The organism is Actinoplanes hulinensis (assembly GCF_019429605.1).
Lineage (GTDB): Bacteria > Actinomycetota > Actinomycetes > Mycobacteriales > Micromonosporaceae > Actinoplanes > Actinoplanes campanulatus.
Genome location: NZ_JAHXZI010000001.1, coordinates 546,275 through 600,208 on the forward strand (window position 1 = coordinate 546,275; position 53,934 = coordinate 600,208).

69 protein-coding genes, 3 tRNA genes and 1 riboswitch (1 of these 73 running past the window's edge) are annotated in these 53,934 nt (G+C 68.2%); of the genes, 4 read left to right on the forward strand and 68 right to left on the reverse strand.

Annotated features, from left to right (window positions below; translation table 11 throughout):
* On the forward strand, positions 1 to 51 hold the 3' portion of the coding sequence (locus tag KZ829_RS02610; RefSeq protein WP_220142235.1) for a hypothetical protein. Its footprint begins 1,503 nt before the window's first position; only the last 51 of its 1,554 coding nucleotides appear in the window; the start codon falls outside the window, past its left edge; the stop codon is at positions 49 to 51.
* A gap of 122 nt (positions 52 to 173) precedes the next feature.
* Entirely contained in the window at positions 174 to 593 is a 420-nt protein-coding gene (locus KZ829_RS02615; protein WP_220142236.1) for a ribonuclease domain-containing protein, read from the forward strand.
* Between the two features lie 45 nt (positions 594 to 638).
* On the opposite strand, the gene thiC is transcribed toward KZ829_RS02615, so the two are convergent.
* The 9 genes from thiC to KZ829_RS02660 all read right to left on the reverse strand — a co-directional run bounded on the left by thiC (position 639) and on the right by KZ829_RS02660 (position 8,565).
* Complete coding sequence (gene thiC, locus KZ829_RS02620; RefSeq protein ID WP_220142237.1) at positions 639 to 2,162, reverse strand: phosphomethylpyrimidine synthase ThiC; 1,524 nt, start codon at positions 2,160 to 2,162, stop codon at positions 639 to 641.
* A 75-nt stretch (positions 2,163 to 2,237) separates the two neighbouring features.
* Entirely contained in the window at positions 2,238 to 3,005 is a 768-nt protein-coding gene (gene thiD / locus KZ829_RS02625) for a bifunctional hydroxymethylpyrimidine kinase/phosphomethylpyrimidine kinase (RefSeq protein WP_220142238.1), read from the reverse strand.
* Positions 3,002 to 3,595, reverse strand: coding sequence for a thiamine phosphate synthase (locus KZ829_RS02630; protein WP_220142239.1), 594 nt, complete (start codon positions 3,593 to 3,595; stop codon positions 3,002 to 3,004). Before KZ829_RS02630 ends, thiD begins: the two co-directional genes overlap by 4 nt.
* Positions 3,589 to 4,332, reverse strand: a complete 744-nt coding sequence (locus KZ829_RS02635; RefSeq protein ID WP_220142240.1) for a thiazole synthase — start codon at positions 4,330 to 4,332, stop codon at positions 3,589 to 3,591. The genes KZ829_RS02630 and KZ829_RS02635 overlap by 7 nt, the downstream gene beginning before the upstream one ends.
* Before the next feature lie 2 nt (positions 4,333 to 4,334).
* The gene (gene thiS, locus KZ829_RS02640) at positions 4,335 to 4,535 is read right to left on the reverse strand and encodes a sulfur carrier protein ThiS (RefSeq protein WP_220142241.1); all 201 of its coding nucleotides are present in this window, start codon (positions 4,533 to 4,535) and stop codon (positions 4,335 to 4,337) included.
* On the reverse strand, positions 4,532 to 5,554 hold the full coding sequence (thiO, locus tag KZ829_RS02645) for a glycine oxidase ThiO (protein WP_220142242.1): 1,023 nt from the start codon (positions 5,552 to 5,554) through the stop codon (positions 4,532 to 4,534). The genes thiS and thiO overlap by 4 nt, the downstream gene beginning before the upstream one ends.
* Complete coding sequence (locus KZ829_RS02650) at positions 5,551 to 6,135, reverse strand: thiamine phosphate synthase (protein WP_220142243.1); 585 nt, start codon at positions 6,133 to 6,135, stop codon at positions 5,551 to 5,553. The genes thiO and KZ829_RS02650 overlap by 4 nt, the downstream gene beginning before the upstream one ends.
* Positions 6,129 to 6,239: riboswitch (TPP riboswitch) on the reverse strand. Its footprint overlaps the gene before it by 7 nt.
* A gap of 33 nt (positions 6,240 to 6,272) precedes the next feature.
* Complete coding sequence (locus tag KZ829_RS02655) at positions 6,273 to 7,919, reverse strand: ABC-F family ATP-binding cassette domain-containing protein (protein WP_220142244.1); 1,647 nt, start codon at positions 7,917 to 7,919, stop codon at positions 6,273 to 6,275.
* 28 nt (positions 7,920 to 7,947) lie between these two features.
* Positions 7,948 to 8,565 (reverse strand): class I SAM-dependent methyltransferase, encoded by a 618-nt coding sequence (locus tag KZ829_RS02660; RefSeq protein WP_220142245.1) that lies wholly within the window; start codon positions 8,563 to 8,565, stop codon positions 7,948 to 7,950.
* Between the two features lie 95 nt (positions 8,566 to 8,660).
* Between KZ829_RS02660 and KZ829_RS02665 the strand changes: the two genes are divergently transcribed.
* The gene (locus KZ829_RS02665) at positions 8,661 to 9,389 is read left to right on the forward strand and encodes a hypothetical protein (RefSeq protein ID WP_220142246.1); all 729 of its coding nucleotides are present in this window, start codon (positions 8,661 to 8,663) and stop codon (positions 9,387 to 9,389) included.
* 64 nt (positions 9,390 to 9,453) lie between these two features.
* On the opposite strand, the gene truA is transcribed toward KZ829_RS02665, so the two are convergent.
* The 56 genes from truA to KZ829_RS02945 all read right to left on the reverse strand — a co-directional run bounded on the left by truA (position 9,454) and on the right by KZ829_RS02945 (position 51,312).
* Positions 9,454 to 10,269, reverse strand: coding sequence for a tRNA pseudouridine(38-40) synthase TruA (gene truA, locus KZ829_RS02670; RefSeq protein ID WP_220142247.1), 816 nt, complete (start codon positions 10,267 to 10,269; stop codon positions 9,454 to 9,456).
* A gap of 85 nt (positions 10,270 to 10,354) precedes the next feature.
* Entirely contained in the window at positions 10,355 to 10,894 is a 540-nt protein-coding gene (gene rplQ, locus KZ829_RS02675) for a 50S ribosomal protein L17 (RefSeq protein ID WP_220142248.1), read from the reverse strand.
* 36 nt (positions 10,895 to 10,930) lie between these two features.
* On the reverse strand, positions 10,931 to 11,953 hold the full coding sequence (locus KZ829_RS02680; RefSeq protein WP_093618743.1) for a DNA-directed RNA polymerase subunit alpha: 1,023 nt from the start codon (positions 11,951 to 11,953) through the stop codon (positions 10,931 to 10,933).
* A gap of 85 nt (positions 11,954 to 12,038) precedes the next feature.
* The gene (gene rpsD, locus KZ829_RS02685) at positions 12,039 to 12,665 is read right to left on the reverse strand and encodes a 30S ribosomal protein S4 (RefSeq protein ID WP_183222847.1); all 627 of its coding nucleotides are present in this window, start codon (positions 12,663 to 12,665) and stop codon (positions 12,039 to 12,041) included.
* A 12-nt stretch (positions 12,666 to 12,677) separates the two neighbouring features.
* The gene (gene rpsK, locus KZ829_RS02690) at positions 12,678 to 13,085 is read right to left on the reverse strand and encodes a 30S ribosomal protein S11 (RefSeq protein WP_014440747.1); all 408 of its coding nucleotides are present in this window, start codon (positions 13,083 to 13,085) and stop codon (positions 12,678 to 12,680) included.
* A gap of 17 nt (positions 13,086 to 13,102) precedes the next feature.
* A complete protein-coding gene (rpsM, locus tag KZ829_RS02695) occupies positions 13,103 to 13,483 on the reverse strand; it encodes a 30S ribosomal protein S13 (RefSeq protein ID WP_220142249.1) in 381 nt (126 codons plus the stop codon).
* A 149-nt stretch (positions 13,484 to 13,632) separates the two neighbouring features.
* A complete protein-coding gene (gene rpmJ, locus KZ829_RS02700) occupies positions 13,633 to 13,749 on the reverse strand; it encodes a 50S ribosomal protein L36 (RefSeq protein ID WP_014440745.1) in 117 nt (38 codons plus the stop codon).
* Positions 13,750 to 13,800: 51 nt separating this feature from the next.
* Positions 13,801 to 14,022, reverse strand: coding sequence for a translation initiation factor IF-1 (infA, locus tag KZ829_RS02705; protein ID WP_007073013.1), 222 nt, complete (start codon positions 14,020 to 14,022; stop codon positions 13,801 to 13,803).
* Between the two features lie 236 nt (positions 14,023 to 14,258).
* A complete protein-coding gene (locus KZ829_RS02710; protein WP_246634906.1) occupies positions 14,259 to 14,681 on the reverse strand; it encodes a DUF1707 SHOCT-like domain-containing protein in 423 nt (140 codons plus the stop codon).
* A gap of 33 nt (positions 14,682 to 14,714) precedes the next feature.
* Positions 14,715 to 15,548 (reverse strand): type I methionyl aminopeptidase, encoded by an 834-nt coding sequence (map, locus tag KZ829_RS02715; protein ID WP_220142250.1) that lies wholly within the window; start codon positions 15,546 to 15,548, stop codon positions 14,715 to 14,717.
* Between the two features lie 83 nt (positions 15,549 to 15,631).
* Positions 15,632 to 16,285 (reverse strand): adenylate kinase, encoded by a 654-nt coding sequence (locus KZ829_RS02720; RefSeq protein WP_188120963.1) that lies wholly within the window; start codon positions 16,283 to 16,285, stop codon positions 15,632 to 15,634.
* 71 nt (positions 16,286 to 16,356) lie between these two features.
* Positions 16,357 to 17,697: a preprotein translocase subunit SecY gene (gene secY / locus KZ829_RS02725; RefSeq protein ID WP_183222843.1), complete on the reverse strand. Its 1,341-nt coding sequence runs from the start codon at positions 17,695 to 17,697 to the stop codon at positions 16,357 to 16,359.
* 465 nt (positions 17,698 to 18,162) lie between these two features.
* On the reverse strand, positions 18,163 to 18,612 hold the full coding sequence (gene rplO / locus KZ829_RS02730; protein WP_183222842.1) for a 50S ribosomal protein L15: 450 nt from the start codon (positions 18,610 to 18,612) through the stop codon (positions 18,163 to 18,165).
* On the reverse strand, positions 18,613 to 18,795 hold the full coding sequence (gene rpmD / locus KZ829_RS02735; protein WP_183222841.1) for a 50S ribosomal protein L30: 183 nt from the start codon (positions 18,793 to 18,795) through the stop codon (positions 18,613 to 18,615). It abuts the gene before it with no gap.
* Positions 18,795 to 19,418 carry a 30S ribosomal protein S5 gene (rpsE, locus tag KZ829_RS02740; RefSeq protein WP_106315548.1) on the reverse strand — a complete coding sequence of 208 codons (624 nt, stop codon included), beginning with the start codon at positions 19,416 to 19,418 and terminating at the stop codon, positions 18,795 to 18,797. Before rpsE ends, rpmD begins: the two co-directional genes overlap by 1 nt.
* A 13-nt stretch (positions 19,419 to 19,431) precedes the next feature.
* The gene (rplR, locus tag KZ829_RS02745; RefSeq protein WP_443611879.1) at positions 19,432 to 19,827 is read right to left on the reverse strand and encodes a 50S ribosomal protein L18; all 396 of its coding nucleotides are present in this window, start codon (positions 19,825 to 19,827) and stop codon (positions 19,432 to 19,434) included.
* Positions 19,824 to 20,363 (reverse strand): 50S ribosomal protein L6, encoded by a 540-nt coding sequence (gene rplF, locus KZ829_RS02750; protein ID WP_220142251.1) that lies wholly within the window; start codon positions 20,361 to 20,363, stop codon positions 19,824 to 19,826. Before rplF ends, rplR begins: the two co-directional genes overlap by 4 nt.
* A 14-nt stretch (positions 20,364 to 20,377) precedes the next feature.
* Entirely contained in the window at positions 20,378 to 20,785 is a 408-nt protein-coding gene (gene rpsH, locus KZ829_RS02755) for a 30S ribosomal protein S8 (protein WP_014440735.1), read from the reverse strand.
* 119 nt (positions 20,786 to 20,904) lie between these two features.
* Positions 20,905 to 21,090, reverse strand: coding sequence for a type Z 30S ribosomal protein S14 (locus KZ829_RS02760; protein WP_020513598.1), 186 nt, complete (start codon positions 21,088 to 21,090; stop codon positions 20,905 to 20,907).
* A gap of 2 nt (positions 21,091 to 21,092) precedes the next feature.
* Positions 21,093 to 21,662, reverse strand: a complete 570-nt coding sequence (rplE, locus tag KZ829_RS02765) for a 50S ribosomal protein L5 (protein WP_183222839.1) — start codon at positions 21,660 to 21,662, stop codon at positions 21,093 to 21,095.
* The gene (gene rplX / locus KZ829_RS02770) at positions 21,659 to 21,982 is read right to left on the reverse strand and encodes a 50S ribosomal protein L24 (protein ID WP_220142429.1); all 324 of its coding nucleotides are present in this window, start codon (positions 21,980 to 21,982) and stop codon (positions 21,659 to 21,661) included. The genes rplE and rplX overlap by 4 nt, the downstream gene beginning before the upstream one ends.
* Positions 21,979 to 22,347 carry a 50S ribosomal protein L14 gene (gene rplN / locus KZ829_RS02775; RefSeq protein ID WP_007073026.1) on the reverse strand — a complete coding sequence of 123 codons (369 nt, stop codon included), beginning with the start codon at positions 22,345 to 22,347 and terminating at the stop codon, positions 21,979 to 21,981. Before rplN ends, rplX begins: the two co-directional genes overlap by 4 nt.
* 94 nt (positions 22,348 to 22,441) lie before the next feature.
* Complete coding sequence (gene rpsQ, locus KZ829_RS02780; protein WP_220142252.1) at positions 22,442 to 22,717, reverse strand: 30S ribosomal protein S17; 276 nt, start codon at positions 22,715 to 22,717, stop codon at positions 22,442 to 22,444.
* Positions 22,714 to 22,947: a 50S ribosomal protein L29 gene (rpmC, locus tag KZ829_RS02785; protein ID WP_183222837.1), complete on the reverse strand. Its 234-nt coding sequence runs from the start codon at positions 22,945 to 22,947 to the stop codon at positions 22,714 to 22,716. The genes rpsQ and rpmC overlap by 4 nt, the downstream gene beginning before the upstream one ends.
* A complete protein-coding gene (rplP, locus tag KZ829_RS02790; protein ID WP_014440729.1) occupies positions 22,947 to 23,372 on the reverse strand; it encodes a 50S ribosomal protein L16 in 426 nt (141 codons plus the stop codon). Before rplP ends, rpmC begins: the two co-directional genes overlap by 1 nt.
* Positions 23,373 to 23,375: 3 nt before the next feature.
* Positions 23,376 to 24,203, reverse strand: coding sequence for a 30S ribosomal protein S3 (rpsC, locus tag KZ829_RS02795; RefSeq protein WP_183222836.1), 828 nt, complete (start codon positions 24,201 to 24,203; stop codon positions 23,376 to 23,378).
* Complete coding sequence (gene rplV, locus KZ829_RS02800; RefSeq protein ID WP_183222835.1) at positions 24,203 to 24,646, reverse strand: 50S ribosomal protein L22; 444 nt, start codon at positions 24,644 to 24,646, stop codon at positions 24,203 to 24,205. Before rplV ends, rpsC begins: the two co-directional genes overlap by 1 nt.
* A 37-nt stretch (positions 24,647 to 24,683) precedes the next feature.
* Positions 24,684 to 24,965, reverse strand: a complete 282-nt coding sequence (rpsS, locus tag KZ829_RS02805) for a 30S ribosomal protein S19 (protein WP_014687760.1) — start codon at positions 24,963 to 24,965, stop codon at positions 24,684 to 24,686.
* A 12-nt stretch (positions 24,966 to 24,977) separates the two neighbouring features.
* On the reverse strand, positions 24,978 to 25,817 hold the full coding sequence (rplB, locus tag KZ829_RS02810; RefSeq protein ID WP_183222834.1) for a 50S ribosomal protein L2: 840 nt from the start codon (positions 25,815 to 25,817) through the stop codon (positions 24,978 to 24,980).
* Positions 25,818 to 25,831: 14 nt separating this feature from the next.
* Positions 25,832 to 26,134, reverse strand: coding sequence for a 50S ribosomal protein L23 (gene rplW, locus KZ829_RS02815; RefSeq protein ID WP_183222833.1), 303 nt, complete (start codon positions 26,132 to 26,134; stop codon positions 25,832 to 25,834).
* Entirely contained in the window at positions 26,131 to 26,778 is a 648-nt protein-coding gene (gene rplD, locus KZ829_RS02820; RefSeq protein WP_220142253.1) for a 50S ribosomal protein L4, read from the reverse strand. The genes rplW and rplD overlap by 4 nt, the downstream gene beginning before the upstream one ends.
* Entirely contained in the window at positions 26,775 to 27,425 is a 651-nt protein-coding gene (gene rplC / locus KZ829_RS02825) for a 50S ribosomal protein L3 (RefSeq protein WP_183222831.1), read from the reverse strand. The genes rplD and rplC overlap by 4 nt, the downstream gene beginning before the upstream one ends.
* Before the next feature lie 12 nt (positions 27,426 to 27,437).
* Positions 27,438 to 27,746 (reverse strand): 30S ribosomal protein S10, encoded by a 309-nt coding sequence (gene rpsJ, locus KZ829_RS02830; RefSeq protein WP_007073037.1) that lies wholly within the window; start codon positions 27,744 to 27,746, stop codon positions 27,438 to 27,440.
* Positions 27,747 to 28,104: 358 nt separating this feature from the next.
* Entirely contained in the window at positions 28,105 to 29,298 is a 1,194-nt protein-coding gene (tuf, locus tag KZ829_RS02835) for an elongation factor Tu (protein WP_220142254.1), read from the reverse strand.
* A 118-nt stretch (positions 29,299 to 29,416) separates the two neighbouring features.
* Positions 29,417 to 31,513, reverse strand: a complete 2,097-nt coding sequence (fusA, locus tag KZ829_RS02840) for an elongation factor G (protein WP_220142255.1) — start codon at positions 31,511 to 31,513, stop codon at positions 29,417 to 29,419.
* An 85-nt stretch (positions 31,514 to 31,598) separates the two neighbouring features.
* On the reverse strand, positions 31,599 to 32,072 hold the full coding sequence (rpsG, locus tag KZ829_RS02845; protein WP_183222828.1) for a 30S ribosomal protein S7: 474 nt from the start codon (positions 32,070 to 32,072) through the stop codon (positions 31,599 to 31,601).
* A gap of 1 nt (position 32,073) precedes the next feature.
* On the reverse strand, positions 32,074 to 32,448 hold the full coding sequence (rpsL, locus tag KZ829_RS02850; protein WP_014440718.1) for a 30S ribosomal protein S12: 375 nt from the start codon (positions 32,446 to 32,448) through the stop codon (positions 32,074 to 32,076).
* 427 nt (positions 32,449 to 32,875) lie between these two features.
* Positions 32,876 to 33,409 (reverse strand): hypothetical protein, encoded by a 534-nt coding sequence (locus KZ829_RS02855; protein ID WP_246634908.1) that lies wholly within the window; start codon positions 33,407 to 33,409, stop codon positions 32,876 to 32,878.
* Positions 33,410 to 33,475: 66 nt separating this feature from the next.
* Positions 33,476 to 33,790 (reverse strand): hypothetical protein, encoded by a 315-nt coding sequence (locus KZ829_RS02860; RefSeq protein ID WP_220142430.1) that lies wholly within the window; start codon positions 33,788 to 33,790, stop codon positions 33,476 to 33,478.
* A 99-nt stretch (positions 33,791 to 33,889) separates the two neighbouring features.
* A complete protein-coding gene (locus tag KZ829_RS02865) occupies positions 33,890 to 37,780 on the reverse strand; it encodes a DNA-directed RNA polymerase subunit beta' (protein ID WP_220142256.1) in 3,891 nt (1,296 codons plus the stop codon).
* Between the two features lie 100 nt (positions 37,781 to 37,880).
* On the reverse strand, positions 37,881 to 41,321 hold the full coding sequence (rpoB, locus tag KZ829_RS02870) for a DNA-directed RNA polymerase subunit beta (RefSeq protein WP_220142257.1): 3,441 nt from the start codon (positions 41,319 to 41,321) through the stop codon (positions 37,881 to 37,883).
* A gap of 598 nt (positions 41,322 to 41,919) precedes the next feature.
* Positions 41,920 to 42,300, reverse strand: coding sequence for a 50S ribosomal protein L7/L12 (gene rplL, locus KZ829_RS02875; RefSeq protein ID WP_220142258.1), 381 nt, complete (start codon positions 42,298 to 42,300; stop codon positions 41,920 to 41,922).
* 51 nt (positions 42,301 to 42,351) lie between these two features.
* Complete coding sequence (gene rplJ, locus KZ829_RS02880) at positions 42,352 to 42,897, reverse strand: 50S ribosomal protein L10 (protein ID WP_183222824.1); 546 nt, start codon at positions 42,895 to 42,897, stop codon at positions 42,352 to 42,354.
* A gap of 271 nt (positions 42,898 to 43,168) precedes the next feature.
* A complete protein-coding gene (locus KZ829_RS02885) occupies positions 43,169 to 43,867 on the reverse strand; it encodes a hypothetical protein (RefSeq protein ID WP_220142259.1) in 699 nt (232 codons plus the stop codon).
* Entirely contained in the window at positions 43,864 to 44,682 is an 819-nt protein-coding gene (locus KZ829_RS02890; protein WP_220142260.1) for an ATP-binding cassette domain-containing protein, read from the reverse strand. The genes KZ829_RS02885 and KZ829_RS02890 overlap by 4 nt, the downstream gene beginning before the upstream one ends.
* 95 nt (positions 44,683 to 44,777) lie before the next feature.
* On the reverse strand, positions 44,778 to 45,497 hold the full coding sequence (rplA, locus tag KZ829_RS02895; protein WP_220142261.1) for a 50S ribosomal protein L1: 720 nt from the start codon (positions 45,495 to 45,497) through the stop codon (positions 44,778 to 44,780).
* A gap of 79 nt (positions 45,498 to 45,576) precedes the next feature.
* The gene (nusG, locus tag KZ829_RS02900) at positions 45,577 to 46,287 is read right to left on the reverse strand and encodes a transcription termination/antitermination protein NusG (RefSeq protein ID WP_220142262.1); all 711 of its coding nucleotides are present in this window, start codon (positions 46,285 to 46,287) and stop codon (positions 45,577 to 45,579) included.
* A 44-nt stretch (positions 46,288 to 46,331) separates the two neighbouring features.
* The gene (secE, locus tag KZ829_RS02905) at positions 46,332 to 46,706 is read right to left on the reverse strand and encodes a preprotein translocase subunit SecE (protein ID WP_220142263.1); all 375 of its coding nucleotides are present in this window, start codon (positions 46,704 to 46,706) and stop codon (positions 46,332 to 46,334) included.
* A 105-nt stretch (positions 46,707 to 46,811) separates the two neighbouring features.
* Positions 46,812 to 46,884: transfer RNA gene (locus tag KZ829_RS02910), tRNA-Trp, on the reverse strand.
* A gap of 79 nt (positions 46,885 to 46,963) precedes the next feature.
* The gene (locus tag KZ829_RS02915; protein WP_204296027.1) at positions 46,964 to 47,356 is read right to left on the reverse strand and encodes a MaoC family dehydratase; all 393 of its coding nucleotides are present in this window, start codon (positions 47,354 to 47,356) and stop codon (positions 46,964 to 46,966) included.
* Between the two features lie 77 nt (positions 47,357 to 47,433).
* The gene (locus KZ829_RS02920; RefSeq protein ID WP_220142264.1) at positions 47,434 to 47,883 is read right to left on the reverse strand and encodes a MaoC family dehydratase N-terminal domain-containing protein; all 450 of its coding nucleotides are present in this window, start codon (positions 47,881 to 47,883) and stop codon (positions 47,434 to 47,436) included.
* 137 nt (positions 47,884 to 48,020) lie between these two features.
* Positions 48,021 to 48,188: a 50S ribosomal protein L33 gene (rpmG, locus tag KZ829_RS02925; protein WP_014687739.1), complete on the reverse strand. Its 168-nt coding sequence runs from the start codon at positions 48,186 to 48,188 to the stop codon at positions 48,021 to 48,023.
* A gap of 106 nt (positions 48,189 to 48,294) precedes the next feature.
* Positions 48,295 to 48,367: transfer RNA gene (locus KZ829_RS02930), tRNA-Met, on the reverse strand.
* 50 nt (positions 48,368 to 48,417) lie between these two features.
* A tRNA-Thr gene (locus KZ829_RS02935) sits at positions 48,418 to 48,490 on the reverse strand.
* Between the two features lie 95 nt (positions 48,491 to 48,585).
* On the reverse strand, positions 48,586 to 51,114 hold the full coding sequence (locus KZ829_RS02940) for a putative bifunctional diguanylate cyclase/phosphodiesterase (protein ID WP_220142265.1): 2,529 nt from the start codon (positions 51,112 to 51,114) through the stop codon (positions 48,586 to 48,588).
* A gap of 51 nt (positions 51,115 to 51,165) precedes the next feature.
* Entirely contained in the window at positions 51,166 to 51,312 is a 147-nt protein-coding gene (locus KZ829_RS02945) for a hypothetical protein (protein WP_220142266.1), read from the reverse strand.
* A gap of 260 nt (positions 51,313 to 51,572) precedes the next feature.
* Here KZ829_RS02945 and KZ829_RS02950 point away from each other — a divergent pair, with 260 nt between their 5' ends.
* Positions 51,573 to 51,899 carry a hypothetical protein gene (locus KZ829_RS02950; RefSeq protein ID WP_220142267.1) on the forward strand — a complete coding sequence of 109 codons (327 nt, stop codon included), beginning with the start codon at positions 51,573 to 51,575 and terminating at the stop codon, positions 51,897 to 51,899.
* Between the two features lies 1 nt (position 51,900).
* On the opposite strand, the gene KZ829_RS02955 is transcribed toward KZ829_RS02950, so the two are convergent.
* The 3 genes from KZ829_RS02955 to KZ829_RS02965 are packed head-to-tail and all read right to left on the reverse strand — an operon-like array spanning position 51,901 to position 53,903.
* Positions 51,901 to 52,704, reverse strand: a complete 804-nt coding sequence (locus KZ829_RS02955) for a sulfurtransferase (protein ID WP_220142268.1) — start codon at positions 52,702 to 52,704, stop codon at positions 51,901 to 51,903.
* A gap of 28 nt (positions 52,705 to 52,732) precedes the next feature.
* The gene (locus KZ829_RS02960; RefSeq protein ID WP_246634909.1) at positions 52,733 to 53,368 is read right to left on the reverse strand and encodes a LysE family translocator; all 636 of its coding nucleotides are present in this window, start codon (positions 53,366 to 53,368) and stop codon (positions 52,733 to 52,735) included.
* 43 nt (positions 53,369 to 53,411) lie between these two features.
* The gene (locus KZ829_RS02965) at positions 53,412 to 53,903 is read right to left on the reverse strand and encodes a YajQ family cyclic di-GMP-binding protein (RefSeq protein ID WP_188120937.1); all 492 of its coding nucleotides are present in this window, start codon (positions 53,901 to 53,903) and stop codon (positions 53,412 to 53,414) included.
* Positions 53,904 to 53,934: the final 31 nt, after the last annotated feature.

A 53,934-nucleotide genomic window follows, 5' to 3' on the forward strand; every position in this document is an offset into this window, starting at 1 on the left:
GGCCGCAAGGAGGAGGACTACGTCGACTGGGTGAACCGGCTCGGCAACTGACCACCCCGTAAAACATCGGCGAACGCCGATGGAATGATGGGTTTGAGAGGTACCGCTGCCCTTGCCAAGCGGTGACGATTGTCGATGTCCGGGTCCCCCCTCGACGGCATCGGAGTCCGATCATGAGTACTCGTATCGGCCGCTTCCTCTCCCAGTTCGCCCTCGTCTTCGCACTGGCCGGCACGGCCCTGGCAGCCCCCGCGGTAGTGGCCCCCACCACGACCGACGCGGCCCACGCCGCCGTCTACAGCAGCTGCACCATCAGCCGCTGCTCGGCCGCCCGCACCGCGTTCACCGGCTGGCAGTCCCTGGGCTGGCCCACCACCGCCGGCTGGTACTCCTGGCCGTACGGCAACTACAACTACACCGGCGGCCGGTTCTACAACCGTGAGGGCCAACTCCCGTCCGCCACCTACAGCGAGTACGACGTCTACTCCCGCAACCGCGGCGCCGCCCGCGACGCCTACCGCATCGTCGTCAACCGCAGCACCCGCGTCGCCTACTTCACCCCGGACCACTACGTCACGTTCTACAAGCTCTGAAAGGCACGCGGTGGCCGCCCGCCGGCGGCCACCGCGCGCATGCCGCTAGGCCGTCGGCGTGACCGGCAGGTAGACCCGCCCGCCGGCCGACACGAACTCCTCGGACTTGGCCTTCATCCCCGCCGCCCGGATCTCGTGACTGATCCGCATGGAACAGAACTTCGGCCCGCACATGGAGCAGAAGTGCGCCGTCTTGGCCGGAGCCGCCGGCAGCGTCTCGTCGTGATAGGCGCGAGCGGTCCCGGGGTCGAGCGCCAGCTCGAACTGGTCCTCCCACCGGAAGTCGAACCGGGCCCGGGACAGCGCGTCGTCCCACTCCTGCGCCCCCGCGTGCCCCTTCGCCAGGTCGGCCGAGTGTGCCGCGATCTTGTACGCGATCATCCCGGCCTTGACGTCCTCCTTGTTCGGCAGCCCCAGATGCTCCTTGGGCGTCACGTAGCAGAGCATCGCCGTACCGAACATCCCGATCATCGCCGCCCCGATGGCCGACGTGATGTGGTCGTAGGCGGGCGCGATGTCGGTGGCGAGCGGCCCGAGCGTGTAGAACGGCGCCCCCGAGCACAGCTCCTGCTGGAGATCCACGTTCTCCTTGATCTTGTGCATGGGTACGTGCCCCGGCCCCTCGACCATGACCTGTACGTCGTACTCCCACGCGATGTGCGTCAGCTCCCCGAGGGTCCGCAGCTCGGCGAACTGTGCTTCGTCGTTGGCGTCCGCGATCGACCCGGGCCGCAGCCCGTCCCCGAGCGAGAACGTGATGTCGTACTCCCGGAAGATCTCGCACAGCTCCCGGAAGTGCGTGTAGAGGAAGTTCTCCCGGTGCTCGGCGAGACACCAGGCCGCCATGATCGACCCGCCCCGGGAGACGATGCCGGTCACGCGTGAGGAGGTCAGCGGCACGTACTCCAGGAGCACACCCGCGTGGATCGTCATGTAGTCGACCCCCTGGGAAGCCTGCTCGATGACGGTCTCCCGGAAGATCTCCCAGGTCAGCTTGAGCGGATCCCCCTTGACCTTCTCCAGCGCCTGGTAGAGCGGCACGGTTCCGATCGGCACCGGCGAGTTCCGGACGATCGCCTCCCGGGTCTCATGGATGTGCGGCCCGGTGGACAGGTCCATCACCGTGTCGGCGCCCCACTGGGTGGCCCAGGTGAGTTTCTCCACCTCCTCGTCGACGGACGAGGTGACCGCCGAGGTGCCGATGTTCGCGTTGACCTTCACGAGGAACCGGGACCCGATGATCATCGGCTCGGACTCGGGATGGTTCCGGTTGGCCGGCAGCACGGCCCGCCCGGCCGCGATCTCGTCCCGGACGACCTCCGGTGCGACGCCCTCGCGGACCGCGACGTACTCCATCTCCGGCGTGACGACCCCGGCTCGCGCGCTGGCGAGCTGGGTGCGGCCGGTCTGCCAGGGTTTCCGGAGCGGCGGCAGCCCGACCGCGGGTTCACTGCCGGGACCGGATGTGTCGTAGAGCCGCACCGGCGGGTGGTCGCCGGTGAGCACCACCTCGGTGAACGGCACCCGGATGTCCGGGCGGGGACCTTCCACGTAGACCTTGCGCCTCACGAGACCTCCCAAAGTAGTACAAAACCGGCATCACATGGCAGCAGGCATCCTCGACCGCCGCCCCGGCCGGAAGATCTAGACGGACCAGCCGAAGTGGTCCAGCGGCCCGGGTCCCGCCCCGAGCCGCCACTGAGCGCCACCCCGCAGGCCGCGATTCACGTACTCCTTGGCCGCCGCGACCGCCTCCGGAACCGGATCGCCGGCCGCCAGCCGCACCGCGATCGCCGACGAGAACGTGCAGCCCGAGCCGTGGTTGTTCACGGTCGCCACCGGCTCCCCGCGGAGCGGGGTGGTCTGCCCCGCGTGATGCAGGACGTCGAGCGCCAGCTCACTTCCGGTGACCACGACGGCGCGCGGTCCGCGCGCCGCGAGCTCGGCCGCCGCCGACACCATCTCCTCGGCCGTCTCGATCACCCTTCCGAGGAGGGCGCCGGCTTCGTGCCGGTTCGGTGTCAGGACGCAGGGGTACGCCGTGAGCACCCCGACCACATCCACCTCACCGAGCCGGCTGCCCGCGGTGGCCACCAGAACCGGATCGACGACGAGGTTCGGCAGCTCCGCCGCACGGGCGGCGATCACCTTGGCCACCGCCGGGTCGGAGATCATCCCGACCTTCACGGCGGCCACCGGCAGGTCCGACAGCACGGCGTCGAGTTGCGCGGCGACGATCTCGGCGGGCACCGGATGGATGGCCGTGACGCCGAGCGTGTTCTGCGCCGTGATCGCCGTGATCACCGACGTCCCGAAGGCCCCCAGCGCCGCGAACGTCTTCAGGTCCGCCTGGATCCCGGCACCCCCGCCGGAGTCCGACCCGGCGATCGTCAACACCACCGGCGGAGTCACCACCCACCCCCGCGGCCGGTGCCGACCGGGGCGGCGAACGCCGTCGCCAGTTCCCGGGCCGTCGACTCGGGGTCGGGTGACCGCATGAGCGCGCCCATCACCGCGATCCCCGCCGCTCCGGCCGCCGCACAGTCGGCCGCCCGCGACGGCGAGTCGATCCCGCCGAGCGCCAGCCAGGGCACCGGCGCACGCAGCTCGGCGGCCCCCGTGGCCCCGAGCGCGGGACCGTACCCCGGTTTGGACTCGGTGAGGTAGACCGGCGAGACCGTCACGTAGTCCACACCGGACAGCGACTCGGTCCCGTGCCAGGAGCGGCCCACCAGCGGGATCCCGGACGGCAGCGGATCGCCACCGGCCAGGTGCACGGCGTCGCCGCCCAACGGGTCCGGGCCGGCGACGATCAACCGGCCCGGGGGCAGCGACGATCGCAACTCGGCTGCCAGGGCCGCGCGTTCGGCGTACCGGAGATCGCGCTCACGCAGAACGACCCACGCCGCGCCACCGCGAACCGCCGCCGCGACCACCTGGGGCAACGGCCCGGCGGCGGACCGCCGATCGGTGAGCACGACGAGCCCGCCGGGGGTCACCATTCGGCGATCCCGTCGTCCTGGGTGGACGCCAGTGCGTGGAAGCGGCGTGGGATCCGCCCGGCGGCGCGGGCGAGCCGGCCGGCCGTGACCGCGTGCCGCATCGCCGCGGCCATCGCCGCCGGGTCGTCGGAGCGGGTGATGGCGCTGGCGATCAGGACCGCGTCGCAGCCGAGCTCCATGGCGAGGGCGGCGTCCGAGGCGGTGCCGATCCCGGCGTCGAGAACCACCGGCACGTCGACGCTCTGCACGATCAACTCGATGTGGTGCGGGTTGGAGATGCCCAGCCCGGAGCCGATCGGCGAACCGGCCGGCATGACGGCGGCGCACCCGGCGTCGGCCAGGCGGCGGGCCAGGATCGGGTCGTCACTGGTGTACGGCAGGACCGTGAACCCGTCCGCCACCAGGATCTCCGCGGCCTTGAGCAGTTCCACACCGTCCGGCAGCAGGGTCCGCTCGTCGCCGATCACCTCCAGCTTGATCAGCTCGGTCTCGAACGCCTCCCGGGCCATCTGCGCGGTCTTGACCGCGTCCCCGCTGGTGTAGCAGCCGGCCGTGTTGGGCAGCACCCGTACGCCGAGCCGGTCGAGCATCGGCAGCAGTCCGGGCCCGGCCGCGTCGACCCGGCGCAGCGCCACGGTGACGAGCGTGGTCTCGGACGCGACGACGGCCTCCTCCAGTGCGGCGAGACTGTTCGCCCCGCCGGTGCCGAGGATCAGCCCGTTCTCCGGAAGGAACATCGTCACCCTCCCTGCGCCGCGGTGAGGACCTCGATCCGGTCGCCGTCGGCGAGGTCGACCTGCCCCCACACCGACCGCGGCACGACCGTCCCGTTGACCGCCACGGCGACCCCGCGCTGGGCCGCGATGATCTCGGCGACCAGGGTCGCCACCGAGCAGGTGCCGGACCGGTCCTGGGTCTGGCCGTTGATCGTCAACTTCATCCGAACCTCCCGGGCGCGAACGCTTCCAGCAGTGGGTCCGCCGAGCCGGTGAACACCAGGTCGGCGATGAGTCGTGCGGTGATCGGGGCGAGCAGGATCCCGTTGCGGTGGTGGCCGGCCGCGACCACGGTGCGGCGGCTGTCGTCGAGGAACCCGAGCAGCGGCGCGTTGTCCGGGCTGCCCGGCCGGTGACCCACGGTCCATTCGGTGATCTCGTGCTCGGCCAGGCCGGGCACCAGGTCGAGGGCGGCCCGCAGCAGGTCGTGCACACCGCCCGCGGTGATCTGCCGGTCGGCGCGCTCCTCCTGGGTGGCGCCGACCACGACCTCGCCGTCGGCGCGCGGGACCAGGTAGACGTGCCGTCCGTCGGCCGCGCCGTCGATCACGTGGCGGAGCAGGCCGGGTTCGCCGCGCAGGCGCAGGACCTGGCCCTTCACCGGCCGGATCGGTAACCCGGTGAGGGTGGCGGTCCCGCAGCCTGCCGCGACCACGGTCAGGTCTTCATCCAACTCGGATAGATCAGAAATATGCTGTGCATAGACGCGCCCTTCCAAAGAAGAGCGCAGCGCCGCGACCACCTTGCGCGGATCGACCTGGATCTCGGTCGGCGCGAAGACCCCGGCCCGCACCCGCGGCGACAGCGCCGGCTCGAGATCCCGCAGCTGGGAGCCGCTGAGCCGGGCCAGTTTCTGGTGCTTCCACTCCCGCGCGCAATCGACCACGTCATCGGCGGTGAGCGCCACCGAGAGGGTGCCCGCCTCGTCGTAGCCGACGTCACCGAGCCGCGCCGCGAACGACGGCCACAACTCGCCGGAGGCCTCCAGCAGGCGGGTGAGATGCGGGTATTCGAAGGCCGACTCACCACCGGGCGCGAGCATCCCGGCCGCGACGTGCCAGGCCCCGTCCGTCCCGGCGGGCGCCGGGTCGTAGACGGTGACGTCGGCCCCACGGTCGAGCAGTTCGGCGGCGATGGCGAGCCCGATGATGCCGCCCCCGACGACGGCGATCCGGACGCTCATGACAGCGCCTGCAGGAACTCGGCCGCCGCTCCTTTCGGGTCCGCCGCGAAGGCGGAGACCGCCGCCACACCGTGCACCGCGAGAAGCGGCACCCGGTCAGCGGTGATCCCACCGATCGCGAGGACCGGCGTACCCGGAACCGCCTCGGCGACCGCGGCGATCGCGGCCGGCCCGAGCGGTGGTGGCAGCCCGTCCTTCGTGGAGGTGTGGAACGCCGGCCCGGCACCGAGGTAGCTCGCTCCGGCGGCGACGGCCGCCCGCGCGGCCGCGGGTGTCCGGCAGGTGGCGCCGACGATCGCGGCCGGCCCGAGGATCCGCCGGACGACCTCGACCGGCAGGTCGTCGGCGCCGACGTGGACGCCGTCCGCGCCCGCCGCGAGAGCCACCCCGACCCGGTCGTTGACCAGCACCATCGTGCCGGCCGGGCGACAGATCGCGACGGCGGCGACGGCCAGCTCGTACGCCTGGGCGTCGTTGGTCTTCACCCGGATCTGCACCGCGATGTCATCGAGCCCCGCGACACCGCGCACGACATCCAATGTGTCTGTTATGACATGGATACGGGGAAAGGCGATGCGCATGAAGCACTCCTCCCTGCGCCGGCATGACCCGGATCAGGTTCGACGGTCGGGGGCCGCATCAGCCCCCCTCTCAGCCCGGTGCCCGGACTCCCGTGGGTTGGTCGTAACCGGACCCTAACCGGTCCGTCACAGGAAAACTAGCGAACGTCCCAGACCGGTTCAGGAACCTCCACAACTTCGTTGTCGCCCCTGAACAGCAGGAAACGGTCGAAGGACCTGGTGAACCAGCGGTCGTGCGTGACAGCCATCACCGTGCCGTCGAACGCCCTCAGCCCCTCCTCCAGCGCCTCCGCCGAGGCCAGGTCCAGGTTGTCGGTGGGCTCGTCGAGCAGCAGCAGGGTGGCCCCCGACAGCTCCAGCAGCAGCACCAGGAACCGGGCCTGCTGCCCACCGGAGAGCGTGCCGAACCGCTGGTCCCCCTGGGCCGCCAGCTCGTACCGGTTGAGCGCCTTCATGGCGCCGGCCCGATCCATCCCGGACCGGTGCTCGTCGCCCCGCCACAGGATCTCGACCAGCGTCTTCTCCACCAGCTCCGGCCGGTCGTGGGTCTGCGAGAAGTGCCCGGGCCGGACCCGCGCGCCGAGCCTCGCCACCCCGTCGTGTGCCACGTACGCCAGCGGCGCCCCGTCCACCGGCTTGTGCTCCAGATCCGGGTCGCTGCCGCCGGCCGCGAGCAGCCGCAGGAAGTGCGACTTGCCGGTGCCGTTGGCGCCCAGCACCGCGACCCGGTCGCCGTACCAGATCTCCACGTCGAACGGGAACGTCAGGTTCTCCAGCTCGAGCCGCTCGCAGATGACCGCCCGCTTCCCAGTACGCCCACCGCGAAGGTTCATCTTCACGGCCTGGTCCTTGGGCGGCAGTGGCGGCGGCCCGGCCTCCTCGAACTTGCGGAGCCGGGTCTGCGCGGCCTGGTAGCGCGAGGCCAGCCCGTCGTTGAAGGCCGCCTTGTTCCGCAGCGTGAGCACGAGTTCCTTGAGCTTCTCGTGCTCCTCGTCCCAGCGCCGCCGGTTCTCCTCGAGCCGCTCGTGCCGGTGCCCACGTGCCTCGTGCCAGGAGGCGAACCCGGCCGGATGGGTCCACGCGCCGCCACCCTCGACGGCGACCACCCGGTCCGCGGTCTGGGCCAGCAGCTCCCGGTCGTGCGAGACGTACAGCACCGACTTGTTCGACTCGCGCAGCCGCTGCTCCAGCCAGCGTTTGGCGGGCACGTCGAGGAAGTTGTCCGGCTCGTCCAGCAGCAGCACCTCGTCGGCGCCGCGGAGCAGCAGGTCGAGGGCGAACCGTTTCTGCTCGCCGCCGGAGAGGGTCCGCACGATCCGGTGCCGGGTCTCCTCCCACGGCCGGCCGAGGATGGACACCGCCACCGTGTCGAACAGCACCTCGGCGTCGTACCCGCCGACCTCACCCCAGCCGGCGAGCGCGTTCGCGTACGCGATCTGGGTCTTCTCGGTCTCGTCGAGGGCCGCGGTGGCCGTGCGCAGTCGCTCACCTGCCGCGCGCAGCGCGGGTGGCACGAGAGAAAGAGCGAGATCCTCCAGGGTACGGTCGTCGCCGATCATCCCGATGAACTGCCGCATGACACCGAGCCCACCGGATCGGGCGATCACGCCGCTCTGGGTCGGGATGTCACCCGCCACCATCCGCATGAGCGTGGTCTTGCCGGCGCCGTTGGGCCCGACGAGCGCCACCTTCGCTCCCTCGCCGACCCGGAACGACACGTCGGTGAAGAGCTCACGCCCGTCCGGGAGCACGAACCCGGCACCGGCGACATCCACGTAACCCATGCCGGGCATCCTCCCTGTACAGAGCGATTCAGTCAGTCGATTTTCCGGTGACCCGCAGCACCCGGAATCCCCGCTGGCTGGCCGTCCGCTCGACCGTCCAGCCGAGCCCGGCGAGCCAGGAGTGCAGCGAGTCGCCACCCAGGTTCCGGTTGATCACCAGCCAGGCGACCCCGTCCGGGGCGAGCCGGGGCAGCCAGTTCTCCAGCAGCGTGTGCAACCCGGCCTTGCCGATGTGGGTGGGCGGGTTGCTCCAGATCTCGGTGAAGGTGACGTCGGCCGGCACCTCCTCCGGGGCCCGCACCAGCACCCGGCCGGCCAGGTCGAGCCGTTCGGCGTTCTCGCTCGCCAGGTCACGGGCCCGCGCGTTGACGTCGACGGCGTAGACGGTGGCGCCCGGCGCCTCGCTGGCCAGCACGCACGCGATCGGGCCGTAGCCGCAGCCCAGGTCGAGCAGGGCACCCTCGGTGGACGCGCCCGGCAACCCGGCCTTGCGCAGCAGGACCGCGGTGCCCGGGTCGAGCCGGCCGGCCGAGAAGACCCCGGAGGCGACGGCCAGACGGTAGTCCCGGCCGGCGACGTTGAACTCGATCTCGCCCCGGCGCATCGGCGCGTCCGGCTCGGCGGAGAAGTAGTGGTCGGCGCTCACCGGCCAAGTCTCCCGCGCAACTGTGAACACGACGGCGGCGGGGTGGCGGACACCGTGTGCGTTCATAGATCAGTGTGCGCGCCTAGCTTGAGCGGATGCGGCACGCCACCCCCGGCCTGATCCGGCTCTCCGCGCCGAGCCGGCATCGACGGCCGGCGCGGTCCCAACGGCACGCCTGGCGTGAGCCCTACCGGACCGCTCACCTGCTGACCCGCGGTCTGGCCGCGCTCATCGTGCTGGGCATCTGCGTCATGCTGGGCGTCCTGTTCGTCGCCGACGAGCGTGACGCCACCCCCCGTCGGCTCGCCGCCGCCGAGATCGACCAGCTCATCGCCTCACGCACGGTGGATCCGGAGCCGCTCACCGAGGCCGAGGTCTTCCCCAGCGGCTCCACCGCCTTCGGCGTACAGGAGACCGGCCTCACGGCCGACTGCACGATCGCGGTCACCGGCGCCCTGCGTTCAACCCTTCAGCGGTACGGGTGCTCGCAAGCGGTCCGGGCCGCCCTCACCGTCCCGTACGCCGACTACCGGGTGACCGCCGGCATGCTGAACCTGCCCGACGCCACCGGCGCGACGGCCGTCGGCGACCAGGTCCGCTCCCTGGTCGAGTCGGGTGACGGCGGGTTCGCGCAGATGTCCGGTGAGGCGACCGGCGCGGGCACCCCGGTGGTGTGGCGGACCCGCGGCCACTACCTGATGTACTGCGTGATCACCGGCCCGGACGGCGCCCTGGTCCCCGCCGACGAACCGCAGCTCGACCAGCTCACCCACGACCTGCTCGACGTCTACCTGAGCGAAACCGTCCTGTCCCGCCGGGCCTGACCCCTTCATCTGGCTCTCAGGGCTGTCTCGAGCCCACGAAACAGCTCTGACAGCCAAGCCGGGGTCAGGCGCGCAGGCGGCGGGTCGCCTCGGCGCGGGAGGCGTAGTCCGCCTCGCCCGGATAGCCGACCGCCACCAGGGTGAGCCCATGTGCCGGGGCCACCACCACGTCGTTGGACCGCTGCCGCAGGGTGAGCAGCTTGGCCGGCCACTCCGGGTCCCGGCGCCCGTCCCCCACCGTGAGCATCGCCCCGACCAGGCTGCGCACCATGGCCTGGCAGAACGCGTCGGCCTGCACGGTCGCCACGCAGACCCCGTCCGGGTCGCGGCGCCAGTCCAGCCGGTTGATCGCCCGGATCGTTGTGGCGTGCTCCTTGCGCTTGCAGAACGCCGCGAAGTCGTGCTCGCCCAGCAGCCCGGCCGCCGCGGCGTTGAGCCGGTCCGGGTCGAGCGGGCGCACCCAGCCGAGGGTGTCGTGGCGCCGCAGCGGCTCCGGACCCCACGGGGTGTCCGCGACGCGGTACTCGTAGCGCCGGAAGGTGGCCGAGAACCGGGCGTCGAAGGTGTCCGGCACCGGCGCCAGCGCCCGCACCCGGGCGTCCGGCGGCATCAGCGCGGCGAGACGCCGCAACAGCGACGACTCCAGCTCGGTCCAGCGCTCGGCCGGCAGGTCCACGTGGCAGACCTGGCCGGTGGCGTGCACCCCCGCGTCGGTGCGGCCGGCCACGGTGAGCCCGAGCGCCGTCTCCGGCCCCAGCAGGCGGGCGAAGGCCTCGACCAGGACCCCGGCGACGGTACGGCGTGACGGTTGTGCCGCCCAGCCGGAGAAGTCGGCGCCGTCGTACGACACGTCCAGGCGCAGCCGAACCGTCTCCGTCATTACCGTCCTCGCCCGTACGAATGAATGGTCCCGCAGAGAGAGGCCCGGCACCCAGAGTGGGTGCCGGGCCTCTCAGTGATCGAACTCAGGCCTTGGGCTCGTCGCCCTCGGCCTTGTCACCGGAAGCGGAGACCGGCGGCTCGGCGTCCTGGTCGGCGTCGGTGCTGGCGGGCACCTCCTCCTCGGGCGCGAGCGCCTCGACCTTGGCCTGCTGCGCGGCGGCCTTGCGGGCCTCCTTCGACGGGCCGGCGGTGGTGGCCGCGACCTGCAGCTCCTCGACCAGCTCGATGACCGCCATGGGGGCGGCGTCACCCTTGCGGGGGCCGATCTTGGTGATGCGGGTGTACCCACCGGGGCGGTTGGAGTATCGCGGAGCGATCTGCTCGAACAGGGCGTACACGACGTCCTTGTCCTTCACGGTGGCCAGGACCCGGCGACGGGCGTGCAGGTCGCCGCGCTTGGCCTTCGTGACCAGCTGCTCGGCCAGCGGGCGCAGCCGCTTGGCCTTCGACTCGGTGGTCTTGATCTTCCCGTGCCGGAAGAGCTCGGTGGCCAGGTTGGCCAGGATGAGCTTCTCGTGAGCCGGGCTGCCGCCGAGGCGGGCACCCTTGGTGGGCGTGGGCATTTCGGATGCTCCTTGAGATGTGGCGCAGCCGAGCTCTTAGAGCTGCTCGGTCTCGCGGTAGTCGTCGGTGTCGTAGTCCACGTCGCCGAACGAGTCGACCACGTGCGCGGGGTCGAAGGACGGCGCGCTGTCCTTCAGGCCCAGGCCCATTCCGGCGAGCTTCATCTTGACCTCGTCGATCGACTTCTGGCCGAAGTTCCGGATGTCCAGAAGGTCGGCCTCGGTACGCCCTATCAATTCGCCCACCGAGTTGATGCCCTCGCGCTTGAGGCAGTTGTACGACCGGACGGTGAGGTCCAGCTCCTCAATCGGAAGGGCCAGGTCGGCAGCGAGCTGCGCGTCCTGCGGCGACGGGCCGATGTCGATGCCCTCGGCGGTCTCGTCCAGCTCACGGCACAGGCCGAAGAGCTCGACGAGGGTCGAGCCGGCCGAGGCCAGCGCGGTCCGGGGGGAGATCGACGCCTTCGACTCGACGTCGATGATCAGGCGGTCGAAGTCGGTGCGCTGCTCGACACGGGTCGCCTCGACGCGGTAGGTGACCTTGAGCACCGGCGAGTAGATCGAGTCGACCGGGATGCGGCCGATCTCGGCGCCGGCGTTCTTGTTCTGCGCCGCGGTGACGTAGCCACGACCGCGCTCGACGGTCAGCTCCATGTCCAGCCGGCCCTTGCTGTTCAGGGTCGCCAGCTTCAGATCGGGGTTGTGCACCGAGACACCGGCCGGGGGCTGGATGTCGCCGGCGGTCACGTCGCCCGGGCCCTGCTTGCGCAGGTACATGCTGACCGGCTCGTCGTGCTCGGAGCTGACGGTCAGTTCCTTGACGTTCATGACCAGCTCGACCACGTCCTCCTTGACACCGGGGATCGTGGTGAACTCGTGCAGCACGCCGTCGATCTTGATGCTGGTGACCGCCGCGCCCGGGATGGACGACAGCAGGGTCCGCCGCAGTGAGTTACCGAGGGTGTAACCGAAACCCGGCTCCAGAGGCTCGATGGTGAACCGGGAGCGGGTCTCGCTGAGCGACTCCTCCGAGAGGGTCGGCCGCTGGCTGATGAGCACGCTGTTCTTCTTTCTGTCGGGCCACCCGCTATTTGATGGCCGTCCGTTTTGCCCGGCGCCTCGAAGGAGACGCCGGGCAACCCTGTTACTTGGAGTAAAGCTCCACGATCAGCTGCTCCTGGACCTGGGTGTCGATGACACCGCGGGCCGGAAGCGTGTGGACCAGGATCTTCATCTCGCTGGGGATCGGCTCGAGCCACGCCGGGACCGGCCGGGAGCCGGCCTGCGCCTGCGCTACGACGAAGGGCGTGAGCTCCTTCGACTTCTCGCGCAGGGTGACGATGTCCTTTTCCTTCACCCGGTACGAGGGGATGTCCACCTTGACGCCGTTGACCAGGAAGTGGCCGTGCTTGACCAGCTGCCGGGCCATGTCGCGGGACGCGGCGTAGCCGGCCCGGTAGACGACGTTGTCGAGGCGGGACTCGAGGATCTGGAGGAGCACCTCACCGGTCTTGCCGGGCTTGGTGACAGCCTCCTCGTAGTAACCGCGGAACTGCTTCTCGAGCACGCCGTACGCGCGGCGCGCCTTCTGCTTCTCACGGTGCTGGAGCAGGTACTCGGTCTCCTTGGTCCGACCGCGGCCGTGCTGGCCGGGCGGGAAGGGACGCGACTCGAACGGGCACTTCGGCCCGTCGCACTTGCTGCCCTTGAGGAACAGCTTCATCTTCTCGCGGCGGCACCGCTTGCAGTCCGCTCCGGTGTAGCGAGCCATCTCAGCTCCTCCTTAAACCCGGCGGCGCTTCGGCGGGCGGCATCCGTTGTGCGGCTGCGGCGTGACGTCGGAGATCTGCCCGACCTCGAGGCCGGCGGCCTGCAGCGAACGGATGGCGGTCTCCCGGCCGGAGCCGGGGCCCTTGACGAAGACGTCGACCTTGCGCATGCCGTGCTCCATGGCACGACGGGCGGCCGCCTCGGCAGCGAGCTGCGCGGCGAACGGGGTCGACTTGCGGGAGCCCTTGAAGCCCACCTGCCCGGACGAGGCCCAGGAGATGACCGCACCGGTCGGGTCGGTGATCGACACGATGGTGTTGTTGAAGGTGCTCTTGATGTGCGCCTGCCCGTGGGCGACGTTCTTGCGTTCCTTGCGCCGGACCTTCTTTACAGCGGCCCCAGCGCGTGCCTTCGGTGGCATAAGTCAGTGCGCTCCTATTACTTCCGACCGGGCTTCTTCTTACCGGCGACCGTGCGCTTCGGACCCTTGCGGGTACGAGCGTTGGTACGGGTCCGCTGGCCCCGGACGGGCAGACCCTTGCGGTGGCGGATACCGGCGTAGCAGCCGATCTCAACCTTGCGGCGGATGTCCGCGGCGACCTCGCGGCGCAGGTCGCCCTCAACCTTGAAGTTGGCCTCGATGTAGTCGCGGAGCTGAACCAGCTCCTCGTCCGTGAGGTCCTTGGCGCGCTTGTTCAGGTCAATCGCGGTCGCGGTCAGTGCCTCGGCCGCGCGCGTACGGCCGATGCCGTAGATGTAGGTGAGCGCGATCTCCATCCGCTTTTCGCGGGGAAGATCGACGCCGACGAGACGAGCCATTGCTGGGCGTACTCCTCGTTGTGATCGCGGAGGTCTGTGCCCGTCCCTTCCCACCTGCCCTGGCGGGCCCCGGCCTCCGACCGGGGGTACAGCCGTGGACAGCCACGACTGGGACGAGCTTTTTCAGTGGTGCGGATCCTGCGCGGGACTCAGCCCTGGCGCTGCTTGTGGCGCGGGTCGGTGGAGCAGATGACCATGACCCGGCCGTGCCGCCGGATGACCCGGCAGTTGTTGCAGATCCGCTTGACGCTCGGCTTGACCTTCACGGTTTGCCTTAACTCTCAGTCAGACGGGTGGGAAAACCCCGCGACCCTCGGTTACTTGTAGCGGTAGACGATGCGCCCACGGGTCAGGTCGTACGGCGACAGCTCGACGACGACCCTGTCCTCGGGAAGGATGCGGATGTAGTGCTGGCGCATCTTCCCGGAGATGTGTGCCAGGACCTTGTGACCATTGGCGAGCTCGACGCGGAACATGGCGTTCGGCAACGGCTCGATCACTCGGCCTTCGATCTCGATGGCTCCGTCTTTCTTTGGCATGTCCTCCGCTACCTGACATCGGGTTCTTGGGGCAGGCTTGCGCAACGTCGTTTCCGGGCCGAAATGACCCGGACCAGCCACGGCTCCCCCGGTTCCTCGAAGCGCTTGAGGACATGAGGGAGTGGACGCTACGCGCCAGCGAGCCAGTCTACGCGCCCGGAACAGCGACGCCAAACCGAGGGTTGCGTAACCCGCTGTCGGGCGTGTTTGTGACGGACAACTCGACCATATCGGCCTTAGTGGCGTCGTTTCCCGAACTGGGCGAAGAAGGCGAAGACGACCGGGATCAACACCCAGCCGGGCCAGAAATACTGGAGCTCCCCCGACCCCAGACTGCTCATCGCCCAGACCAGCGTGCAGACCACGAAGATCGCCAGCATGCCCGGGAAGCCGGAGCGCCCCTGATGCTTCGAAGCCGGCTTCTCGACCGGCTCGGAAACCCCTTCACGGGGTACGACCCGCGACTTCTCCACCGGGATGGTGCCGGGCAGGTCGTCGAGCAGCCCGTCCAGGTCCCCGTAGGTCCGCGCCGCGTAGGCCCGCTGGACGCGGTCGTCGTACTCGCTCAGATCCAGCCGGCCCTCGTCGAGCGCCGCCTTCAGCTGGTCGGCGACCCTCTGCCGGTCGCTGTCGCCGGCCCGCATCCCCTCATGCCCCATGCGTCACAGCATGCCAGGGCGGGCCACCGCGATCTATGCCTGCCGGGCGGTCACCAGTTCACCCAGACGAGCCCGGCCGCCGTCCGGCGCCGTGGTCACCCAGACCCCGTCCTCCATCAGCGCCATGGTGTGCTCGACGTGCGCGGCCCGCGACCTGTCCCGGGTCACCACCGTCCAGCCGTCCTCCAGCTCCACGGTCCGCGGCGAGCCCATCGTGATCATCGGCTCGATCGCCAGGGCCAGGCCCACCTCGAGGCGGATGCCCCGGCCCGGCTTGCCGTGGTTCAGCACGTGCGGGTCCTGGTGCATCTCGGTGCCGATGCCGTGGCCGCCGTAGCCGTCGACGATCCCGTACCGGCCGGCCTTGCGGATCGACCGCTCGATGTTGAACGAGATGTCGGTCAGCTTGCCCCGGCCGTTGGCGATCCCACGGGCCGCCGCCGCGATCCCGGCCCACATCGCGTCCTCGGCCACCTCGGCCATCCGCAGCAGCGCCGGGTCGGTCTCGCCCACCCCGACCGTGATCGCCGAGTCGCCGTGCCAGCCCTCCAGGACCGCGCCGCAGTCCAGCGAGATCAGATCGCCCTCCCGGAGCACCTGCCCGGCACTCGGGATCCCGTGCACCACCTGCTCGTTCACCGAGGCGCAGATCGACGCGGGGAAGCCGTGGTAGCCCTTGAAGGACGGGACGGCGCCGGCGTCCCGGATCACCTTCTCGGCGATGGCGTCCAGGTCGGCGGTGGAGACACCCGGGGCGACCGCTGCGCGCATCGCGTCCAGAGCCGCGGCGACGACCAGACCGGCCGCCCGCATCTTCTCGATCTGCTCGGGAGTCTTCAGCTGAATGTTCAGCTCTTGGCGGCGCATGGCGGTGAGCCTAACCCTCTTCGTCCTAGAAATGCCGCCGCCCCGGGATACCCCGGGGCGGCTCGGTGAATCGGTCGGCGGAATCAGCCGCCGTACGACCGGAGGGCGTCGATCGCGCGCACGGTGACGTCCTCCACCGGGCCGGTGGCGTCGATGCCCACCAGCTTGCCCTGGGCGCCGAAGAAGTCGACCAGGGGCGCGGTCTTGTCGGCGTACTCCACGAGGCGGTTGGCGATCGTCTCGGCCTTGTCGTCGTCGCGCTGGAACAGCTCGCTGCCGCAGCGGTCGCAGATGTCCGGCTTGCTGGTGGGGTCGAACTCGACGTGCCAGATCTTGCCGCAACCCCGGCAGGTACGCCGGCCGGACAGCCGCCGGATGACCTCGTCGTCGTCGACCACGAGCTCCATCACGATGTCCAGTGCGGTGCCCAGGTCCGCCAGCAGCTTGTCCAGGGCCGAGGCCTGCGGCACGGTTCGCGGGAAGCCGTCCAGCAGGAAACCGTCGCTCGCGTCCGGCTCGGCGAGCCGGTCGCGCACCATGTTGATGGTGACCTCGTCCGGGACCAGCTGCCCGGCGTCCATGTAGCGCTTGGCCTCGACGCCCAGCGGCGTCCCCTGCGACACGTTGGCCCGGAAGATGTCCCCGGTCGAGATCTTCGGTACGGCGAGATGGGCGGCGATGAACTCAGCCTGGGTCCCCTTGCCGGCCCCCGGAGGGCCCACCAGTACCAGCCGCACCTACATCGCCTCGCTTCGGTCCTGAGAAACCACGCCCACCGACGCCAGAGCCCCCCGGCCCCGCGTACCCACTACCGGAGGAACCCTTCGTAGTTCCGCTGCATGAGCTGGCTCTCGATCTGCTTCACCGTCTCCAGACCCACACCCACCATGATCAGAACCGCGGTACCACCGAACGGGAAGTTCTGGTACTGCTGCTGGTTCAGCCAGATGAAGAAGAAGTTCGGCAGGACCGAGATCAGACCAAGGTACAGCGCACCCGGCAGGGTGATCCGGCTGAGGATGAAGTCCAGGTAGTCGGCGGTCGGCTTGCCCGGGCGGATACCCGGAACAAAACCACCGTACTTCTTCATGTTCTCCGCGACCTCGGTCGGGTTGAACGTGATCGACACGTAGAAGTACGTGAAGAAGATGATCAGCAGGAAGTAGACCGCGATGTACAGCCAGTGGGTCGGGTTGGCCAGGTAGTTCTGGATCCAGACCTGATAGCCCTTGAGCTTGTTCTGGTCGAAGAACTGCAGGTAGAGCTGCGGCAGGTAGAGCAGCGAGGACGCGAAGATGACCGGGACGACACCCGCCTGGTTCACCTTGAGCGGGATGTAGGTGGAGGTGCCGCCGTACATCCGGCGGCCGATCATGCGCTTCGCGTACTGGACCGGGATCCGGCGCTGCGCCTGCTCGATGAAGACGACCAGGGCGATGATGACCAGGACCAGGCCGATCACCAGGAAGAACTTGCCGGTGCCGCTGGACTCCTTGATGCTCCAGCCCTCACCGGGGAGGCGGGCCGCGATCGAGGTGAAGATCAGGACGGACATGCCGTTGCCGACGCCGCGGTCGGTGATCAGCTCGCCGAGCCACATGACCACGCCGGTGCCGGCGGTCATCGTCATCACGAGCAGGCTCAGGGTGAGCCACATCGGGATGCCGGTGTTCTCGGGGATGATCTGGTAGGCCGGGTCGTCCTGGTCGCACATGTTGTTGAACAGCTGACCGGTACGGGCGAGCGCCACGAACGCCGACGCCTGGAGCACGGCAAGGCCGAGCGTCAGGTAGCGGGTGTACTGCGTGATCTTCGCCTGGCCGGACTGACCCTCCTTGCGGAGCTGCTCCAACCGCGGGATGACCACGGTGAGCAGCTGCAGGATGATCGACGCCGTGATGTACGGCATGATGCCCAGCGCGAACACGGACAACTGCAGAAGCGCGCCACCGCTGAACAGGTTCAGCAGGTTGAGAACGCCGTTCGTGTCGGACTCGGTGAGCTTGATGCAGGCCTGAACGTTGGAGTACGACACGCCCGGACTGGGCAATGTGGCACCGAAACGGTAGATCCCCACAATCGCTACCGTGAAGAGTAGCTTCTTCCGCAGGTCAGGCGTCCGAAGCGCGCTCGAGAAGGCGGACAACAACTGATCCTCCTGCGTGGTCGCCACACTCTGGGTTGCGGTATCCCGGAACTTCGGGCACACATCATTGAGCAGCCGTATAGGCCGCCAGCGGAGCACTGTATCAGCAAGGCCGAGAGCGCAACCACCGGCATCGCACCGGCCGATGTCCCAGTACAACACAAGTGTCCGGCTTCATGGCTGAACCGGGTGCTTGCGCGCCCGATCGAAATGCCCGCCCCACCCTACGGCACGGGCCGGACGGCATCCCCAAGCCATCGAAGACAGCCACTATACGCGACAGAGATTCCGGCCAAACGGCCTGAGACGGCCGTCACGGCGCTCTGACCGCGCACCCGATGGGCAAGGCGTCCACAGCACGATCCGGGCCTCACGCGCCGCACAGGGCCGTTTACGCCACTCCCGGAACAACGGAAGAGGCCGCGGCGCCGGGTTTCCCCGGCACCGCGGCCTCTTACCGTTCACGTCCTACAGCTCGGTGGCGGAACCACCGGCCGCGGCGATCTTCTCCTTGGCCGACTCGCTGAACGCGTGCGCCGAGATGGTCAGCGACACGCCGCCCAGCTCGCCCGAGCCCAGAACCTTGACCGGCTGGCCCTTGCGGACCGCGCCGGCCTCGACGAGTTCGGCCGGGCCGATCTCGCCGCCGTTCGGGAACAGCTCGGCCAGCCGGTCCAGGTTGACCACCTGGAAGACGACCTTGTTGCGGGGCCGGTTGCCCAGACCCTTGATCTTCGGGAGCCGCATGTGGATGGGCATCTGCCCACCCTCGAACGACGCCGGGGTGTTCTTCCGAGCCCCGGTGCCCTTGGTACCGCGGCCCGCGGTCTTACCCTTCGAACCCTCACCACGACCCACGCGGGTCTTGGTGGTCTTCGCACCGGGCGCCGGGCGAAGGTGGTGGACCTTGATCCCCATTTACTCGACCTCCTCGACAGTGACGAGGTGGTTCACGGCGAAGATCATGCCCCGAATCTCGGGACGGTCCTCCTTGACCACCACATCGTTGATCCGCTTCAGGCCGAGCGACCGCAGGGACTCCCGCTGGTTCTGCTTACGGCCGATACCGGACCGGATCTGGGTGACCTTCAAGCGCGCCATCAGTGCACCGCCGCTTCCGCACGCGCTGCCAGCATGGCGGCAGGCGCCACATCCTCGACCGGCAGGCCGCGACGCTTCGCGACCATCTCCGGCGACTCGAGGCCCTTCAGAGCGGCCACGGTCGCGTGCACGATGTTGATCGGGTTCGACGAGCCGAGGCTCTTCGACAGGATGTCGTGGATACCCGCGCACTCGAGCACGGCACGCACCGGGCCACCGGCGATGACACCGGTACCGGCAGAGGCCGGCTTGAGCAGCACGACGCCGGCCGCCGCCTCACCCGTGATGGGGTGAGGGATGGTCGCGCCGATCCGCGGAACCTTGAAGAAGTGCTTCTTGGCCTCCTCGACGCCCTTGGCGATCGCCGCGGGCACCTCCTTGGCCTTTCCGTAGCCGATACCGACGGTGCCGTCACCGTCGCCGACGATCACCAGGGCGGTGAAGCTGAAGCGACGACCACCCTTGACGACCTTCGCGACACGGTTGATCGCGACGACCCGCTCCAGGTGCGGGGTCTTCTCGACGGGCGCGTTGCCGCGACCGCCCTCACGGCGGTTGTCCCTGCGGTTGCCACCCTCGGTGTTACCGCCGGACCCGCCGCCTCGGCGCTGCTGACCAGGCATTGGTCAATCCCTCCTAGAACTCGAGTCCGGCTTCGCGAGCGGCGTCCGCGAGCTTGGCGATGCGGCCCGCGTACTTGTTGCCACCCCGGTCGAAGACGACCTTGGAAATCCCCGCGGCCTTGGCCCGCTCCGCGAGCAGCGCACCGACCTTGCCGGACAGCGCGGTCTTGTCGCCCTCGGTGCCCCGGATCGAAGCGTCGAGGGTGGAGGCCGACGCCAGGGTGTGACCCTTGAGGTCGTCGATGATCTGCGCGGTGATGTGCCGCGCGGAGCGGGTGACGACCAGGCGGGGACGCTCGGCGGTGCCGCGAACGTTCTTGCGGACCCGGAAGTGCCGACGCGCCTTGCCGACGGCACGCTTGGCGGCGACGCCGCCGCCGTTGCGGCGCTTGAGCAGCGTGGCGGTCACTTCTTACCTGCCTTTCCAGCCTTGCGGCGGATGACCTCGCCCTGGTACTTGACGCCCTTGCCCTTGTAGGGCTCCGGCGGACGGATCTTGCGAATGTTCGCGGAGACCTCGCCCACCAGCTGCTTGTCGATACCGGTGACGGTGAACTGGGTCGGCTTCTCGACGGAGAAGGTGATGCCCGCCGGCGCCGGAACCAGGACCGGGTGCGAGAAGCCCAGGGCGAACTCGAGGTCCTTGCCCTTGGCGGTCACGCGGTAACCGGTGCCGTTGATCTCGAGCGTCTTCTTGTAGCCCTCGGTGACGCCGATGATCATGTTGGCGACCAGGGTACGAGAAAGGCCGTGCAGTTCCTTGGCCTTGCGCTCGTCGTTGGGGCGGTTGACGACCAGCTCGCCGCCGTCCTGCGAGACCGTGATCGGCTCGGCGACGGTGTGCGAGAGCTCGCCCTTGGGGCCCTTGACCTTGACGGTCTGCCCCGTGATGTTGACGTCGACGCCGGCCGGGACCGGGATCGACTTACGTCCGATTCGCGACATGTCTAAGTCTCCAGTTACCAGACGAAGGCGAGGACTTCCCCGCCCACGCTCCGCTTGCGGGCCTGCTTGTCGGTCAGCAGTCCCTGGGACGTCGAAATGATCGCGACACCGAGGCCACCGAGCACGCGCGGCAGCTCGTCGGACTTGGCGTAAACCCGCAGGCCCGGCTTCGAGACGCGCTTGATGCCGGCGAGGCTGCGCTCGCGGTTCTGGCCGTACTTGAGCTCAACGACCAGACGCTTGCCGACCGCGCCCTCCTCGGGCTCCTCAGACGTCCACGAGGCGATGTAACCCTCAGCCTTGAGGACCTCGGCGATGTTCGCCTTGATCTTCGAGTAGGGCATCGTCACCTTGTCGTGGTACGCCTGGTTGGCGTTACGCAGACGCGTGAGCATGTCTGCGATCGGGTCCGTCATCGTCATGGGTATTCGTCAACCTTTCTCGCCGGGGTTCCCGAGCCGGGCTCAGGCCTACGGCGAAGCGGCATTACATTCGGGTCCGCCTGACGGCCCGCCGCGAACGGCGGGCCGGAGGACGGAAGTTACCAGGAGGCCTTGGACACGCCGGGGAGCTCACCACGGTGGGCCATGTCCCGCACGCAGACCCGGCACAGGCCGAACTTGCGGTAGACCGAGTGCGGGCGACCGCACTTCTGGCAGCGGGTGTAGGCACGCACAGCGAACTTGGGCTTCGCGGCAGCCTTCAGGATCAGCGCCTTCTTCGCCATGCTCAGTTCTCCTTGAACGGGAAGCCCAGGAGCTTGAGCAGCGCCCGGCCCTCGTCGTCGGTCGTGGCGGTGGTGACCACCGTGATGTCCATGCCCCGCGGCCGATCGATCCGGTCCTGGTCGATCTCGTGGAACACCGACTGCTCGGTCAGACCGAAGGTGTAGTTACCGTGCCCGTCCAGCTTCCGGCCGTCGAGACCGCGGAAGTCGCGGATACGCGGCAGCGCGATCGACAGCAGCCGGTCCAGGAACTCCCACATCCGGTCGCCGCGGAGGGTGACCTTCGCGCCGATCGGCATGCCCTCACGCAGCTTGAACTGCGCGATGGACTTGGTCGCCCGCCGCACCAGCGGCTTCTGGCCGGTGATGGTGGTCAGGTCACGGACCGCGCCGTCGATCAGCTTGGAGTCCCGGGCAGCCTCGCCGACACCCATGTTCACGACGACCTTGACCAGGCCGGGGATCTGCATGGGGTTGCCGTACTTGAACTGCTCGTTGATGGCCGGCGCAACCTCGGAGCGGTACTTCTGCTTGAGGCGCGGCAGCGTCTTGGTCTCGGTGGCGGCAGTCATGAGAGTTCCTTACCGGTCGTACGCGCGATCCGGACCTTGTTGCCGTTCTCGTCAATCTTGTAGCCGATCCGGGTCGGCTTGCCGTCGCCGTCCAGCACCTGCACGTTCGAGATGTGGATCGGGGATTCCTGAGTGACGATGCCGCCGGTCTTCGAACCGCGCTGGTTCGTGCGGATGCGCTCGTGCTTCTTGACGCGGTTGACGCCCTCGACCAGGACCTTGTCCCGCGTCGGGTAGGCCGCGATGACCTTGCCCTTAGCGCCCTTGTCCTTGCCGGCGATGACGACGACCGTGTCGCCCTTCTTGATCTTCACGGTCAGAGCACCTCCGGCGCCAGGCTGATGATCTTCATGAACCGCTTGTCGCGCAGCTCGCGCCCGACCGGGCCGAAGATGCGGGTACCGCGGGGGTCCCCGCCGTCCTTGATGATGACGGCGGCGTTCTCGTCGAAACGGATGTACGAGCCGTCCGGACGGCGCTTCTCCTTGGCGGTGCGGACGACGACCGCCTTGACGACGTCACCCTTCTTCACACCGGCACCGGGGATGGCGTCCTTGACCGTGGCCACGATGACGTCGCCGATGCTCGCGTAACGGCGACCGGAGCCACCGAGCACCCGGATGCACAGGATCTCCCGGGCACCCGTGTTGTCGGCGACGCGCAGTCGCGACTCCTGCTGGATCACGTCTGTCTCCTATGTCTGCCAGTTCTCCGGGCCGCAGGCCCGAAGCTTGGCGGAACGATGGTCCGCTGGGCCGGCCGGAGCCGGCCCAGCGCACTCACTTGGCCTTTTCGAGGATCTCCACGATGCGCCACCGCTTGGTGGCGGAGAGCGGACGAGTCTCCATGATCGAAACCCGGTCGCCGACGCCGGCCGAGTTCTGCTCGTCGTGCACCTTCAGCTTGCGCGTACGGCGGATGACCTTGCCGTACAGCGCGTGCTTGACGCGGTCCTCGACCTCGACGACGACGGTCTTGTCCATCTTGTCGCCGACCACGAGACCCTCACGCACCTTGCGCTGAGCGCGCGGAGCGGTGCTGGTGTTCTCACTCATGCCGTCACCTCATCCGGCGCGACCGAGAGCCCCAGCTCGCGCTCACGCATGATCGTGTAGATCTTCGCGATGTCCTTGCGGACGACCTGCAGTCGACGGTGATTGTCGAGCTGCCCGGTCGCGCGCTGCACACGAAGGTTGAACAGCTCCGCCTTGGCCTCCCGCAGCTTCGCGACCAGTTCCTCTTCAGGAAGCTCGCGGAGCTCGGCTGCCTTAACGCCCGCTGCCATCAGCTTTCACCCACTTCGCGTGTCACGATGCGGCACTTCATCGGGAGCTTGTGGATCGCGCGGCGCATCGCCTCACGCGCGACCGTCTCGTTCGGGAAGGACATCTCGAAGAGGATGCGACCCGGCTTGACGTTCGCGACCCACCACTCCGGAGAACCCTTACCGGAACCCATGCGGGTCTCAGCCGGCTTCTTGGTCAGAGCCTGGTCCGGGAAGATCGAGATCCAGACCTTGCCACCACGCTTGATGTGGCGGGTCATCGCGATACGCGCCGACTCGATCTGCCGGTTCGTCACGTACGCGGGCTCCAGCGCCTGGATACCGAACTCGCCGAAGACGACCCGGTTGCCGCCCTTGGACGCGCCACTGCGGTCCGGGTGGTGCGGCTTGCGGAAGCCCTTCGGGGGCTTACGCGGCATCAGCATGGCTCAGCCCTCCTGCTGCGTTTCAGCCGCAGCCGGAGCAGCGGCGGTGTTGTCGGCGGACGCCTGGGCCTGCGCGGCCCGGCCGGCCTCGGTGCCGCCCGCGGTCGTGCCGGACGAACCGGAACGGCCACGACGCGGACGCTCGGCGCGGTCGGCACGGTCCCGGCGCGGGCGAGCCGGCGCCTCGGCGACGACCTCCCGACCCGGAACGGCGTCGCCCTTGTAGATCCAGACCTTCACGCCGATGCGGCCGAACGTGGTACGGGCCTCGAAGAAGCCGTACTCGATGTTGGCCCGCAGCGTGTGCAGCGGAACGCGACCCTCACGGTAGAACTCCGTGCGGCTCATCTCCGCGCCGCCGAGACGGCCGGAGACCTGCACCCGGATGCCCTTGCAGATCGGGTTCTTCATCGCCGACTGCATCGCCTTGCGCATCGCCCGACGGAAGCTGACCCGGGAGGACAGCTGCTCGGCGACACCCTGCGCGACCAGCTGGGCATCCGACTCGGGGCTCTTGACCTCGAGGATGTTCAGCTGGACCTGCTTGCCGGTGAGCTTCTCGAGCTTCCCGCGGATCTTGTCGGCCTCCGCACCCTTACGGCCGATGACGATGCCCGGCCGGGCGGTGTGAATGTCGACGCGGACCCGGTCCCGAGTGCGCTCGATGTCCACCTTGGAGATGCCGGCACGCTCGAGGCCCTGGGACATCATGCGGCGGATCTTGACGTCCTCGCCGATGTAGTCCTTGTAGAGCTTGTCCGCGAACCAGCGGCTTCGCCAGTCGGTGGAAATGCCGAGACGGAACCCGGTGGGGTGAACCTTCTGACCCATTACTCGGCACCCTCCGTGCTCTGGGACTCGGCCTTCGGCGCAGCCTTCTTGGCTGCGGCCTTCTTCGCCGGGCGGGCCGTCTGGACCGCCTCGACCGCGATGGTGATGTGACACGTGCGCTTGCGGATCCGGTACGCCCGGCCCTGCGCCCGCGGACGGAACCGCTTGAGCGTGGGGCCCTCGTCGACGAACGCCTCGCTGACGAGGAGGGCGTCGGGGTCGAGCCGCTCGTTGTTCTCCGCGTTCGCGACGGCGCTGGCAAGCACCTTGTAGACCTGCTCGCTAGCGGCCTGCGGCGCGAACTGCAGGACGACCAGCGCCTCCTTCGCGGGCAGACCACGAACGAGGTTGATCACCCGGCGCGCCTTGTTCGGCGAGATGCGCACGTGCCGCGCAACCGCCCGCGCGCCCGGAAGCACCGGAGCGTCGCCCTTGACTGGCATCGCTGTAGCTCCTAATTCCTCAGATCCGTGTATCTGCTTAGCGACGACGGCTCTTGCGGTCGTCCTTCTCGTGACCCTTGAACGTACGGGTCAGAGCGAACTCGCCGAGCTTGTGCCCGACCATCGCCTCGGTGACGAAGACCGGGACGTGCTTGCGCCCGTCGTGCACAGCGATCGTGTGCCCGAGCATGTCGGGGATGATCGTCGAGCGCCGCGACCAGGTCTTGATGACGTTCTTCGAGTTCTTCTCGTTCTGGACTTCCACCTTCTTGAGCAGGTGGTCATCGACGAACGGGCCCTTTTTGAGGCTGCGAGGCATCTTTAACTCCCGTTACCCGCGCTTGCGGGTGGCGTAGCGGCGGCGAACGATCAGCTTGTCGCTCTCCTGGCCCTTGCGGCGGGTACGGCCCTCCGGCTTACCAGCCGGGTTGACCGGGTGACGACCACCGGAGGTCTTACCCTCACCACCACCGTGCGGGTGGTCGACAGGGTTCATGGCGACACCACGGACGGTCGGGCGCTTGCCCTTCCACCGCATACGGCCGGCCTTACCCCAGTTGATGTTCGACTGCTCGGCGTTGCCGATCTCGCCGATCGTCGCCCGGCAGCGGACGTCGACGCGACGGATCTCGCCGGAGGGCATACGCAGCGTGGCGTACACACCCTCACGGCCGAGCAGCTGGATGCCGACGCCGGCCGAACGGGCCAGCTTGGCGCCACCGCCGGGACGAAGCTCCACACCGTGGATCGTCGTACCGACCGGGATGTTGCGCAGGGGCAGGTTGTTGCCCGGCTTGATGTCCGCGCCCACACCCGACTCGACGCGGTCGCCCTGCTTGAGGTCCTTCGGCGCGAGGATGTAGCGCTTCTCACCGTCGGCGTAGTGCAGCAGAGCGATACGGGAGGTGCGGTTGGGGTCGTACTCGATGTGAGCGACCTTGGCCGGCACGCCGTCCTTGTCATTCCGCTTGAAGTCGATCAGCCGGTACTGCCGCTTGTGGCCACCGCCCTGGTGTCGCGTGGTGATGCGACCGTGGACGTTGCGGCCACCCTTCTTGGGCAGCGGGACCAGCAGAGACTTCTCCGGCGTGGACCGGGTGATCTCGGCGAAGTCGGCGACGCTGGAGCCACGACGGCCCGGCGTGGTCGGCTTGTACTTACGGATTGCCATGATTCACAAACCCCTTAGCTGACCGGGCCGCCGAAGGCCTCGATACGGTCACCGTCAGCCAGCTTCACCATCGCGCGCTTGGTCGCCTTGCGCTGTCCCCAACCGGACTTGGTGCGCTTGCGCTTGCCCTCGCGGTTCGCCGTGTTCACGGTCAGCACGCGGACGTTGAAGATCTGCTGAATCGCGATCTTGATCTGGGTCTTGTTCGCGTCCGGACGGACCTCGAACGTGTACCAGTTCTGGTCGAGAACGCTGTAGCTCTTCTCGGAGACCACCGGGGCGACGATGATGTCGCGCGGGTCGGCGATCGTGCTCACTTGTCGCCCTCCTCGGACTTCTCGGACCCGCCCAGGAACTCGTCGAGCGCGGCCTTCGTGAAGACCACCTCGTCGGCGACCAGCACGTCGTAGGTGTTGAGCTGGCCGGCCTCGATGAGGTGAACGGTCGGCTCGTTCCGCAGCGACACCCAGTTCAGCTCGTCCTGGCTGTCCAGGACGACCAGCACCTTGGTGGTCTCGGCGATCTTGCGCAGCGTCGCGATCGCGGTCTTCGTCGACGGCTTCTCGCCGGTGACGAACGACTCGACCACGTGCACGCGGTTCTCGCTCGCCCGGTCCGAGAGGGCGCCACGCAGCGCGGCGGCCTTCATCTTCTTGGGGGTCCGCTGGCTGTAGTCGCGCGGCACGGGGCCGTGCACGACGCCACCACCGGTGAACTGCGGCGCCCGGATCGAGCCCTGACGGGCACGGCCGGTGCCCTTCTGCTTGTACGGCTTCTTGCCGCCGCCGGCGACCTCACCGCGCGTCTTCGCCTTGTGCGTACCCTGCCGGGCCGCGGCCAGCTGCGCCACGACGACCTGGTGCATCAGCGGGATGTTCGGCTCCACGCCGAAGACGTTGCCGGGGAGCTCGACCGAGCCGGCCTTCGCGCCCTCAGCGTTGAAAACGTCAACCGAGCTCACTTGGCACCGCCCTTCTTCGCCGCGGAACGGACCAGGATCAGCGCGCCCTTGGGACCGGGCACCGCGCCGCGGACCAGGATCAGGTTGCGCTCGGTGTCGACGGCCTGGATGACCAGGTTCTGCACGGTGAAGCGCTTGCCACCCATGCGACCGGCCATCTTGACGCCCTTGAAGACACGACCCGGGGTGGCGCAGGCGCCGATCGAACCCGGGGAGCGGTGCTTGCGCTCGACACCGTGGCTCGCGCGCAGACCGTGGAAGCCGTGCCGCTTCATGACACCGGCGTAGCCCTTGCCCTTGGTCTTGCCGGTCACGTCGATCGGCTGGCCGACCGCGAACGCGTCGACGGTGACCTCCTGGCCGAGCTCGTACTCGCCGGCGTCCACCGTGCGCAGCTCCACGACGTGACGACGCGGCGAGACGCCGGCCTTCTCGAAGTGGCCGCTCTCCGGCTTGTTCACCTTGCGCGGGTCGATGGCGCCGTACGCCAGCTGGACAGCCGCGTAGCCGTCCTTCTCATCGGTGCGGACCTGAGTCACGACGCACGGGCCGGCCTGAACCACGGTCACCGGGACGACCTTGTTGTTGTCCCAGACCTGGGTCATGCCGAGCTTGGCGCCCAGGATCCCCTTAACTTGCCTGTCCATTAGTCGCGATCCCTACAGCTTGATCTCGATGTCGACGCCAGCCGGCAGGTCGAGGCGCATGAGCGAGTCGACCGTCTTCGGAGTCGGGTCGATGATGTCGATCAGACGCTTGTGCGTGCGCATCTCGAAGTGCTCGCGCGAGTCCTTGTACTTGTGCGGCGAACGGATCACGCAGAAACGGTTGATCTCCGTGGGCAGCGGCACCGGGCCCGCGACCTGCGCCCCGGTACGCGTCACCGTCTCGACGATCTTCCGCGCCGAGGAGTCGACGACCTCGTGGTCATAGGCCTTGAGCCGGATGCGGATCTTCTGTCCCGCCATGGTGGCTTCTGTTTCCTTCTCTCGATGCCGCTACCTGCGGAAGCGGGTTGACCTCCGCATGCCCGCAGGACGGTTGATCCTGCGTTGTCCGACCCCCGCGGTCGGGCGTGTCGCGCCCCTCGGCATAAGGAGCCCACGCGAAGTGCAAGCACTTCAGTCGATCACGGGGATCTGAGGTGTCCGCGGGCGGCAGAGGAACACGCCCGGACACCCGGCGAGGGTGGGTCCCTACCAAAGCAGGCACCCACCCCGCGCGGACGCAACCTGACTAGTATGCCGGATTGAATCCGCCATTGCTAATCGGGGTCACCAGCGAGGGTTGCTCACGACGGAAATGTGTCGCAAACAACCCTCAGCGTCAGTTGATGATCTTCGTGACCGTTCCGGCGCCGACGGTGCGGCCACCCTCACGGATCGCGAACTTCAGGCCCTGCTCCATGGCGATCGGCTGGATCAGCTTCACGGCCATCGAGGTGGAGTCGCCCGGCATGACCATCTCGGTGCCCTCGGGCAGCGTGACGACGCCGGTGACGTCCGTGGTACGGAAGTAGAACTGCGGGCGGTAGTTCTGGAAGAACGGGGTGTGCCGGCCGCCCTCTTCCTTCGAGAGGATGTAGACCTGGCCCTCGAACTCCGTGTGCGGAGTCGTGGTGCCCGGCTTCACGACGACCATGCCGCGCTCGACGTCCTCGCGCTTGATGCCGCGGAGCAGCAGACCGACGTTCTCACCCGCGCGGGCCTCGTCGAGCAGCTTGCGGAACATCTCGATGCCGGTGCAGACGGTCTTGGTCGACTTCTCGCGGATACCGACGATCTCGACCTCCTCGTTCGGCTTGAGGATGCCACGCTCGGCGCGACCGGTCACCACGGTGCCACGGCCGGTGATCGTGAAGACGTCCTCGATCGGCATGAGGAACGGCTTCTCGGTCTCACGCTCGGGCTGCGGGATCGCGGTGTCGACCGCGTTCATCAGCTCCATGAGCTTGCCGGTCCACTCCGGGTCGCCCTCGAGCGCCTTGAGCGCCGACACGCGCACGACCGGCAGGTCGTCGCCCGGGAACTCGTAGGTGCTGAGCAGCTCGCGGACCTCGAGCTCGACGAGCTCCAGGAGCTCCTCGTCCTCGACCATGTCGCTCTTGTTCAGGGCGACGACGATGTACGGAACGCCGACCTGGCGGGCCAGGAGCACGTGCTCCTTGGTCTGCGGCATCGGGCCGTCGGTCGCGGCGACCACCAGGATGGCGCCGTCCATCTGCGCCGCACCGGTGATCATGTTCTTGATGTAGTCGGCGTGGCCGGGGCAGTCCACGTGCGCGTAGTGGCGCGCCGCGGTCTGGTACTCGACGTGCGCGATCGAGATCGTGATGCCGCGGGCCTTCTCCTCCGGCGCCTTGTCGATCTCGTCGAACGGGGTGTACGGGTTCAGGTCCGGGAACTCGTCGTGCAGGACCTTCGTGATGGCCGCAGTCAGCGTCGTCTTACCGTGGTCGATGTGACCAATGGTGCCGATGTTGACGTGCGGCTTAGTCCGCTCGAACTTCGCCTTCGCCACTGGTGTCCTCCTGTGGACTGATCATTTCTTGTCGCCCGGCACGCCGATAAGGCGCTCAGGACTCTGTCGACTGCCAGTGCACGTGCGGCCCTCGACAGGCCGCACGTGCCTCAACGCGTCAGGCGCCGGTGGCCTTAGCGATGATCTCCTTCGCCACGTTCTGCGGAACCTCGGCGTAGGAGTCGAACAGCATGCTGTAGCTAGCCCGGCCGGCAGTCTTCGACCGCAGGTCGCCGACGTAGCCGAACATCTCCGAGAGCGGCACCAGAGCCTTGACGACGCGGGCGCCGTGGCGCTCCTCCATCGACTGGATCATGCCACGCCGGGAGTTGAGGTCGCCGATGACGTCACCCATGTTGTCCTCAGGGGTGGTGACCTCAACGGCCATCATCGGCTCGAGCAGCGCGGGGTCGGCTTTGCGGGCCACTTCCTTCATCGCCATCGAGCCAGCGATCTTGAACGCCATCTCGGACGAGTCGACCTCGTGGTACTGACCGTCGACCAGCGTGAACTTCACGCCGACCAGCGGGTAGCCGGCGAGGACGCCGTACTGGAGGGAGTCCTGCGCGCCCGCGTCCACCGAGGGGATGAACTCCTTGGGGATGCGACCACCGGTCACCGCGTTCACGAACTCGTACGTGGGGCCGTCCGCCTCGAGCGACAGCGGCTCGACGTTGACGACGACCTTCGCGTACTGGCCGGAACCACCGGTCTGCTTCTTGTGGACGTACGTGTGCTTCTCCACGGTGCCGCGGATCGTCTCGCGGTACGCCACCTGCGGCTTGCCGATGTTGGCCTCGACACTGAACTCGCGGCGCATGCGGTCCACCAGGATGTCCAGGTGGAGCTCGCCCATGCCGGCGATGATCGTCTGGCCGGTTTCCTCGTCGTTGAAGACGCGGAAGGTCGGGTCCTCCTCGGCCAGGCGCTGGATCGCGGTGCCCAGCTTCTCCTGGTCCGACTTGGTCTTCGGCTCGATGGCGACCTGGATGACCGGCTCCGGGAAGGTCATCGACTCCAGGATGACCGGGTTCGCCGGGTCGCTGAGCGTGTCACCGGTGGTGGTCTGCTTCAGACCCTGGACGGCGATGATGTCGCCGGCCTGCGCGGTGGCGCGCTCCTCACGCTTGTTCGCGTGCATCTGGTAGATCTTGCCGATCCGCTCCTTGCGGTCCTTGGTGGAGTTGACCACCTGGGAACCGGACTCGAGCGTGCCGGAGTAGATCCGGACGTAGGTGAGCTTGCCGAGGTGCTTGTCGGTCTGGATCTTGAAGGCCAGCGCCGAGAAGGGCTCGTCGTTCGACGGCTTCCGCAGCATCGACGTCTCGCCGTCGGTCGCGGTGCCCTCGATGGCCGGGATGTCCAGCGGCGACGGCAGGAACGAGACAACGGCGTCCAGCATCGGCTGCACACCCTTGTTCTTGAACGCCGAGCCGCAGAGCACCGGGTTGGCCTTGCTGGCGATCGTGGCGCGCCGGATGGCGGCCCGGATCTCGTCGACCGAGACCTCTTCGCCCTCGAGGTACTTCTCCATCACCGCGTCGTCGACGTCGGCCAGGGTCTCGATGAGCTTCTCGCGCCACTCGGCAGCCTGGTCGGTGAGGTCGGCCGGGATCTCCTCGACCGCGTAGTCCTCACCCTTCTGGGTCTCACCACGCCAGGTGAGCGCGCGCATCTCGATCAGGTCGACGACACCGATGTGGTCGCCCTCGAGCCCGATCGGGATCTGGAGCACGAGCGGCGTCGCGTTCAGCCGGTCGATCATCATCTGCACGCAGCGGAAGAAGTCCGCGCCGGTCCGGTCCAGCTTGTTGACGAAGCACATCCGCGGGACGTTGTACTTGTCCGCCTGACGCCAGACGTTCTCGGTCTGGGGCTCCACGCCGGCAACGCCGTCGTAGACCGCCACCGCGCCGTCGAGCACGCGCAGCGACCGCTCGACCTCGACCGTGAAGTCGACGTGGCCGGGCGTGTCGATGATCTGGATCGTGTGACCCTTCCACTCGCACTTGGTGGCGGCGGAAGTGATGGTGATACCGCGCTCCTGCTCCTGCTCCATCCAGTCCATGACGGCGCCGCCCTCGTGGACCTCGCCGATCTTGTACGTGATGCCGGTGTAGAACAGGATGCGCTCGGTTGTCGTGGTCTTACCAGCGTCGATGTGCGCCATGATGCCGATGTTGCGAACCTTGGCGAGCGCTTCTGCGGCGGCCACTTCCATCCCTACTTTTCTTCGTCGTCGTCTCTAGGACCGGTACGACTGCCGTGGCCCGGCCGGAGGCCGGGCCCGCAGCAGGGTCTTACCAGCGGTAGTGCGCGAAGGCCTTGTTGGACTCCGCCATCTTGTGGGTGTCCTCGCGACGCTTCACCGCGGCACCGAGGCCGTTGCTGGCGTCGAGCAGCTCGTTCTGCAGGCGGTCGATCATGGTCTTCTCGCGGCGGGCCTTGGAGTACTGGACCAGCCAGCGCAGACCGAGAGTGGTCTGACGCGGGGTGCGGACCTCGACCGGAACCTGGTAGGTCGCGCCACCGACACGGCGGCTGCGGACCTCGAGGGTCGGCTTCACGTTGTCCATGGCGCGCTTGAGGATGACCACCGGGTCGGTGCCACCGCTCTTCTCACGGCAGCCCTCGAGGGCTCCGTACACGATGCGCTCGGCGAGCTGACGCTTGCCGCCGACGAGGATCTTGTTGACCAGCTGCGTTACCAGCGGGGAGTTGTACACCGGGTCAGCGACCACAGGGTGGCGCGGAGCGGGTCCCTTACGCGGCATGTCAGCTCTTCTCCTTCTTCGCGCCGTAACGGCTGCGGGCCTGCTTGCGGTTCCGGACACCCTGGGTGTCGAGCGAACCGCGAACGATCTTGTAGCGAACGCCCGGAAGGTCCTTCACACGGCCGCCGCGCACGAGCACGATCGAGTGCTCCTGCAGGTTGTGACCGACGCCCGGGATGTACGCCGTGACCTCGATCTGGCTGCTGAGCTTCACACGAGCGACCTTGCGCAGCGCAGAGTTCGGCTTCTTGGGGGTGGTGGTGTACACGCGCGTGCACACGCCGCGCCGCTGAGGACTTCCCTTCAGCGCCGGCGTCTTCGTCTTGCTCGTCTTCGCCTGGCGGCCCTTGCGGACCAGCTGCTGGATCGTGGGCACCGGGTTTCTCCGCTCCCTTCGGCCGTTTCCTGTTGTACGGCCGCACCGTGTATTTCTGCCTCTGTGTGCCGGCCGCCTCCCTGAGGAAGCGTCCGGCACCCGCGGTCGGGCGTGTCGTCCGGCTCACGGTCCCATCGCGCGTGAAGGTTCACGCGTTCCGGATGTTGTCTGTAGTGAACAGGGCCTTCATGAGCCCTGCCCGTCGTGGTGCTCTACCCGTCGCACGTTCCGAAACGGGTGCACGCACGAGTTGCCCGGGCGAGCCCGGGCACGAGGGGAAAGACTACCCACCCTGCGCACCCAGGTCAAAATGAACCCAGGCTCCCACGATGGACATCTCCGTATACCAGTGTACCGGGTCGCTCAGCACACCATCGCCGCGGTGCCGGATCCGGGCTCCGCGGTGGCCTCGAGAGCCGGTGTCCGCTCATGACAACTGCAACGTCAGCCCCATCGCCAACGACAGCACCGCCAGAAGTGCACCGATCAGGCCGCAGATAATCCCGGCGGTGGTCAGGCCGCGGCCGGTGAAACGGACCCGCCACGGTTCACCGGTGCCCGCGATCTGCCGCCTGGCGATCACCGCGGCACCCACCGCTCCCCCGCACGCCAGGACGCTGAGCAGCGCGAACGCGCCAGCGACCCATCCGCCCCAGCCCGCCTCGGCGCCGGAGACGCCGAAGCAGAGGGCCGCGAAGGAGATCACGATCGCGGCGATGCCGGCTGCCAGCGAACCGATGGCCGGCCCCGACGTGATCGGCGCGACTTGAAGATGGACCAGACCGAATTCGGTCCCGGTCACCTGCTCCAGCCGCTCCGGCTGCCAGCCCGCCGAGACCGGCGGCGGAGGCGGCTGGAAACCATAGGGAGATCCGTACGGCGACGGCGCCCCGTAGCCGGGCCCAGGACCGTACGAGGGGCCGTAGGACGGCTGGTAGGGCTGACCCGGGGGCTGCGTCATATCGCCAAGCATGTCACCCGTACGAGCGGCCGTGCAGCCCACCCGAGCCGCGCCGAACCGTGCCGGTCAGTCGGTGCCGGGCGCGAAATCCTGCCCGCCCGGCGCCGCCACCAGGTGCAACAGCCCCGCGATCAAGGCCACCACCAGGGCTGTCGCGGCCAGCACGAGCCCGGCCCAGGCGAGCTGGCGGCCCCGCCGGATCCAGGCCGAGCCGGTCAGATAACCCCCCGCCGCGTACGCCTGACGAGCCGACTGACGGGCCAGGAGCAACGCCAGCGTGGCCGGGATCACCCCACCCACCAGCGGCCCGGTGAGCAGCCCCACCAGGCCCAGCGCGAAGACCGCCCGGGCCTTCGTCATCGGCACCGGCTCGGGGTCCATCGGGTGACGGGTGGGAACTACGGGAAGCGTCACGCCACCATCCTAGAAACGCCCATGGGGCGGCCGCGCTTCGCGCGACCGCCCCATGCGGAGAAACCCTTAGCGGTACGACCCGAAGTCGAAGTCGTCCAGCGGCACGGCCTGCCCGCTGGCCGGCCCGAACCCGTAGTCGGTCTCCGGGTACCCGGTCATCGAGTACACCTTCGCCTTGGCCTCCTCGGTCGGCTCGACCCGGATGTTGCGGTACTTGGAGATACCGGTACCGGCCGGGATGAGCTTACCGATGATGACGTTCTCCTTGAGGCCCACCAGCGAGTCGCTGCGCGAGTTGATCGCAGCGTCGGTGAGCACCCGGGTGGTCTCCTGGAAGGAGGCCGCCGAGAGCCAGGAGTCGGTCGCCAGCGAGGCCTTGGTGATACCCATCAGCACCGGACGACCGGCAGCGGGCTCGCCGCCCTCGCCCACGAGCCGGCGGTTCTCCGACTCGAAGAGCGCCCGGTCGACCAGCACACCCGGCAGGAACTCGGTCGCGCCGGAGTCGATGACCGTCACCCGCTTGAGCATCTGGCGGATGATGATCTCGATGTGCTTGTCGTGGATGAGCACACCCTGCGAGCGGTAGACCTCCTGGACCTCACTGGTCAGGTGGACCTGAACCGCGCGCGGGCCCATGATGCGGAGCAGCTCGTGCGGGTCGATGGTGCCCTCGGTGAGCTTCTCGCCGACGTTGACGTGGTCGCCGTCGTGGGCGCGGAGCTTGACCCGCTTCGAGATCTTGTCGTAGACGATCTCGTCGCTGCCGTCGTCCGGCACCACGATGATCTTCCGCGACCGCTCGCCGTCCTCGATGCGGACGCGTCCCGGGGTGTCGGCGATGGGCGCCTTGCCTTTGGGCACGCGGGCCTCGAAGATCTCCTGCACACGCGGCAGACCCTGGGTGATGTCCTCACCCGCGACACCACCGGTGTGGAAGGTACGCATCGTCAGCTGCGTGCCGGGCTCACCGATGGACTGGGCCGCGATGATGCCGACGGCCTCGCCGATGTCGACCGACTTGCCGGTCGGCAGCGAACGGCCGTAGCAGGCCGCGCACACGCCGAGCTTCGACTCACAGGTGAGAACGCTGCGCACCCGGACCGTCTCGACGCCGGCCGCGACCAGCTTGTCGACCAGGATCGAGTTGAGGTCCTCACCACGCGACACCACACGGTCGCCGTTGGCGTCGTCGATGTTGTCGGCCAGCGTACGGGCGTGCACACCGGTCTCGGCGTGCACGTGCACGACCAGGGTGCCGTCCGCCTCGCGCTCGCCCACCTGCATCGGGATCGCGCGCTCGGTGCCGCAGTCCTCCTCGCGGATGATCACGTCCTGCGAGACGTCCACCAGACGACGGGTCAGGTAACCCGAGTCGGCGGTACGCAGGGCGGTGTCAGCCAGACCCTTACGGGCGCCGTGCGTGGAGATGAAGTACTCCAGAACGGTCAGACCCTCACGGTACGACGAGGTGATCGGCCGCGGGATGATCTCGCCCTTGGGGTTGGCCACCAGACCACGGATCGCGGCGATCTGCCGGAGCTGGAGGAGGTTACCGCGAGCGCCGGAGTTGATCATCACCCAGAGCGGGTTCTCCTGCGGCAGCGCGGTCTCCATCTCCTTGGAGATCTCGTTGGTCGCCTTGGTCCAGATCTCGATGAGCTCGCCGCGGCGCTCCTCACCGGTCATCAGACCACGCTGGTACTGCTTGTCGATGCGGTCCGCCTCGACCTGGTACCGAGCGAGGATCTCCGGCTTGCGCGGAGGACCGATGACGTCGCCCATGCCGATCGTCACACCGGACCAGGTGGCCCAGTGGAAGCCGGCCTCCTTGAGCGCGTCCAGGGTCGCGGCCAGGGCGACCTTGGGGAAGCGCTCGGCGAGGTCGTTGACGATCGCCGACAGCTGACCCTTGCGGATCTCGTAGTTCACGTACCGGTAGCCCGTGGGCAGCGTCTCGTTGAAGATGACGCGGCCCAGCGTGGTCTCGACCAGCACCGGGTCACCCTCGACCCACTCCTCCGGCGCGACCCAGGCCTCGCCCTTGGCCCCGTTGTCCACCCCGATGACGTCCCGGAGGCGGATCTTCACCGGCGCCTGGAGGTGCAGCTCGCCGTTGTCGAACGCCATCCGCGCCTCGGCGTCCGAGCTGAACACCCGGCCCTCGCCCTTGGCACCGGGCGTCATGTGGGTCAGGTAGTACAGCCCGATGACCATGTCCTGGGTGGGCATGGTGACCGGCTTGCCGTCGGCCGGCTTGAGGATGTTGTTCGACGACAGCATCAGGATCCGCGCCTCGGCCTGCGCCTCGGCCGACAGCGGCACGTGGACCGCCATCTGGTCACCGTCGAAGTCCGCGTTGAACGCGGTGCAGACGAGCGGGTGGATCTGGATCGCCTTGCCCTCGACCAGCTGCGGCTCGAAGGCCTGGATGCCGAGGCGGTGCAGGGTCGGCGCACGGTTCAGCAGAACCGGGTGCTCGGAGATGACCTCTTCGAGGACGTCCCACACGACCGGGCGCTGCCGCTCGACCATCCGCTTGGCCGACTTGATGTTCTGCGCGTGGTTGAGGTCCACCAGGCGCTTCATCACGAACGGCTTGAACAGCTCCAGCGCCATCTGCTTCGGCAGGCCGCACTGGTGCAGCTTGAGCCGGGGGCCGACGACGATGACGGAACGACCGGAGTAGTCGACCCGCTTGCCGAGCAGGTTCTGACGGAACCGGCCCTGCTTGCCCTTGAGCATGTCGGAGAGCGACTTCAGCGGGCGGTTACCCGGACCGGTGACCGGACGGCCACGACGACCGTTGTCGAACAGCGCGTCGACGGCCTCCTGGAGCATCCGCTTCTCGTTGTTCACGATGATCTCGGGCGCGCCGAGGTCGATCAGACGCTTGAGGCGGTTGTTCCGGTTGATGACCCGGCGGTACAGGTCGTTCAGGTCGGAGGTCGCGAACCGGCCACCGTCGAGCTGCACCATCGGGCGCAGGTCCGGCGGGATGACCGGGACGCAGTCCAGGACCATGCCGAGCGGCGAGTTACGGGTGTTCAGGAACGCCGCGACGACCTTGAGCCGCTTGAGCGCCCGGATCTTCCGCTGTCCCTTACCGGTGCGGATGATCTCCCGAAGGTTCTCCGCCTCGGCGTCCAGGTCCATGTTCTGGAGCAGAGCCTTGATCGCCTCGGCACCCATGCCGCCGGTGAAGTACTCACCGAAGCGGTCACGCAGCTCGCGGTAGAGCAGCTCGTCGGTGACCAGCTGCTTCGAGTCGAGCTTGCGGAAGGTGTCGAGCACCTCGTCGAGGCGGTCGATCTCGCGCTGCGCCTTGTCCCGGATCTGGCGCATCTCGCGCTCGCCGGCTTCCTTGACCTTGCGGCGAACGTCGGCCTTGGCACCCTCGGCCTCGAGCTCGGCGAGGTCCTGCTCCAGCTTCGCGGCACGCTTCTCGATCTCCGAGTCACGGCCGTTCTCCGACTGGCGCTTCTCGGCGAAGATCTCGTTCTCGATCGTGGACATGTCACGGTGACGCGACTCGGCGTCAACGCTCGTGATCACGTACGAGGCGAAGTAGATGATCTTCTCAAGGTCCTTCGGAGCCAGGTCGAGCAGATAGCCCAGCCGGCTCGGGACGCCCTTGAAGTACCAGATGTGGGTGACGGAGGCGGCCAGCTCGATGTGGCCCATGCGCTCACGCCGGACCTTGGAGCGGGTCACCTCGACGCCACAGCGCTCACAGATGATGCCCTTGAACCGGACGCGCTTGTACTTACCGCAGTAGCACTCCCAGTCCCGCTGCGGACCGAAGATCTTCTCGCAGAAGAGTCCGTCCTTCTCGGGCTTGAGGGTGCGGTAGTTGATCGTCTCGGGCTTCTTGACCTCGCCGTGCGACCACTGCCGAATGTCGTCAGCGGTAGCAAGGCCGATGCGCAACTCGTCGAAGAAGTTGACGTCGAGCACTTGGACTATCCCTCGTGTTTCGTTGCTCGGGTGAATTCAAGGCCGGCGGGGGCGCCCCCGGCCGGCCCCGGTGATCGGGGCCGGCCGAGGACGCTCTCCGTCAGATCTCTTCGACGCTGCTGACGCCCTCGTTCGGGCGACGGGACAGGTCGATGCCGAGTTCCTCCGCGGCCCGGAAGACCTCGTCGTCGGTCTCACGCATCTCGAGCGCCACACCGTCGCTGGACAGCACCTCAACGTTCAGGCACAGCGACTGGAGCTCCTTGAGAAGCACCTTGAACGACTCCGGGATTCCCGGCTCCGGGATGTTCTCGCCCTTGACGATGGCCTCGTAGACCTTCACTCGGCCCAGGACGTCGTCGGACTTGATGGTGAGCAGCTCCTGCAGGGCGTAGGCCGCCCCGTAGGCCTGCATGGCCCAGCACTCCATCTCGCCGAACCGCTGGCCACCGAACTGCGCCTTACCACCCAGCGGCTGCTGCGTGATCATCGAGTACGGGCCGGTCGACCGAGCGTGGATCTTGTCGTCGACCAGGTGGTTCAGCTTGAGGATGTAGACGTAGCCGACCGAGATCGGGTCCGGCAGCGGCTCACCGGAGCGACCGTCGAACAGCTGCGCCTTACCGTCGCCGTTGACCAGCCGCTTGCCGTCGCGGTTGACCAGCGTCGACTCGAGCAGACCCTTGATCTCCTCCTCCTGGGCACCGTCGAAGACCGGGGTCGCGACGTTGCTGTCGGCGGAGGACTCGTGGGCCTCGATCGAGCGGAGCTGACGCTTCCAGTCCTCGTCCTCACCCTCGACCGACCAACCGGTCTTGGCGATCCACCCGAGGTGGGTCTCCAGGACCTGGCCGATGTTCATACGCGAGGGCACACCCAGCGGGTTGAGCACGATGTCGACCGGGGTGCCGTCCTCCAGGAACGGCATGTCCTCGACCGGCAGGATCTTGGAGATGACGCCCTTGTTGCCGTGCCGGCCGGCGAGCTTGTCGCCGTCCTGGATCTTCCGCTTCTGGGCGACGTAGACCCGGACCAGCTCGTTGACACCCGGGGGCAGCTCGTCGCCGTCCTCGCGGGAGAACGTCCGGACGCCGATGACCGTGCCGGTCTCGCCGTGCGGAACCTTCAGCGAGGTGTCCCGGACCTCCCGGGCCTTCTCACCGAAGATGGCGCGGAGCAGGCGCTCCTCGGGGGTCAGCTCGGTCTCACCCTTCGGGGTGACCTTGCCGACCAGGATGTCGCCGGGGACGACCTCGGCGCCGATCCGGATGATGCCGCGCTCGTCCAGGTCAGCGAGCATCTCCTCGCTGACGTTGGGGATGTCGCGGGTGATCTCCTCCGGGCCCAGCTTGGTGTCGCGGGCGTCGACCTCGTGCTCCTCGATGTGGATCGAGGTGAGGACGTCCTGCTGCACGAGGCGCTGCGACAGGATGATCGCGTCCTCGTAGTTGTGGCCCTCCCAGCACATGAAGGCGACGAGCAGGTTGCGCCCGAGCGCCATCTCGCCCTCGTCGGTGCAGGGACCGTCGGCGATGACCTGGCCGGCCTCGACGCGGTCGCCCTCGAACACGATCGGCTTCTGGTTGACGCAGGAGCCCGCGTTCGACCGGCGGAACTTGTGCAGCAGGTAGGTACGCCGGTGGCCGTCGTCCTGGTGCACCGTCACGTAGTCGGCGCACAGGTCCTCGACGACACCGCCGACCTCGGCGACGACCACGTCACCGGCGTCGACCGCGGCACGGTACTCCATGCCGGTGCCGACGAGCGGCGACTCCGCCTTGACCAGCGGAACGGCCTGACGCTGCATGTTCGCGCCCATGAGGGCACGGTTCGCGTCGTCGTGCTCGAGGAAGGGGATCATCGCGGTCGCGACGGAGGTCATCTGCCGCGGCGAGACGTCCATGTAGTCGACCTCGGTGCCGGGCACGTAGTCGACCTCACCGCCCTTACGGCGGACCAGGACGCGGTCCTCGGCGAAGGTGCCGTCGCTGGACAGCACGGCGTTCGCCTGGGCCTTGATGAACCGGTCTTCCTCGTCGGCGGTGAGGTAGTGCACCTCGTCGCTGACGACACCGTTCTCGACCTTCCGGTACGGCGTCTCGATGAAGCCGAACGGGTTGACCCGCGCGAACGTCGAGAGCGCGCCGATCAGACCGATGTTCGGGCCCTCAGGGGTCTCGATCGGGCACATCCGGCCGTAGTGGGACGGGTGCACGTCGCGGACCTCGAAGCCGGCCCGCTCACGGCTCAGACCACCCGGGCCGAGCGCCGACAGACGGCGACGGTGGGTCAGACCCGCGAGCGGGTTCGTCTGGTCCATGAACTGCGACAGCTGCGAGGTGCCGAAGAACTCCTTGATCGCGGCCACGACCGGCCGGATGTTGATCAGGGTCTGCGGCGTGATCGCCTCGACGTCCTGGGTCGTCATCCGCTCGCGGACGACCCGCTCCATCCGGGAGAGGCCCACGCGGACCTGGTTCTGGATGAGCTCGCCGACCGTGCGCAGGCGCCGGTTGCCGAAGTGGTCGATGTCGTCGGCCTCGTAACCGTCCTCACCGGCGTGCAGCCGGCAGAGGTAGTCGACGGTCTTGACGACGTCTTCCTCGGTGAGCGTGCCACGGACGATCGGCACGTCGATCTCGAGCTTCTTGTTGAACTTGTACCGGCCGACCTTGGCGACGTCATACCGCTTCGGGTTGAAGAAGAGGTTGTCGAGCAGGGTCTGCGCGTTCTCCCGGGTGGGGGGCTCGCCAGGGCGCAGCTTGCGGTAGATGTCTAGCAGGGCCTCGTCCTGCCCGGCGATGTGGTCCTTCTCCAGCGTCGTCATGAGCAGCTCGGACCAGCCGAAGCGCTCACGGATCTGGTCCGCGGACCAACCGATCGCCTTCAGCAGGACGGTGACGGCCTGCCGACGCTTGCGGTCGATACGGACACCGACGGTGTCGCGCTTGTCGATGTCGAACTCCAGCCAGGCACCCCGGCTCGGGATGACCTTGACGCTGGTGAGGTCGCGGTCGGAGGTCTTGTCCGGCTCCTTGGTGAAGTACACGCCCGGCGAACGGACGAGCTGACTCACCACGACCCGCTCGGTGCCGTTGATGACGAACGTCCCCTTGGGGGTCATCATCGGGAAGTCACCCATGAACACGGTCTGGCTCTTGATCTCGCCAGTGGTGTTGTTGGTGAACTCCGCGGTCACGAACAGCGGGGCACAGTAGGTCAGGTCCTTCTCTTTGCACTCCTCGATCGAGGCCTTCACCTCGTCGAAGCGCGGAGACGAGAAGGACAGCGACATGGTGCCGGAGAAGTCCTCAATGGGACTGATCTCTTCGAGGATCTCTGCGAGGCCCGAGTGGGCGTGCGGGTCGTCCGTCGTCCGGGCCTGCCAACCCTCATTGCCGACCAGCCAGTCGAAGGACTCGGTCTGGAGTGCGAGGAGGTTGGGGACCTCTAGCTGCTCGGTGATCCGGCCGAAAGAGACCCGGCGGGGTGCGTAAGCGCTCGACGTACGGCTGGTCTTCGCAGGGCGGGAAGCTGCCAAGATGCGTCCTTCCGAGGACCGGTGCTGCTATGCGGCTGAGTTGCTGATGCAACTGGTCTGCGTGCACTCCAATGAGCCCCCGGGAAGTTATCCACATGGATATCCCGAGAGGCATCAAGACAGAAGGCAGCGCAAACTAGCAGTGTAGCCGCTTGGCTAACCGCTGTCCAGCCCACACCTGAGGTGGCCTGCGGAACATGCCACCGTCGCGGCTGACCTGGACCTCTGCGGTCAGGGCCGGGACGGGGCCGCTCAGAAACGCGGCAACTAACCCTCTGGTGCCGGTCCGACAGGTATCGGCAGTAGATCCGTTACCCAGCGGGCGGCTGTCGCAAGCGCGGAAACTTGCTGATGTCAGCGTGCCTGTCCGCCGACACACAGTCAAGGGCTGTGCCGCGGGTCGGACGCCTGCGGTCATCCGCCCGGCACACCGGAGGCGCCTCGACGTACAAATGGCGAACTTTGACAGTCTTTGCCACCCGGCGCGAAGACGGCTCGGCGGCACGCCGTTGAGCTGCGCGGACGGCTGGAGAAACAGCGACGGCGGGGACCCGGAACGGATCCCCGCCATCGACTGATGACACTGTGGAGCGTTAGATCACTTGAGGGTGACCTTGGCGCCCTCACCCTCGAGCTTGGCCTTGGCGGCCTCGGCCTTCTCCTTGTTGACACCCTCGAGGATCGCCTTCGGGGCGGACTCGACGGCGTCCTTGGCCTCCTTGAGGCCCAGGCCGGTCAGCTCACGCACGACCTTGATGACCTGGATCTTCTTGCCACCGTCGCCCTCGAGGACGACGTCGAAGGAGTCCTTCTCAACCTCGGCCTCGGCCGGGGCGGCACCCGTGGCGGCGGCAACGGCGACCGGAGCGGCAGCCTTGACGTCGAAGACGTTCTCGAACTCCTTCACGAACTCGGAGAGCTCGATGAGGGTCATCTCCTTGAAGGCCTCGAGCAGGTCTTCGGTGCTGATCTTCGCCATGTGAGGCAACCTTTCCTAAGTTTTCTGACGTTTAACGGTTCACGCGAGGCATCAGGCCTCGGTGGAACCGGCCTGCTCGCGCTGCGCCCGCAGAGCCTCGACCGTGCGCACCGTCTTGGTGAGGGGCGCCTGGAAGGTGGCAGCGGCCTTGCTCAGGTTGGCCTTCATGGCGCCGGCCAGCTTGGCCAGCAGAACCTCACGGGACTCGAGGTCAGCAAGCTTGTTGACCTCGTCCGCCGTGATGGCCTTGCCCTCGAAGACACCGCCCTTGATGACGAGAACGGGGTGGGCCTTGGCGAAGGCACGGAGGCCCTTGGCCGCCTCGACCACGTCACCGTTCACGAAGGCGAGCGCGGTAGGACCGGTGAACAGCGCGTCGAGGCCCTCGATACCCGCGTCAGCCGCGGCACGCTTCGCGAGCGTGTTCTTGGCGACGGCGTACTTGTTCTCGCCGCCCAGCGACCGCCGGAGCTCGGTGAGCTCCTTCACGGTGAGGCCGCGGTATTCGGTCAACACGGTGGCCGCCGAACCACGGAAGTGATCCGTGAGCTCGGAAACAGCCGAAGCCTTGTCGGCCCGGACCGGCTTGTCCGCCATGTCCCTCCTCTCTCAGTGCTTCAGCCACTGGTCGAGAGGGTCCGTACAAAGCAAAACGCCCCGGCGCAGGGCACGGGGCGGACTCGAACACACGCTCACACGCGGTCGACGATCACGAACCGTTCTCCCTACGCGGGTCGCCCGCTTTCAGCGGGACCTTCGGCCACGGCGTCCGTCGAGATGACGGCTGCTGCGGCGACCAGCGGTCTATGGGTGGAACTTCGAGATGGAGAGTACGCGGACCTGTCACGGAACGCCAAATCGGGGCGGACTACGAGCGTGCGCGCCGCAAGCCGGCGTACCCGGCGAGGGCCACGGCACACCACAGGACCGTCCAGACGACCAGGACCAGCAGGGTGGCGGCGTTCGGGGGGTGGTCCCCGCCCATCTCCCGGGCGGTGGCCATCACCGGCGGCACCAGCCACGGGGCGATCGAGCCGGTCAGTCCGAGCACGATGACCAGGATCGAGCCGCTCACCAGGACCACGACACCGGGCAGGACCCGCCGGGTGACCGCTCGGCCGGACAGGGCGCCCAGCGTCACGGCGGCGGCCGTCGACAGCACGTGTGCCAAGATCCCGAGCAGGATGCCGGTCTGCGTCGACGGTTCGGCGGTATCGGGTCGCGGCGGGGCGATCGCGCCGAACGGCCACGGGGCCAGCATCGCGGCCAGGCACACCACCGAGGCGAGGAGCACGGCCGCGAGCAGGCCGCCGGCACCCTCCCGGAACGGGCCGACCGCGAGGCGGGCCAGCCGGCGCTGAGCGTCCGGTTCGGTGTCCAGCACCAGTTTGGTGAGCCAGGCCAGGACCGGGAACAGGCAGACCGCCGAGTAGGCGTAGGCGTGCATGGCGAGCGACGGCCCGCCACCGTAGAGGACGGAGAGGATCACCAGCACGGTGATCAGGGGCGCCACGGCGCGGCCACCGCGCAGAAAACCGGCGAGGCGCATCCGGGTCAGCGCGATCATCGCCCCTCGCTCTCGGTGCTCTCGATTCCGGGTACGCCCATCGCCCTCTGCCCCGGGAAGGAGCTCGTTCCCCGTACCCCGGCCGGGTCTCGCTCCCGGACCCCGAGGACACGGTGACCGGAGGCACGGAGCCGGTCCACCGTCGCGGCGGCCTCGTGCCGTCGCGCCACCACCTCGACCACCACCTCGTCGGCGCCGGTGTCCGGCTCGGGCTCGCCGGTGTGGTGCAGCCCGTGGCCGGTGACGGTCCAGTGGATCGCGCCCGGCAGGTTGGCGATCTCGCCGCGGTGATCGCTGACCAGGACCGCGCCGCCGGCACCGGTGACCTCGGTGACGAGTTCCGGGATGAGCTGCCGGGACGGGGCGTCGAGACCCTCCCAGGGCTCGTCCAGGACCAGCAGGCCGGGTGTGGTGAGCAGAGCCTGGGCCAGGCCGACCTTCTGCGCGGTGCCCTTGGACAGGTCCGGCAGCGGGGTCTCGGCGTGCCCGGTGAGGCCGAGCCGCTCGAGCCACCGGTCGGCGCCGGCGGCGGGCAGGCCACGGACCTCGGCCATCGATCGCAGGTAGCCGATCGTGGTGAACGGCTGGGCGGCCGGGAAACGTTCGGGGACCCAGCCCACCACGGCCGGCCGGTCGCGGACCACGCCGCGGGACGGGCGGAGCACCCCCGCGGCGAGTTGCAGCAGGGTCGACTTGCCGGCGCCGTTGCGGCCGAGCACCACGATCGTCTGCCCGGGCTCCACGGCGGCGTCGATGTCCTGGAGCGTCCAGTCGGCGCGTCGCGCGTACCGGAACCAGACTTTGTCGAAGCGCACGGCCGGAAGCCTGCCACAGAGACCGCCTTCGACGCAGGCCCGGAAACACGAAATCCCCCGGGGACGTCCCCGGGGGATTTCGAGAGATGCGACCGTCAGGCGGTGGCGTCCGCGCCGCGCAGGTTCTTCTGCACGTTCGGGTCGACCTGGATGCCGGGGCCCATCGTGGTGGTGATGGTGACCTTCTTCAGGTACTTGCCCTTGGCGGCCGACGGCTTCGAGCGCAGGACCTCGTCGAGGACCGCGCCGTAGTTGTCGATCAGCTGCTCCGCCGAGAAGGACGCCTTGCCGATGATCAGGTGCAGGTTGGAGTGCTTGTCCACCCGGAAGGTGATCTTGCCGCCCTTGATCTCGTTGATGGCCTTGGTGACGTCCATGGTCACGGTGCCGGTCTTCGGGTTCGGCATGAGGCCACGCGGGCCGAGGATCCGGGCGATCCGGCCGATCTTGGCCATCTGGTCCGGCGTCGCGATCGCGGCGTCGAAGTCCAGCCAGCCACCCTGGATCCGGGCGACGAGCTCGTCGGTGCCGACCTCGTCGGCGCCGGCCGCGACGGCCTCCTCGGCCTTCGCGCCCTGGGCGAACACGATCACGCGGGCGGTCTTACCGGTGCCGTGCGGCAGGTTGACGGTGCCGCGGACCATCTGGTCGGCCTTACGCGGGTCGACACCGAGGCGCATCGCGACCTCGACGGTGGCGTCGAACTTGGCGGAGCCGGTCTCCTTGGCGAGGGCGACCGCGTCCTTCGGCTCGTAGAGCTTGTTGACGTCGATCTTCTCGACGGCGGCGCGGTACACCTTGCTGCGCTGTGCCATTTCTCTTGCTCCTGTGGTAGATGGCGGGGCCGCTTCGGATGCGCGGCCCCTCCCACTGATATCGCCGGGGATCCGGCGATCAGATCTTGGTGACCTGGTTGAAGTTCAGCTCGACCGGGGTCTCCCGGCCGAAGATCGACACCAGGACCTTGAGCTTCTGCTGGTCGGCGTTGATCTCGCTGATCGAGGCCGGCAGCGAGGCGAACGCGCCGTCGGTCACCGTGACCGAGTCGCCCACCTCGAAGTCGAGCACCTTGACCTCGGGCTTCGCCTTCTTCTCCTCGGCCTGGACAGCCGGGGCCAGCCACTTCAGCACCTCGTCGAGGGAGAGCGGGGCCGGCCGGTCGACCCGGTCGGTGGCGCCCACGAAGCCGGTCACACCGGGCGTGTTGCGCACGCAGGAGTAGGACTCCGGGCTCAGGTCCATCCGGACCAGGATGTAGCCGGGGAAGACCTTGGCCTGCACCTGGTTGCGCTTGCCGTTCTTGACCTCGACCTCTTCGCGGGTCGGCACCTCGACCTGGAAGATGAACTCCTCCATGTCGAGGCTCGTGATCCGGGTCTCGAGGTTGGTCTTGACCTTGTTCTCGTAGCCCGCGTAGGAGTGCACGACATACCAGTCGCCGGGGGCGTAGCGCAGCTTCTGCCGCAGCTCCTTGACCGGGTCGTAGTCCTCGTCAGCCTCGGGCGCCTGAGCCTCGACCGGCTCGGCGGCCTCGACCGGCTCTTCGGTCTCCGGCGACGACTGCTCGTCAGCAAACTGCGCGGTCTCGTCGTCGTACTCAGGCACGCTCGCTCACTTCCAAAAGTCTTCGGTTCGCGGATCGCTGGACGTCAGCCCAGCGCCCATAGCATCGCCTTACCGAACGCGTAGTCCAGGCCGGCCACGATGGCGGTCATGACCACCACGAAGACGATCACCACACCGGTGTAGGTGAGCAGCTCTTTACGGGTCGGCCAGATGACCTTGCGAAGCTCGCTGACGACCTCACGGAAGAAGCCGCCCACCCGGCCGAAGAGACCCGAACGCCGACCCGACTTCTTGGTCTTGGGGCTTTCCGAGTCACTCCGCTCGGCGACAGCGGTGCCACCGCCGGCGGTCACCAGCGCGTCATCGGCGTTGTCGTCCGGAACATCGCCACCGGCGGCGGCGGCGAGCAGCTCGTCGTCGCCCGGGACGTCGTCACCGGGCCGGTCCTTCTCGGCCACTTCGCCCTACTTCCGTCGTCGGTGGTCTTGAATCCCGTCAGAGCTCGACCGGACGCGGAATTTGTGCGGACCGCGCACCGGGCGGGCACGTCGAGGAGAAATGCGCAGGGGTGACAGGACTTGAACCTGCAGCCTGCGGTTTTGGAGACCGCTGCTCTGCCAATTGAGCTACACCCCTTTGCGGAGCTGCTGTCTTTCGACTCACAGCCCCACGGCGCATCACTGTACCGGTACGCCCGGCATTACCCCAACCCGGGCTACCGCTTACTGATGAGCGCCTGTGCCAAGGACAGTACCTTGTCCCCGTTGCATGTCGCAGTCAGGCTCAGCCGAGTGTGCCCCTCGTCGGTGACCTCCTTGACCGTGGCGGACACCACGACCTCGGTCCCCTCGTCGGTGTCGGGCACCGGGACGGGGCGGCTGAACCGCACGCTGAACTCGACCACCGCGTCCGGCGCGCCGGCCCACTCGGTGACGGCACGCCCCACCAGGGCCATCGTGAACATGCCGTGCGCGATGACGCCGGGCAGCCCGACGCCCGTGGCGACCCGCTCACTCCAGTGGATGGGGTTGAAGTCGCCCGAGGCGCCCGCGTAGCGGACCAGATCGGCCCGGGTCACCCGAAAGGTCTTCGGCTCCAGTGCGCTCATGCCGCCACCTCCGCTGCGCTCCGGCGTCGCCATGTGTTCAAGACTGAGCCCGATGATTCACTCGCAAGCTCGCTCATTCAGTGCTCCTCACCGCGCTGGACCAGCTTCGACCAGACGGTCACCACCGGCTCGCCGGCCTCGGTGGTCACCTCGGTCCGGGTGGTGATGAACTCGTGCCCGCCCCGGCTGATGATCTCGTCCACCGAATTGACGCAGACCAGGGCGTCCCCGGCGACCACCGGACGGGTGTAGGCGAACCGCTGGTCGCCGTGCACCACCCGGGTGTAGTCGAGGCCCAGGGCCGGATCGGCGACGACCTGACGGCTGGCCGCCATGGTGATCGCGACCGGGAAGGTGGGCGGGGCCACCACGTCCGGATAGCCGAGGGCACGCGCGGCCGCGGGGTCGTGGTACGCCGCGTCGGTGGCGCCGATCGCCCGGGCGAACTCACGGATCTTCTCCCGACCGACCAGGTACGGCTCGGTGGGCGGCCAGCTACGGCCGACGAACGATTGGTCCAGAGGCATGCCCACAAACTACCCTCCGGGGCCACCGCAGAAATAGCACTGTGAGTGCACAAATATCGAAGATGCTGCGGAAACAGCACTGCGCCGCCCGGAGTGACTCCGGACGGCGCAGTGTGAAGATCAGATGTTGCCCGAGATCAACGGGTCTCGCGGTGCAGGGTGTGCTTCCCGTCGCGCGGGCAGAACTTCTTCAGCTCGACGCGGTCCGGGTCGTTACGCCGGTTCTTCTTGGTGATGTAGTTCCGGTCCTTGCACTCCGTGCACGCCAGGGTGATCTTCGGACGGACGTCGGTCGCCTTGGCCACGGCGGGGTGCCTTCCTGCTAACGGGTTTCTTACTGACGACGAACCAGCGTAGACGCTCGGTCAGCCGCTTCGCAAAGTGGGGCCCCGGTGGGGCATTACAGAAGAGTAGCGATGGCCGGACTTGAACCGGCGACACAACGATTATGAGTCGTTTGCTCTACCGACTGAGCTACACCGCCGAGCCAGGCTCATCAGTTCAGCGCCTGACGAGGCGGAACGAACCCGGTAGAGCCCCCTTACGGAATCGAACCGTAGACCTTCTCCTTACCATGGAGACGCTCTGCCGACTGAGCTAAGGGGGCTTGCGGCTTGCGATCTCTCGCTCGCTGCAGGAGTAAGACTACACGGCCTGTCGGCGGGGGTGAAATCAGTACCCCCTTTACCGGGAAACGCCTGGTCAGATGACTGCTCGGAGCCTGCGGACCTCACCGGTGGGGGTGGACTCCGGCTCGGTCTGAGCGCTCAGCCAGGCCTCCAGACGCTCGAACGGCAGGGGCCGGCTGAACAGATAGCCCTGACCGATCTCGCATCCCATCTCCTCGAGCAACTCCAGGGTCAACTCGCTCTCCACACCCTCGGCGACCACGGTGAGGCCGAACTCCCGGGACAGGCCGATCACCGCGCGGACGATCGCGAGGTCACCCGAATCGGTGGCCATGCCCTGGACGAAACTGTCGTCGATCTTCACCTCGTGGACCGGCCACTGGCGCAGATAGGCCAGCGACGAGGCGCCCGTCCCGAAGTCGTCGACGCTGAGGCGCACGCCCAGATCGCGCAGCCGGTAGAGGGACGGCAGGACCCGCTCGATGTCGCCCAGCATGCCCGGCTCCGACACCTCGAAGGTGACCAGGCCGGGATCCACCCCGTGCTCCTCCAACAGGTCCCGGACCAGCTCCGGGAAGTGCGAGTCGAGCAGGGTCCGGGCGGAGAGGTTGACCGCGATGGCGAGCGGCCGCTCCGCGTCGGTCCAGGCTCGGCAGCGGCGCAGGCCGGCGACGAGCACCACCTCGGTGAGCCGGGCCAGCTGGCCGGTGTGCTCGGCGACCGCCACGAAGTCCTCCGGGGCGACCTCGCCGTGCGCCGGGTGCACCCAGCGGGCCAGGCACTCGACACCCAGCACGTGCCGGTCGGCGAGCGTCACCTTCGGCTGGAAGTAGACCTCCAACTGCTCGTTGTCGAGGGCGCGGCGCAGGTCGGCGGCGATGCCCAGACGTCGGACCGCACGGGACTCCAGGGCCGGGTGGAAGGGCTGCACGCCGTACGGCAGGACCTTGGCCGCGTTGGCGGCCAGCTCGGCCCGCTGGAGAAGGGTCTCCGGGTCGCTGCCGTGGTCGGGATAGATCGAGACGCCGACCGCCGTGTTCACGTCCAGGGTGAGCGAGCCCACCGCCATCGGGCCACGCAGGCTCTCCCGCATCCGGGTGGCGATCTCGATCGTGGCGTCGATGCTCGCGGCCCGCAGGGTGACCACGAACTCGTCCCCACCGATCCGGCCGACCAGCGCTCCCGGGTCGGCGATGCCGCGGATCCGGTCGGCGGCCTCGACGAGCAGTTTGTCGCCGGCCGCGTGGCCCATCGACTCGTTCACGTTCCGCTGGCCGTCGACGTCGAACAGCATGATCGCGACGACCTCGTCCTCGGCGCGGACCTTGACCGACTCGGCGAGCGCGTCGATCACCCGGCGCCGGTTGGGCAGGCCGGTCAGCCGATCGTGGTACGCGTCGTAGCGCAGCCGGTCGACCAACCGCGAATTCTCCACCGCGACCGCGGCGTGCGCGGCGATCGTCTCAAGCACCTGCACGTCGGCTTCCCGAAAGGTACGGTTGTCGCCGACCCGGTTGACGACCTCCAGCGTGCCGATGATGGCCTGGCCCGAGCGCAACGGGATGACCAGGGCGTCCTTGACCTTCGCCGACCGCAGGCAGGGCCGCAGGTCCTCGGTCTCGGCGAAGCGGGCGCCGACACCGACCGCCGACTTCAGCTCGACCGCCCGCTGGCGGACCTCCTCCGGTATGGGCGCGATGTCCAGCAGGCCCCGGTGCTCGACCCGGGCGGTCAGCAGCACCTCCGGATGCCGGCCCTGCGGGGCGAGCCAGAGCGTCGCGAACTCCGACTGCATCAGTGAGCGCACCCGGCCCAGCAGCACGTCGGGCAGACCGCTGCGGCCGCTCTCGTCCCGGACCGCCTGGGTCAGCTCGTAGACCTCGGCCAGCGTCCGGTGGCGGCGGAAGAACTCCGCGTACGACCGGAGGACCGTCACCAGGGCGGCGACCAGGATGGCGAGCAGGATGGCGGACCAGGCGGTCGCCTCGAGCGCGACCAGGAAGATGAGGCCGACCACGATGTTGATGGTGTTGACGGTCATCGCGGAGAAGCCGGCGCGAAGCGCGTCCCGGCCGGTGCGCGGGCTCTGCACGAGCGTGAACACGCCGGCGAGGCTGAGGAGCTCGACCAGGTAGCTGAGGCCAGCGGCAGCGGCCAGGATGGCCCAGGTGCGCGGGCCGGCGTCCGTGATGGGCGCGAAGGAGGCGATCAGCAGCAGGGCCGCACAGTTGCCTGCGGCCGACTTGGCGACGTTGAAGGACAGCTTCGTGACCGGGACATTCGACCGGAGGTGGTGCACCAGGTTGGCACCGCTCACCACCAGGATCACCATCACCGGTGGGAGATAGAACAGTGCCAGGACGAGCGGCACGTCAGTCATCGCGACGGTGAAGCTGCTCCGCCAGATGACGATGTTGAAGACGTCGCGGTAGGCGATCAGGTACGCGACGAAGAACGCGAGGCCGGCCGGCCAGGCGTGGTACCAATCAGGCTCCGCCACCCAGAAGCCCGCCGTGCAAACGAGCGCGAACACCATCAACGGCCACGTGATCAACCACGCCCGTTGCGCGCCGCCATGCCGGACCGGGGACCGCTCGACCATCGAGAATCCTCTCTAGCCGATCGGCCCCTAGTCCGTCAACGTGTGTGACCCTCAGACCCAATCGAGCGTCGGCGAGTTCTGAGTCTGGACCGCACTGGTCGTCTCGTCAGCTGTCGATGCCCCAACGGTGACGCCACCGAAGACAACGGCAAGCACAAAAACCAAGCCCGCGAAGCGGCCCAGCTTTTTTGCAGACATAGTCGTGCTCCTCGAGTCGGGGAATCGCATCAGGGTGGGGGTCACATGATGGTGCCACACCAGTTGTGCGACAGGCAGCGTTCAGCGGCGGGTCGTGGCGACGCTCCGGCAAATCCTGGCCGAACGGCTGAACAGGCCCTCACGCCAACTGCTGAAGAATTGACGGCTTTATAGCCCATTTAGGCGGAGAAGTGAGGCAAGCTCGCACTAGGTCGTCAAGGCTGCTTGACGTCAAGACAGCCTGACGAAAGACTGCCTTCATGGCCTCCCCCGACGAACTGGAACGGCGGCACACACTCACCACGGCGACCGATCGTTACGACGCTCTCCGGATGCGCGACGCCCTCGCCGCCATGGACCCGGAGAACGAGACCGCCCTCTCCCCCGACGAGACCCTCGAGATGCTCGCGCTCAGCGAGGTGATCATTCGCAAGGCGGGGTACGGACGGCAGACGATGGTCCGCTCCGCCCGGGCCGCCGGAGCCTCCTGGACCCGGATCGGGGCCGCCCTCGGCACCAGCAAGCAGGCCGCCTGGGAGTCCCACCAGCGGTGGATCGACGATCAGGCCGGCGTCGACCGGGCCTGAATCAGTCCCCGGTGGCGGCGGGACGGCCGGTGTGGGCGTACTGCGACCAGGAACCCGGGAAGAGACGGCCGGCGCCCAGGCCGGCATGCTCCAGGGCGATCAGGTTGTGGCAGGCGGTCACACCGGAGCCGCAGTAGGAGATGACGTCACCCGTGCCGTCCGCGCCCACCGCGGCGAAGCGCTCGCGCAACGCCGGCACCGGCAGGAAACGGCCCTCGGCGTCGACATTGTCCCGGCAGGGGAGACTGTGGGCACCCGGGATGTGACCCGGACGCGGATCCACCGGCTCGGTGTCGCCGCGGAACCGGGAACGGTCCCGCGCGTCCAGCACCACGCCCGGCGCCGCCACGGTCTCCTCCAGCGAGGCCAGCCGATCGGCGGGCCACGGCCGGGCCGTGAACGTCGCGGCGGGGCGCCGCGGAACCTCGGTGGTCAGCTCGCCCCGGTAGGCCGTCAGGCCACCGTCCAGCAGCGCGGCGTCGTGCCCGATCGACCGGAGCATCCACACCAGCCGGGCCGCCACGACTCCGCCGGCGTCGTCGTACCCGATCACTTGATCTTGATCGCCGATCCCGGCCGCCGCCATCGCAGCCGCGAAAGTCTCCGGATCCGGAAGCGGATGCCGGCCCTCGGCCGGCGACGCGTGCCGGGCCAGCGCGGTGTCCAGATCGATGAAGACCGCGCCGGGCAGATGGCCGCGCTCGTAGGCCTCCCGGCCGGAACGGCCGTCCAGATACCACCGCACGTCGGCCAGGACCACACGGTGATCCAGCAGCCAGGACTCGTCCACCACCGGATCGATCACGCGCTCGCCTCCCGCCCACGGACATTGTCTACTGGCTGGACAACCCCAGCCGGACGCCGAAACCGAGCAGGACCGCGCCGGTTCCGGCGTCGACGGTACGCCGGACGGCGCGCCGGGCCAGGAAGCCACGCGCCGCCTGCGCGCCCATGATGATCGCGGCGAACCAGAGCAGGCCCTCCACGTCGTGCACCAGGGCCAGCACCAGACCGGTCGCCAGCGGGTCGGCGCCCTCCGGCACGAACTGCGGGATGACCGCCAGATAGAAGGCGCCCACCTTCGGATTCAGCAGGTTGGTCAGGAAACCCCGGCCGAAGGTGCTCCAGAACGTCGGAACGATCTTCGCCGTCCCGGCCTCCGCGGCGCGGCCACCACGGCGCAACGCGGCGGCGATCATCCGCACCCCAAGGAAGATCATGTACGCGGCACCGGCCACCCGCAGGATCGTGTAGCCCACGATCGACGCCGCCAACAGCGCGGACGCCCCCACCGCGGCGGCCGCGCCCCAGGCCAGCGCCCCCGCGCCGATACCCAGCGCGGTCGCGAACGCCGGACCCCGGCCCATCGTGACCGCGGCCCGCAGAACCAGCGCGGTATCCAGGCCGGGAGTGATCGTCAACAGCGCGCCGAGCAGGGCGAACGAGAGAACGGCGTCGGTCAGGTCCATGGCCCCGGTTCTCGGCCCGAACCCCGCTCGGCGGCCACTGAGATCAGCGGTAGTTGGTGAACTGCAACGCGACGCCGAAGTCCTCCTGCTTCAGCAGAGCGATGACCGCCTGCAGATCGTCACGCTTCTTACCCGTGACCCGAAGCTGGTCACCCTGGATCTGGGCCTGCACACCCTTCGGGCCCTCGTCCCGGATCTTCTTGCTGATCGCCTTGGCCTTCTCGGTCTCGATGCCCTCGACCACCTTGAGGTCGATCTTGAAGGTCTTGCCGGACTGGCGCGGCTCGCCGGCGTCCAGGCTCTTCAGCGAGATGTTCCGCTTCACCAGCTTCTCCTTGAAGACATCGAGCGCGGCCGTCGCCCGCTCCTCCGTCTCCGAGGTGATCGTGAACGCCTCCCCCGACTTGGCGAGACCCGTCCCGGTGCCCCGGAAGTCGAACCGGGTGCCGAGTTCCTTCTCCGCCTGGTTGAAAGCGTTGTCGACCTCCTGCCGGTCGACCTTGCTGACGATGTCGAACGACGGGTTGGCTGCCATGATCAGACTCCTGCGGCTGGATGCTTGTCGA

Coding starts and splice junctions, on each gene's coding strand:
- rplC (WP_183222831.1), bottom strand. CDS start 27,425: ATGGACAGGCAAGTTAAGGGGATCCTGGGCGCCAAGCTCGGCATGACC.
- KZ829_RS02960 (WP_246634909.1), bottom strand. CDS start 53,368: ATGGACCTGACCGACGCCGTTCTCTCGTTCGCCCTGCTCGGCGCGCTG.
- thiO (WP_220142242.1), bottom strand. CDS start 5,554: ATGAGCGTCCGGATCGCCGTCGTCGGGGGCGGCATCATCGGGCTCGCC.
- KZ829_RS02710 (WP_246634906.1), bottom strand. CDS start 14,681: ATGGGGCATGAGGGGATGCGGGCCGGCGACAGCGACCGGCAGAGGGTC.
- KZ829_RS02855 (WP_246634908.1), bottom strand. CDS start 33,409: ATGACGCAGCCCCCGGGTCAGCCCTACCAGCCGTCCTACGGCCCCTCG.
- rpsJ (WP_007073037.1), bottom strand. CDS start 27,746: ATGGCGGGACAGAAGATCCGCATCCGGCTCAAGGCCTATGACCACGAG.
- KZ829_RS02920 (WP_220142264.1), bottom strand. CDS start 47,883: ATGCCTCTGGACCAATCGTTCGTCGGCCGTAGCTGGCCGCCCACCGAG.
- rpsH (WP_014440735.1), bottom strand. CDS start 20,785: ATGACGATGACGGACCCGATCGCAGACATGCTCACGCGTCTGCGTAAC.
- thiS (WP_220142241.1), bottom strand. CDS start 4,535: ATGAAGTTGACGATCAACGGCCAGACCCAGGACCGGTCCGGCACCTGC.
- KZ829_RS02630 (WP_220142239.1), bottom strand. CDS start 3,595: ATGGTGACCCCCGGCGGGCTCGTCGTGCTCACCGATCGGCGGTCCGCC.
- rplE (WP_183222839.1), bottom strand. CDS start 21,662: ATGACTGCCGCCACCGAGACCAAGACGCTGCCGCGCCTCAAGCAGAAG.
- KZ829_RS02965 (WP_188120937.1), bottom strand. CDS start 53,903: ATGGCAGCCAACCCGTCGTTCGACATCGTCAGCAAGGTCGACCGGCAG.
- rpmD (WP_183222841.1), bottom strand. CDS start 18,795: ATGGCGCGCTTGAAGGTCACCCAGATCCGGTCCGGTATCGGCCGTAAG.
- rpsM (WP_220142249.1), bottom strand. CDS start 13,483: ATGGCTCGTCTCGTCGGCGTCGATCTTCCCCGCGAAAAGCGGATGGAG.
- KZ829_RS02860 (WP_220142430.1), bottom strand. CDS start 33,790: ATGGACCCCGAGCCGGTGCCGATGACGAAGGCCCGGGCGGTCTTCGCG.
- rplP (WP_014440729.1), bottom strand. CDS start 23,372: ATGCTGATGCCGCGTAAGCCCCCGAAGGGCTTCCGCAAGCCGCACCAC.
- truA (WP_220142247.1), bottom strand. CDS start 10,269: ATGACGGAGACGGTTCGGCTGCGCCTGGACGTGTCGTACGACGGCGCC.
- KZ829_RS02650 (WP_220142243.1), bottom strand. CDS start 6,135: ATGCGCATCGCCTTTCCCCGTATCCATGTCATAACAGACACATTGGAT.
- rpsE (WP_106315548.1), bottom strand. CDS start 19,418: ATGCCTGGTCAGCAGCGCCGAGGCGGCGGGTCCGGCGGTAACACCGAG.
- rplA (WP_220142261.1), bottom strand. CDS start 45,497: ATGGCACAGCGCAGCAAGGTGTACCGCGCCGCCGTCGAGAAGATCGAC.
- rpsC (WP_183222836.1), bottom strand. CDS start 24,203: ATGGGTCAGAAGGTTCACCCCACCGGGTTCCGTCTCGGCATTTCCACC.
- rpsK (WP_014440747.1), bottom strand. CDS start 13,085: ATGCCACCGAAGGCACGCGCTGGGGCCGCTGTAAAGAAGGTCCGGCGC.
- rpsD (WP_183222847.1), bottom strand. CDS start 12,665: ATGGCTCGCTACACCGGAGCGGACTGCAAGCGGTGCCGCCGCGAGAAG.
- map (WP_220142250.1), bottom strand. CDS start 15,548: ATGCGCCGCCAAGAGCTGAACATTCAGCTGAAGACTCCCGAGCAGATC.
- KZ829_RS02950 (WP_220142267.1), top strand. CDS start 51,573: ATGGCCTCCCCCGACGAACTGGAACGGCGGCACACACTCACCACGGCG.
- rpsG (WP_183222828.1), bottom strand. CDS start 32,072: ATGCCGCGTAAGGGACCCGCTCCGCGCCACCCTGTGGTCGCTGACCCG.
- rplL (WP_220142258.1), bottom strand. CDS start 42,300: ATGGCGAAGATCAGCACCGAAGACCTGCTCGAGGCCTTCAAGGAGATG.
- rpsS (WP_014687760.1), bottom strand. CDS start 24,965: ATGCCTCGCAGCCTCAAAAAGGGCCCGTTCGTCGATGACCACCTGCTC.
- rplB (WP_183222834.1), bottom strand. CDS start 25,817: ATGGCAATCCGTAAGTACAAGCCGACCACGCCGGGCCGTCGTGGCTCC.
- KZ829_RS02945 (WP_220142266.1), bottom strand. CDS start 51,312: ATGTCTGCAAAAAAGCTGGGCCGCTTCGCGGGCTTGGTTTTTGTGCTT.
- KZ829_RS02760 (WP_020513598.1), bottom strand. CDS start 21,090: ATGGCGAAGAAGGCGCTGATCCTGAAGGCTGCCGCGAAGCCCAAGTTC.
- rplJ (WP_183222824.1), bottom strand. CDS start 42,897: ATGGCGGACAAGCCGGTCCGGGCCGACAAGGCTTCGGCTGTTTCCGAG.
- rpsQ (WP_220142252.1), bottom strand. CDS start 22,717: ATGAGTGAGAACACCAGCACCGCTCCGCGCGCTCAGCGCAAGGTGCGT.
- rplF (WP_220142251.1), bottom strand. CDS start 20,363: ATGTCGCGAATCGGACGTAAGTCGATCCCGGTCCCGGCCGGCGTCGAC.
- KZ829_RS02665 (WP_220142246.1), top strand. CDS start 8,661: ATGCGGCACGCCACCCCCGGCCTGATCCGGCTCTCCGCGCCGAGCCGG.
- rplO (WP_183222842.1), bottom strand. CDS start 18,612: ATGGGGATCAAGGTCCACCACCTTCGCCCGGCGCCCGGTGCGAAGACC.
- infA (WP_007073013.1), bottom strand. CDS start 14,022: ATGCCAAAGAAAGACGGAGCCATCGAGATCGAAGGCCGAGTGATCGAG.
- rpmC (WP_183222837.1), bottom strand. CDS start 22,947: ATGGCAGCGGGCGTTAAGGCAGCCGAGCTCCGCGAGCTTCCTGAAGAG.
- rplQ (WP_220142248.1), bottom strand. CDS start 10,894: ATGCCCACGCCCACCAAGGGTGCCCGCCTCGGCGGCAGCCCGGCTCAC.
- KZ829_RS02655 (WP_220142244.1), bottom strand. CDS start 7,919: ATGGGTTACGTGGATGTCGCCGGTGCCGGGTTCGTGCTCCCGGACGGG.
- KZ829_RS02940 (WP_220142265.1), bottom strand. CDS start 51,114: ATGGTCGAGCGGTCCCCGGTCCGGCATGGCGGCGCGCAACGGGCGTGG.
- KZ829_RS02885 (WP_220142259.1), bottom strand. CDS start 43,867: ATGATCGCGCTGACCCGGATGCGCCTCGCCGGTTTTCTGCGCGGTGGC.
- KZ829_RS02615 (WP_220142236.1), top strand. CDS start 174: ATGAGTACTCGTATCGGCCGCTTCCTCTCCCAGTTCGCCCTCGTCTTC.
- KZ829_RS02635 (WP_220142240.1), bottom strand. CDS start 4,332: ATGTTCCTTCCGGAGAACGGGCTGATCCTCGGCACCGGCGGGGCGAAC.
- KZ829_RS02915 (WP_204296027.1), bottom strand. CDS start 47,356: ATGAGCGCACTGGAGCCGAAGACCTTTCGGGTGACCCGGGCCGATCTG.
- rplV (WP_183222835.1), bottom strand. CDS start 24,646: ATGCCAGTCAAGGGCGACGCTCCGGTGCTTCCGGGCGCGCGGGCGGTT.